General features: G+C 63.5%; 50 protein-coding genes and 1 riboswitch (2 of these 51 running past the window's edge). Of the genes, 23 read left to right on the top strand and 27 right to left on the bottom strand.

Annotated elements, in window-relative coordinates:
- The 3 genes from AU381_RS07870 to AU381_RS07860 form a co-directional block, all read left to right on the top strand.
- On the top strand, positions 1 to 1,396 hold the 3' portion of the coding sequence (locus AU381_RS07870; protein WP_064241184.1) for a DUF2207 domain-containing protein. The gene continues 542 nt to the left of window position 1, outside the view; 1,396 of the gene's 1,938 nt are visible here — the last part of the coding sequence; its start codon lies beyond the left edge, outside the window; its stop codon occupies positions 1,394 to 1,396.
- A 94-nt stretch (positions 1,397 to 1,490) separates the two neighbouring features.
- The gene (gene glyS / locus AU381_RS07865; RefSeq protein ID WP_064241183.1) at positions 1,491 to 3,656 is read left to right on the top strand and encodes a glycine--tRNA ligase subunit beta; all 2,166 of its coding nucleotides are present in this window, start codon (positions 1,491 to 1,493) and stop codon (positions 3,654 to 3,656) included.
- Between the two features lie 117 nt (positions 3,657 to 3,773).
- A complete protein-coding gene (locus tag AU381_RS07860; protein ID WP_064241182.1) occupies positions 3,774 to 4,310 on the top strand; it encodes a 2-thiouracil desulfurase family protein in 537 nt (178 codons plus the stop codon).
- Positions 4,311 to 4,494: 184 nt separating this feature from the next.
- Here AU381_RS07860 and AU381_RS07855 read toward each other — a convergent pair whose 3' ends face one another.
- The 5 genes from AU381_RS07855 to AU381_RS07835 all read right to left on the bottom strand — a co-directional run bounded on the left by AU381_RS07855 (position 4,495) and on the right by AU381_RS07835 (position 11,173).
- On the bottom strand, positions 4,495 to 4,989 hold the full coding sequence (locus AU381_RS07855; protein ID WP_064241181.1) for a plant virulence effector HPE1-like domain-containing protein: 495 nt from the start codon (positions 4,987 to 4,989) through the stop codon (positions 4,495 to 4,497).
- Positions 4,990 to 5,089: 100 nt separating this feature from the next.
- Complete coding sequence (purD, locus tag AU381_RS07850; protein WP_064241180.1) at positions 5,090 to 6,361, bottom strand: phosphoribosylamine--glycine ligase; 1,272 nt, start codon at positions 6,359 to 6,361, stop codon at positions 5,090 to 5,092.
- A gap of 89 nt (positions 6,362 to 6,450) precedes the next feature.
- Positions 6,451 to 8,841: a putative bifunctional diguanylate cyclase/phosphodiesterase gene (locus tag AU381_RS07845; RefSeq protein ID WP_064241179.1), complete on the bottom strand. Its 2,391-nt coding sequence runs from the start codon at positions 8,839 to 8,841 to the stop codon at positions 6,451 to 6,453.
- Entirely contained in the window at positions 8,838 to 9,878 is a 1,041-nt protein-coding gene (locus AU381_RS07840) for a polyamine ABC transporter substrate-binding protein (protein ID WP_064241178.1), read from the bottom strand. The genes AU381_RS07845 and AU381_RS07840 overlap by 4 nt, the downstream gene beginning before the upstream one ends.
- A 101-nt stretch (positions 9,879 to 9,979) precedes the next feature.
- The gene (locus AU381_RS07835; protein ID WP_064241177.1) at positions 9,980 to 11,173 is read right to left on the bottom strand and encodes an MFS transporter; all 1,194 of its coding nucleotides are present in this window, start codon (positions 11,171 to 11,173) and stop codon (positions 9,980 to 9,982) included.
- A 109-nt stretch (positions 11,174 to 11,282) separates the two neighbouring features.
- Here AU381_RS07835 and AU381_RS07830 point away from each other — a divergent pair, with 109 nt between their 5' ends.
- The gene (locus tag AU381_RS07830) at positions 11,283 to 12,095 is read left to right on the top strand and encodes an AraC family transcriptional regulator (protein WP_064241176.1); all 813 of its coding nucleotides are present in this window, start codon (positions 11,283 to 11,285) and stop codon (positions 12,093 to 12,095) included.
- 58 nt (positions 12,096 to 12,153) lie between these two features.
- Entirely contained in the window at positions 12,154 to 13,113 is a 960-nt protein-coding gene (gene ubiA, locus AU381_RS07825) for a 4-hydroxybenzoate octaprenyltransferase (protein WP_064241175.1), read from the top strand.
- A 325-nt stretch (positions 13,114 to 13,438) separates the two neighbouring features.
- On the opposite strand, the gene AU381_RS07820 is transcribed toward ubiA, so the two are convergent.
- The gene (locus AU381_RS07820; RefSeq protein ID WP_064241859.1) at positions 13,439 to 14,005 is read right to left on the bottom strand and encodes a DUF6101 family protein; all 567 of its coding nucleotides are present in this window, start codon (positions 14,003 to 14,005) and stop codon (positions 13,439 to 13,441) included.
- A 329-nt stretch (positions 14,006 to 14,334) separates the two neighbouring features.
- Between AU381_RS07820 and AU381_RS07815 the strand changes: the two genes are divergently transcribed.
- A complete protein-coding gene (locus AU381_RS07815; RefSeq protein WP_064241858.1) occupies positions 14,335 to 16,644 on the top strand; it encodes a DUF1217 domain-containing protein in 2,310 nt (769 codons plus the stop codon).
- On the opposite strand, the gene AU381_RS07810 is transcribed toward AU381_RS07815, so the two are convergent.
- The 3 genes from AU381_RS07810 to AU381_RS07800 all read right to left on the bottom strand — a co-directional run bounded on the left by AU381_RS07810 (position 16,628) and on the right by AU381_RS07800 (position 19,798).
- On the bottom strand, positions 16,628 to 18,085 hold the full coding sequence (locus AU381_RS07810) for an FAD-binding oxidoreductase (protein ID WP_064241174.1): 1,458 nt from the start codon (positions 18,083 to 18,085) through the stop codon (positions 16,628 to 16,630). The two genes, AU381_RS07815 and AU381_RS07810, sit on opposite strands and share 17 nt — an antisense overlap.
- A 60-nt stretch (positions 18,086 to 18,145) precedes the next feature.
- On the bottom strand, positions 18,146 to 19,120 hold the full coding sequence (locus tag AU381_RS07805) for an L-threonylcarbamoyladenylate synthase (RefSeq protein WP_064241857.1): 975 nt from the start codon (positions 19,118 to 19,120) through the stop codon (positions 18,146 to 18,148).
- Positions 19,121 to 19,198: 78 nt separating this feature from the next.
- The gene (locus tag AU381_RS07800) at positions 19,199 to 19,798 is read right to left on the bottom strand and encodes a DUF6656 family protein (protein ID WP_064241173.1); all 600 of its coding nucleotides are present in this window, start codon (positions 19,796 to 19,798) and stop codon (positions 19,199 to 19,201) included.
- A gap of 306 nt (positions 19,799 to 20,104) precedes the next feature.
- Positions 20,105 to 20,301: riboswitch (cobalamin riboswitch) on the top strand.
- Positions 20,302 to 20,406: 105 nt separating this feature from the next.
- On the opposite strand from AU381_RS07800, the gene AU381_RS07795 reads away from it, so the two are divergent.
- Together AU381_RS07795 and AU381_RS07790 are read left to right on the top strand one after the other, a co-directional pair.
- The gene (locus AU381_RS07795; protein WP_064241856.1) at positions 20,407 to 21,651 is read left to right on the top strand and encodes an aromatic ring-hydroxylating oxygenase subunit alpha; all 1,245 of its coding nucleotides are present in this window, start codon (positions 20,407 to 20,409) and stop codon (positions 21,649 to 21,651) included.
- A complete protein-coding gene (locus tag AU381_RS07790; RefSeq protein WP_064241172.1) occupies positions 21,648 to 22,748 on the top strand; it encodes an FAD-binding oxidoreductase in 1,101 nt (366 codons plus the stop codon). Before AU381_RS07795 ends, AU381_RS07790 begins: the two co-directional genes overlap by 4 nt.
- Positions 22,749 to 22,779: 31 nt before the next feature.
- On the opposite strand, the gene AU381_RS07785 is transcribed toward AU381_RS07790, so the two are convergent.
- A complete protein-coding gene (locus AU381_RS07785) occupies positions 22,780 to 23,841 on the bottom strand; it encodes a glycoside hydrolase family 25 protein (protein ID WP_064241171.1) in 1,062 nt (353 codons plus the stop codon).
- Positions 23,842 to 23,999: 158 nt separating this feature from the next.
- Positions 24,000 to 24,989: a transporter gene (locus tag AU381_RS07780; protein WP_064241170.1), complete on the bottom strand. Its 990-nt coding sequence runs from the start codon at positions 24,987 to 24,989 to the stop codon at positions 24,000 to 24,002.
- Between the two features lie 184 nt (positions 24,990 to 25,173).
- Between AU381_RS07780 and AU381_RS07775 the strand changes: the two genes are divergently transcribed.
- The gene (locus AU381_RS07775) at positions 25,174 to 26,955 is read left to right on the top strand and encodes an acyl-CoA dehydrogenase family protein (protein WP_064241169.1); all 1,782 of its coding nucleotides are present in this window, start codon (positions 25,174 to 25,176) and stop codon (positions 26,953 to 26,955) included.
- Positions 26,956 to 27,018: 63 nt separating this feature from the next.
- On the top strand, positions 27,019 to 27,771 hold the full coding sequence (locus AU381_RS07770) for a crotonase/enoyl-CoA hydratase family protein (RefSeq protein WP_064241168.1): 753 nt from the start codon (positions 27,019 to 27,021) through the stop codon (positions 27,769 to 27,771).
- Between the two features lie 37 nt (positions 27,772 to 27,808).
- Here the strand turns inward: AU381_RS07770 and AU381_RS07765 are convergent, their stop codons facing one another.
- The 7 genes from AU381_RS07765 to AU381_RS07735 form a co-directional block, all read right to left on the bottom strand.
- Entirely contained in the window at positions 27,809 to 29,056 is a 1,248-nt protein-coding gene (locus AU381_RS07765; RefSeq protein WP_064241167.1) for a class I SAM-dependent RNA methyltransferase, read from the bottom strand.
- Complete coding sequence (locus AU381_RS07760) at positions 29,053 to 29,808, bottom strand: TlyA family RNA methyltransferase (protein WP_064241166.1); 756 nt, start codon at positions 29,806 to 29,808, stop codon at positions 29,053 to 29,055. Before AU381_RS07760 ends, AU381_RS07765 begins: the two co-directional genes overlap by 4 nt.
- A gap of 49 nt (positions 29,809 to 29,857) precedes the next feature.
- The gene (gene dxs, locus AU381_RS07755) at positions 29,858 to 31,795 is read right to left on the bottom strand and encodes a 1-deoxy-D-xylulose-5-phosphate synthase (protein WP_082909843.1); all 1,938 of its coding nucleotides are present in this window, start codon (positions 31,793 to 31,795) and stop codon (positions 29,858 to 29,860) included.
- A gap of 138 nt (positions 31,796 to 31,933) precedes the next feature.
- Entirely contained in the window at positions 31,934 to 32,857 is a 924-nt protein-coding gene (locus tag AU381_RS07750; RefSeq protein ID WP_064241164.1) for a pirin family protein, read from the bottom strand.
- Positions 32,858 to 33,131: 274 nt separating this feature from the next.
- Complete coding sequence (locus tag AU381_RS07745; RefSeq protein WP_064241855.1) at positions 33,132 to 33,386, bottom strand: exodeoxyribonuclease VII small subunit; 255 nt, start codon at positions 33,384 to 33,386, stop codon at positions 33,132 to 33,134.
- 3 nt (positions 33,387 to 33,389) lie between these two features.
- On the bottom strand, positions 33,390 to 34,319 hold the full coding sequence (locus AU381_RS07740) for a histone deacetylase family protein (RefSeq protein WP_064241163.1): 930 nt from the start codon (positions 34,317 to 34,319) through the stop codon (positions 33,390 to 33,392).
- A gap of 63 nt (positions 34,320 to 34,382) precedes the next feature.
- Positions 34,383 to 35,351 (bottom strand): zinc-dependent alcohol dehydrogenase family protein, encoded by a 969-nt coding sequence (locus AU381_RS07735; RefSeq protein ID WP_064241162.1) that lies wholly within the window; start codon positions 35,349 to 35,351, stop codon positions 34,383 to 34,385.
- A gap of 14 nt (positions 35,352 to 35,365) precedes the next feature.
- Here AU381_RS07735 and AU381_RS07730 point away from each other — a divergent pair, with 14 nt between their 5' ends.
- Positions 35,366 to 35,767, top strand: a complete 402-nt coding sequence (locus AU381_RS07730; RefSeq protein WP_064241161.1) for an acyl-CoA thioesterase — start codon at positions 35,366 to 35,368, stop codon at positions 35,765 to 35,767.
- Here AU381_RS07730 and AU381_RS07725 read toward each other — a convergent pair.
- From AU381_RS07725 to AU381_RS07705, 5 genes are read right to left on the bottom strand one after another with little or no spacing between them, the layout of a single operon-like run.
- Positions 35,755 to 36,948: a thiolase family protein gene (locus tag AU381_RS07725; RefSeq protein WP_064241160.1), complete on the bottom strand. Its 1,194-nt coding sequence runs from the start codon at positions 36,946 to 36,948 to the stop codon at positions 35,755 to 35,757. The two genes, AU381_RS07730 and AU381_RS07725, sit on opposite strands and share 13 nt — an antisense overlap.
- Positions 36,932 to 38,428, bottom strand: coding sequence for a class I adenylate-forming enzyme family protein (locus AU381_RS07720; RefSeq protein ID WP_064241159.1), 1,497 nt, complete (start codon positions 38,426 to 38,428; stop codon positions 36,932 to 36,934). Before AU381_RS07720 ends, AU381_RS07725 begins: the two co-directional genes overlap by 17 nt.
- Positions 38,429 to 38,432: 4 nt before the next feature.
- Complete coding sequence (locus AU381_RS07715; protein WP_064241158.1) at positions 38,433 to 38,996, bottom strand: biotin transporter BioY; 564 nt, start codon at positions 38,994 to 38,996, stop codon at positions 38,433 to 38,435.
- A gap of 32 nt (positions 38,997 to 39,028) precedes the next feature.
- The gene (locus AU381_RS07710) at positions 39,029 to 39,634 is read right to left on the bottom strand and encodes a CbiQ family ECF transporter T component (RefSeq protein ID WP_082909705.1); all 606 of its coding nucleotides are present in this window, start codon (positions 39,632 to 39,634) and stop codon (positions 39,029 to 39,031) included.
- A complete protein-coding gene (locus AU381_RS07705; RefSeq protein WP_064241157.1) occupies positions 39,628 to 40,308 on the bottom strand; it encodes an energy-coupling factor ABC transporter ATP-binding protein in 681 nt (226 codons plus the stop codon). The genes AU381_RS07710 and AU381_RS07705 overlap by 7 nt, the downstream gene beginning before the upstream one ends.
- 126 nt (positions 40,309 to 40,434) lie before the next feature.
- Between AU381_RS07705 and AU381_RS07700 the strand changes: the two genes are divergently transcribed.
- From AU381_RS07700 to AU381_RS07690, 3 genes are all read left to right on the top strand, one after another.
- A complete protein-coding gene (locus AU381_RS07700) occupies positions 40,435 to 41,634 on the top strand; it encodes a winged helix-turn-helix domain-containing protein (RefSeq protein ID WP_064241156.1) in 1,200 nt (399 codons plus the stop codon).
- 73 nt (positions 41,635 to 41,707) lie between these two features.
- Positions 41,708 to 43,123, top strand: a complete 1,416-nt coding sequence (tldD, locus tag AU381_RS07695; RefSeq protein ID WP_064241155.1) for a metalloprotease TldD — start codon at positions 41,708 to 41,710, stop codon at positions 43,121 to 43,123.
- 10 nt (positions 43,124 to 43,133) lie between these two features.
- Positions 43,134 to 43,646, top strand: coding sequence for a GNAT family N-acetyltransferase (locus AU381_RS07690; protein WP_064241154.1), 513 nt, complete (start codon positions 43,134 to 43,136; stop codon positions 43,644 to 43,646).
- Here AU381_RS07690 and AU381_RS07685 read toward each other — a convergent pair.
- A complete protein-coding gene (locus AU381_RS07685; protein ID WP_064241153.1) occupies positions 43,643 to 44,896 on the bottom strand; it encodes a D-alanyl-D-alanine carboxypeptidase family protein in 1,254 nt (417 codons plus the stop codon). The genes AU381_RS07690 and AU381_RS07685 overlap by 4 nt on opposite strands.
- 243 nt (positions 44,897 to 45,139) lie before the next feature.
- On the opposite strand from AU381_RS07685, the gene AU381_RS07680 reads away from it, so the two are divergent.
- The gene (locus tag AU381_RS07680; RefSeq protein WP_064241152.1) at positions 45,140 to 46,252 is read left to right on the top strand and encodes a polysaccharide deacetylase family protein; all 1,113 of its coding nucleotides are present in this window, start codon (positions 45,140 to 45,142) and stop codon (positions 46,250 to 46,252) included.
- Positions 46,253 to 46,309: 57 nt separating this feature from the next.
- Here AU381_RS07680 and pdxH read toward each other — a convergent pair whose 3' ends face one another.
- On the bottom strand, positions 46,310 to 46,930 hold the full coding sequence (pdxH, locus tag AU381_RS07675) for a pyridoxamine 5'-phosphate oxidase (protein WP_064241151.1): 621 nt from the start codon (positions 46,928 to 46,930) through the stop codon (positions 46,310 to 46,312).
- 138 nt (positions 46,931 to 47,068) lie between these two features.
- Here pdxH and AU381_RS07670 point away from each other — a divergent pair, with 138 nt between their 5' ends.
- The 4 genes from AU381_RS07670 (at position 47,069) to AU381_RS07655 (ending at position 50,518) form a co-directional block, all read left to right on the top strand.
- Positions 47,069 to 47,521: an RT0821/Lpp0805 family surface protein gene (locus AU381_RS07670; RefSeq protein ID WP_064241150.1), complete on the top strand. Its 453-nt coding sequence runs from the start codon at positions 47,069 to 47,071 to the stop codon at positions 47,519 to 47,521.
- Positions 47,522 to 47,730: 209 nt separating this feature from the next.
- Positions 47,731 to 48,777 carry a DnaJ C-terminal domain-containing protein gene (locus AU381_RS07665; protein WP_064241149.1) on the top strand — a complete coding sequence of 349 codons (1,047 nt, stop codon included), beginning with the start codon at positions 47,731 to 47,733 and terminating at the stop codon, positions 48,775 to 48,777.
- A 205-nt stretch (positions 48,778 to 48,982) separates the two neighbouring features.
- Entirely contained in the window at positions 48,983 to 49,801 is an 819-nt protein-coding gene (gene fabI, locus AU381_RS07660) for an enoyl-ACP reductase FabI (RefSeq protein WP_064241148.1), read from the top strand.
- 132 nt (positions 49,802 to 49,933) lie between these two features.
- Positions 49,934 to 50,518, top strand: coding sequence for a histidine phosphatase family protein (locus AU381_RS07655; RefSeq protein WP_064241853.1), 585 nt, complete (start codon positions 49,934 to 49,936; stop codon positions 50,516 to 50,518).
- A 50-nt stretch (positions 50,519 to 50,568) separates the two neighbouring features.
- On the opposite strand, the gene AU381_RS07650 is transcribed toward AU381_RS07655, so the two are convergent.
- The gene (locus AU381_RS07650) at positions 50,569 to 50,829 is read right to left on the bottom strand and encodes a DUF1344 domain-containing protein (protein ID WP_064241147.1); all 261 of its coding nucleotides are present in this window, start codon (positions 50,827 to 50,829) and stop codon (positions 50,569 to 50,571) included.
- 537 nt (positions 50,830 to 51,366) lie between these two features.
- Here AU381_RS07650 and aroC point away from each other — a divergent pair.
- Positions 51,367 to 52,464, top strand: coding sequence for a chorismate synthase (gene aroC / locus AU381_RS07640; RefSeq protein WP_064241145.1), 1,098 nt, complete (start codon positions 51,367 to 51,369; stop codon positions 52,462 to 52,464).
- Between the two features lie 20 nt (positions 52,465 to 52,484).
- Positions 52,485 to 53,585 carry a 3,4-dihydroxy-2-butanone-4-phosphate synthase gene (gene ribB / locus AU381_RS07635; RefSeq protein ID WP_064241852.1) on the top strand — a complete coding sequence of 367 codons (1,101 nt, stop codon included), beginning with the start codon at positions 52,485 to 52,487 and terminating at the stop codon, positions 53,583 to 53,585.
- 193 nt (positions 53,586 to 53,778) lie between these two features.
- On the opposite strand, the gene AU381_RS07630 is transcribed toward ribB, so the two are convergent.
- Positions 53,779 to 54,333 (bottom strand): invasion associated locus B family protein, encoded by a 555-nt coding sequence (locus AU381_RS07630; protein ID WP_425288613.1) that lies wholly within the window; start codon positions 54,331 to 54,333, stop codon positions 53,779 to 53,781.
- Positions 54,334 to 54,710: 377 nt separating this feature from the next.
- Between AU381_RS07630 and coxB the strand changes: the two genes are divergently transcribed.
- Positions 54,711 to 55,595 carry a cytochrome c oxidase subunit II gene (gene coxB, locus AU381_RS07625; RefSeq protein WP_064241143.1) on the top strand — a complete coding sequence of 295 codons (885 nt, stop codon included), beginning with the start codon at positions 54,711 to 54,713 and terminating at the stop codon, positions 55,593 to 55,595.
- Positions 55,596 to 55,615: 20 nt separating this feature from the next.
- Positions 55,616 to 56,937, top strand: the 5' portion of a protein-coding gene (gene ctaD, locus AU381_RS07620) for a cytochrome c oxidase subunit I (protein WP_064241142.1). It continues 370 nt past the right edge of the window; only the first 1,322 of its 1,692 coding nucleotides appear in the window; its start codon is at positions 55,616 to 55,618; its stop codon lies off the right edge, out of view.

Genomic DNA, 56,937 nt, shown 5'->3' with positions numbered 1-56,937 from the left:
CACCGGAAAGGATGCGCGCGCGGTCGAGGAGGGGGGCGAGATCTTCTTCGCCACCACGCGCAGGCTTCGCCCCCAGGAAGGCCTGACCGTCGCGATCAAGCTGCCGAAGGGGAGCATCGACCGGCCGAGTGCCTCACAGCAGAACATCTGGTGGCTGCGCGACCACCTGGCGCTGGTCATCGCCGGTGCCGGCCTCGTCGCCGTGGGCCTTTATTACGGGCGTGCCTGGGTGCGGGTCGGTCGCGACCCGGCCCGCGGCGTCATGGTGCCGCGCTGGGACCCGCCGGACGGCATTTCGCCCGCCCTCGTCAACTACATCGACAACAAGGGTTTTTCCGGCGAGGGCTGGACCGCGCTTTCGGCGGCGGTGCTCAGCCTGGCGGTGAAGGGCTACGTCGTCCTCGACGATCTGAAAAACGCGATCATTGTCTCGGCAACGGGAAAGAGCGGCGGCGAAAAGCTCCCGACCGGCGAGGCGGCGCTGATGAAGGCGGTCGAGGCGGCCGGCGGCACGCTCAAGATCGACCGGGCGAACGGCAAGGCGGTGGCGGCCGCCGGCTCCAGCTTCCGCAGCGCCATGGAGCGCGAGCATCGCGGCAAGTACTACCGGGCCAATGTCGGCTACATCATCGGCGGCGTCGTGCTCTCGATCATTGCGCTTGCGGCGCTTTTCATCTTCGGCGAGCTCAGAGAAGAGACGATTCCTTTCATCGTCGTCCCGGTCTTCGTCGCCGTATTCGTTTCCAGCTTCGCCGTTTCGGTCGGCAAGTCTCTGAGGCGCGGGTTGAGCCTCATGCGCCGCATTATGTCGATCGTCGGGCTGGCCTTCATCGGCTTTGTGCTGGTCGCGGTCTTTTCGAGCATCCTGGCGGTGGTCATCTTCTCGGCGACGGAGCCGGACGACCTGCCGCTCTTCTTCGCGATCGGCGGCATCGTGCTCGTCAATGGGCTCTTCTACTACCTGATGGGTGCGCCGACACCGCTCGGCACCCGGATGATGGATGGTATCGACGGGCTCCGGCAATATATGACGCTTGCAGAGCAGGATCGGCTGAACATGCAGGGCGCGCCCGAAATGTCGCCGCGGCATTTCGAAACGCTCTTGCCCTACGCCGTCGCGCTCGGAGTCGAAAAGCCCTGGACCGAGACCTTTGATCGCTGGCTGCTGGCAGCAGCCGGGGGAGCGGCAGCCGCCGCCTACCAGCCGAGCTGGTATCATGGCGACGCCTTTGGTCCCGGATCTTTCTCCGACACGATCGGTGGCTTCGCCGGATCGATGGCCGATACGATGACCTCTTCGCTGCCGCCTCCGCCCAAGAGTTCGTCATCCGGCTTTTCTTCCGGCGGCGGCTTTTCCGGCGGCGGAGGCGGTGGTGGTGGCGGCGGCGGCTGGTAGAGCCGGCCAATTTCCTAGCTGCACTTGATGACATTCCCGCCGGAGCTTGCTAAGTCCCGAGGCAACCGTCGGAACAGAACAAAGTCTCGAATTCATGCCCGATCTTCTTATTGAACTGCGCTCAGAAGAAATTCCTGCCCGCATGCAGCGCAAGGCGGCCGGCGATCTGAAGAAGCTCGTAACGGACGCGCTCGTCGAGGCCGGCCTCACCTATGAAGGCGCGCGCGAATACTGGACGCCACGCCGGCTGACGCTCGACATTCGTGGTTTGAATGCGCGCTCCGCCGATGTCCGCGAGGAGCGCAAGGGTCCGCGCACCGACGCCAACGAGAAGGCGATCGAAGGTTTCCTGCGCGCAGCCGGCCTCTCTTCCATCGGCGAGGCCCATGTCCACAGCGATGCCAAGAAGGGCGATTTCTACGTCGCTCATATCGTCAAGCCCGGCCGCGATGCAGAGGATATCATCGCCGAGGTGATGCCGGCGATCATTCGCGATTTCCCCTGGCCGAAGTCCATGCGCTCCGGTGCAGCCTCCGCCAGGCCGGGCAGCTTGCGCTGGGTGCGGCCGCTGCAGTCGATCGTCTGCACCTTTGGCTCGGAAACCGAGGAGACCAGGGTGATCCCTTTCCAGGTCGACGGCATCGTCGCCGCGAACGTCACCCACGGCCACCGCTTTCACGCGCCGGAGGCGATCACGGTGCGCCGCTTCGCCGACTATTCCGACAAGCTCGAAAAGGCGAAGGTCGTGCTCGACGCCGAGCGTCGCAAGGAGATCATCGCCGCCGATGCCCGCAACATCGCCTTCGCCAACGGCCTTGAACTCGTCGAGGACGAGGGCCTGCTCGAGGAAGTGGCAGGTCTCGTGGAATGGCCTCGGGTGCTGATGGGAAGCTTCGAGCAGAGCTATCTCGAAATTCCCTCCGAGATCATCCGCCTGACGATCAAGACCAACCAGAAATGCTTCGTGACGCGGCAGCCGGGCTCGGAAACGCTGTCGAACCGCTTCATCCTCATCTCGAATATCGAGGCCAAGGACGGCGGCAGGGAGATCGTCCACGGCAACGGCAAGGTCGTGCGTGCCCGCCTTTCCGATGCGGCGCATTTCTGGAAACGCGACCAGGGCGATCTGCCGGATCTCGAGACGCTGGAGCCGTCCGCCGAGAAGTTCGGGCTCGATCTGAAGAAGCCGCTCGACCAGCGCATGGCGAAGCTCGATGCGCTGAACGTCACCTTCCATGCCAAGCTCGGGACGCAGGGCGAGCGCGTCGGCCGCATCCGCTCGATCGCCTTGGCGCTTGCCGAGGTCACCGGCGCCGACCAGGCCCTGGTCGATCGCGCCGCCGTGCTTGCCAAGGCGGATCTCCGCACCGAGGCCGTCGGCGAGTTCCCTGAACTGCAGGGCATCATGGGCCACAAATATGCGGTGCTGCAGGGCGAGAGCGCCGCTGTCGCCAACGCGATCGAGGACCATTACAAGCCGCAAGGCCCCTCCGACCGCGTGCCGACCGATCCGGTGGCGGTCGCGGTAGCGCTCGCCGACAAGCTCGACACGCTCGTCGGCTTCTGGGCGATTGACGAGAAGCCGACGGGCTCGAAGGATCCCTATGCGCTGCGTCGTGCCGCACTCGGTGTCATCCGGCTCATTCTCGAGGGCAGGGCGCGTCTTCCGCTGCTGCCGTTCTTCGACATCGCGCTAAGAGCCCTCATGGCGCAGCGGCCCGAAGTGGCCGGCGATATCGCCGCGGACCTTCTCGCCTTCTTCCATGATCGGCTGAAGGTCTACCTGCGCGATCTCGGGGCGCGCTACGACCTTATCGACGCGGTATTGACGTCGGAGGCCGATGACCTGTTGATGATTGCGCGGCGTGTCGAGGCGCTGACGGCCTTCGTCACGGCCGAGGAGGGAAGGAACCTCCTTGCCGGAACGAAGCGCGCCACGCAGATTCTCGCGGCCGAAGAGAAGAAGGGCACGGAGGTCGCAGACATGGTCGACGAGAAGCTCTTCCGGCTTGACGCCGAGCGCACCCTGCACGCCTCGATCAAGCTCGCCTCCGACGATGCTCGCGAAGCGATCGGCAAGGAAGATTTCCGCTCCGCCATGGAAGCGCTCTCCAGATTGCGCGAGCCGGTCGATGTGTTCTTCAACGACGTGCTTGTCAATGACGAGGACCAGGCGATCCGTGCCAACCGGCTTGCGTTGCTCGGGCTCATCCGCACGGCGACTGGCGAGGTCGCGGATTTCTCGAAGATCTCGGGATAAGTCCACCGGTTCGAAGGCGATTTCAACGGGCGCGCTGCTCATCTCACTTGCTCCGATGCTGTTCAGCTGACGCGTGTGCTCATTTAAACATTACGACTAGGGGGGTATGACCGCGCCATGACCGCCAAGATCCTCGTCAGCGCCTGTCTCATGGGCCATGCGGTGCGCTATGACGGCGCGGCGAAACCGCTCTCTCATCCGGTGATTGAACGTTGGCGCGCGGAAGGACGGCTTGTGACCCTCTGTCCCGAGATGTCGGCGGGCATGCCAGTTCCGCGGCCGCCGGCGGAGATCGATGGAGGCAGGACCGGCGCGGACGTCCTTTCCGGCACGGGGCGGGTCGTCGAAAAGACCGGCAGCGATGTGAGCGGTGCGTTTCGCACGGGAGCGGAAAACGCGCTTTCTCTCGCACTTGCGACGAACTGTCGTTTCGCGTTGCTGATCGATGGCAGCCCGTCCTGCGGCTCCAGCTTCGTCTATGACGGCAGCTTCAACGGCGAGCGCGTCGCGGGTGAGGGCGTCACCGCGGTGCTCCTGCGCCAGAACGGCATCGAGGTCTTTTCCGATCGCGAGGTCGAGGTGCTGGTCGAGAGGCTTGCCGGCTACAGCGCCGCGCGTCTTATGAGACGCGCAAAGGTCGCTGTAGCGCTTTGATTTGCTGCATGTTCTTATCCTTCAATCGGCTACGATTGAAGGAAACATGCAGTAGGATGAGGCTGTCCCATAAAAGATTACGCCCCTGCTTCTCTCAGGGGCGCAACCTTTCGCCATTGCAGCGAAATGCCCGTCAGCCTTGAATTTTCCGGCCGATGGGGCAGGGAACTCCATGTATATGGTGCTAGTCTAATCTAAGTTCTAAGCCTGACGGATCAAATTCCTGTGAACCGCTGCCGGCCATCGAGGCGCTCACCGGTCCTGCGTGCGACACGATCCCGACGGCGGCGGTCTTTGCCGTCCGGTCGATGTCGGCGACCGCGGCGAGCGAGGCTTCAGAGGCGCCCGCCGCCGGATCTGCCTTCATGGCCGCGGCCTTGATGACGTCCTCCGAGGCCTTGTTGACGAAGACGACCGGCGATCCTCCGAGCCAGGCCTCGGTGCGAACCGACTTCATTTCGCCGCCGATTTCCCTGAGCTCGAGCTTGGCGGTACCGGGCGCCAGCTCGGGTACCACATAGGAGGCTTTCTTCTTGGGCTGCAGTGGCGGGCACTGCGCGCAGGAGATCGTCGCTACGCTGGAATTGACGGCCTTTCCGGACGTCACGTCCTCGACCGACGACGCTGCCGCTGTGCCGGCTGCAAGCGTAAGGGCGGCAGTGATCAGCAGGGATCGCATCGTTTTCTCCTCGAAACTATCGAGAGGAAAGTATGAGCTTTCCCTTACCTTCCCGTCAGGAGAATTGGTAAAAATTGAATGATGCCGCGAATCTGAGCAGTTAAGTCCTCTCGCGCGCCACCGCGCGCCATCCGATGTCACGCCGGTAGAAGCCGTTCTCCCAGGACACGCCAGTCACGCATGCATAGGCGGCATCCTTTGCATCGCTGACGGTTGGTCCGATGGCTGTGACGTTCAGCACACGGCCTCCGGTTGCGACCAGGCGACCGTCCTTGATCGCGGTGCCCGCATGAAACACCTTTGTCGTGGCGGATGCGCCGGGGAGGGCGCCGATCGGCGTGTTCTTCTCATAGCTCCCCGGATAGCCACGCGAAGCCATCACCACCGTCAGCGCCGCCTCGTCGTGCCATTCGATCTCCATGCCGTCGAGCGTGCCCGTCGCTGCCGCGTAAAGCAGCGGCAGAAGGTCGCTTTTCATGCGCATCATGAGGACCTGGCATTCCGGATCGCCGAAACGGACATTGTATTCGATGAGTTCCGGCCCTTTCGCGGTGATCATCAGGCCGGCGAAGAACACTCCCGTGAACGGATGTCCGCTTTCGGCCATGCCGCTTACGGTCGGCTCGATGATCTCGTTCATCGTCCGTTCGACCATCTCGGCCGTCATCACCGGAGCCGGCGAATAGGCACCCATGCCGCCGGTGTTCGGCCCGGTATCGCCGTCGCCGACGCGCTTGTGATCCTGCGCCGAGGCCAGCGGCAGCACGGTCTTGCCGTCTGAGAGGCAGAAGAAGCTTGCCTCCTCGCCATCGAGATAGGCCTCGACGACGACCTCAGCCCCAGCGGAGCCAAAGGCGCCGGAGAAGCACTCGTCGACGGCGGCAAGCGCCTCGTCGAGCGTCATCGCCACCGTGACACCCTTGCCGGCGGCGAGTCCGTCCGCCTTGATGACGATCGGCGTGCCCTGCTCGCGGACATAGGCCTTCGCCGGGTCGGCTTCGCCAAAGCGCCTATAGGCACCTGTCGGGATTCCGTATCTGGCGCAAAGATCCTTGGTGAAGCCCTTGGAACCTTCGAGCTGGGCGGCAGCGGCAGAGGGCCCGAAAACGGCGATATCGGCGGCACGGAGTACATCCGCGAGACCGGCAACAAGCGGCGCCTCGGGGCCGACCACGACGAAATCGATCGACTCCTTGCGGCAGAAGTCGACGACGGCCGCGTGGTCGTCGATGTCGAGTGCGACGATCGTCGCCTCTTCGGCGATTCCGGGATTGCCTGGTGCAGCGTACAGCGCGGTGAGCTGCGGCGATTGCGCGATCTTCCACGCAAGCGCGTGTTCGCGTCCGCCCGATCCGATCAGAAGAACCTTCATTGCCATCCCTGCCGTCAGCGCATTGATGCGCTGCGGTTAGGACGTCGGGCGGGGCAAGGTCAAGGGAAAACCGGCTCCGCGCTCAAGATTCACCAGCGCGCTTCGGAGGTCGAGCTTTGACGGCCGCTGCCGGAGCGCTCGTCGATGCGGCGCTCCTTGACGTGTTGCACCGTCCGGGTAAGGGCCCAGATCGCCAGATCGTCGAGCGAAAGCGGCTTGCTGATCAGATAGCCCTGGAAGCGGTCACAGCCGGCTGCCGTGAGCATCGCGAGCTTTTCCGGCGTATCGACGCCTTCGCCGATCACCGCCTTGTCCTTCGCATGGCAGAGTGCGATGAGCGCTTTGAGGACTGAAAGGGAGTGCGAGGCCGTGAGATTGGAAACGAGCGCCCGGTCCAGCTTGATGGTGTCCGCGGCGTAGTCGATGATCTGCTGAACCGAGGTGTAACCGGCGCCGAAGTCGTCGATCGACAGGCGGAAGCCCTTGTGGCGGAGCTCGTCGATATTCTGCCGCAACTGGTCGCTGATCTTGACGGCAAAAGTTTCCGTGAGCTCGATGTCGATCGATCGTGGTTCGAGCTGATGGCGGGCCGCGCAATTCGACAGGTGATCGCCGAGCGCGCGCGAATGCAGCTCCGCCGAAGAGATATTGATCGCCAGCACCGTATCGTCCCCGAAGATGGCCTTCAGCTGCCGGCAGTCGGACATCGCCTTGTCGATGACCCACCAGTCGATCTTGGTGAACAGACCGGAGCTTTCGGCGATCGGGACGAATTCGTCTGGCGTCACTTGGCCGAGAACGGGCGAATGCCACCGCAAAAGCGCCTCGCAGCCGGTGACTTGGCCGCGCATGTTCACGATCGGCATGTAGACCAGGCGGAATTGTTCGTCAGGATCGAGCCCGCGCAATTCCTCCTGGATCTGGCGCAGCCGGGTACGCTTGTCGTGGAGCGCGCGCGAGAAGCGGGAGGAGTGATTCTTGCCGCCGGATTTCGCCTGGTACATGGCGGCGTCTGCATTGGATATCAATTCGGCAACATTGGTCGCATCGTCCGGGCAGATGGCAACGCCGATGCTCGCCGTCACCGGGTAGCGCTTGCCGGATACTTCGAAACCGCCGTCAAACAGCGCCAGGACCGCCTTCGAGATCTCTCGGATTGCGCCTTCGCCCGGGTTAGACCGCACTAGAACCGCAAATTCGTCGCCGGAAAGGCGAGCGAGGATGGCAGGCTCCAGTTGCCGCCTTGCGGTGATGGTTTCGACCGTTTTGCCGATACGCACCGCAAGCGTCCTGAGCAGATCGTCGCCGACATCGTGGCCGTACTTGTCGTTGACGAATTTGAAATTGTCGATGTCGATGAACAGAAGGCTGCACTTCTCGCCGGAAGCGATGGCTCTCTCGACGATGCCGGCCGCAAGTGTGTTGAAGCGGCCGCGGTTGTTGATGCCGGTAAGCGTGTCCGTCCACGAGTTTTGCCGCGCGAGCCGCAGGGAATGGGCGGACTGGCGGTGAAGCTCGCGGATGTTATGGGTGAGACGCCCGATCTCGCCCGCTCCGTCCATGTCCCTGATATCATCACGCACGCCATTCATCACGGCTGTAACGTCGGCGTCGAGGCCCGCGATCGGTCCGGTGATGGAGCGCCTTATCAATAGCACGATCAAGAAAATGGAGATCAGGCTCATCGCGAGAGCACCGCAAGCAAGCAGCACCTTCCGGTGCAACGCTTCGGCTCCGAAATAGGCGTCCGGCACGACGATCGTCGCGTAGAGCTCCGTCCCGAGGGGTGCGCTTGCCGAAAGCCTGTCGGTGACGGCGAGGGGCCATGGCTGGAGAACGATATCGGCTCCATACTCCTTCTTCAGAGCTGCCTGCATCGCCAGGAACCGGTCCGGCAGGACGGCTATCTGCATCAGCAACGCACTGGCCTTGTTGCTCGGCATGGGGCGGCCGAAGGTGACCGGATCGACAAAGACGGAGTAGACGATCCGTGGCCGGTCGCCGGTGGGCTCAAGGTAGGTCAAATCGCTCAGCCGCTTGCTGGCGATCAACTTTCTTGCAAGATCGCGTTGGGGCTCGTCGATTGCGGCAAAGGGATCCCAACTGTTCTCGAAATAATATTCGGGTTCCGTTCGCGAGTTAAGCACGGCGAAGGAAAGGTAGGCTATCGGATCATCGGATAGTGATTTGATGCTCTCCTGCAGGCGCACGCCGAGCGCAGTGGCACGGTAGCGCTCGTCGGTCTCGGCGATGAATTGGCGCAGAACGTTGCCGTTCAGCAGAGCGTTGAGGAAACCCTTGCTGCGCTGGATCTCGTTCTGGAAAACGGCCGCCGCGTGCTCCAGCCGTTGCGACAGCTTCGCCTTTTCCAAAGCATGAATGGAGCGTTCCTGGGCGATGTATACCGAGAGTGCCGCGAGAAGGTAGCCTAGAAGCACGACTGGAAAGATGAGGAAGAGTGCGCGCTTGCTGAGGGTCACTGAAAATTCGCCAATGTGCTGATGATGCGCCGGCGCGCCTGGACCGACTCGATCGAAAGTTCCTGTTGGTACTGGCTCTTAGCGAGTGCATCCGCCGACGGATAAATTTCCGGGTTGGAGCGCTGGGTCTCCGGCATAAGCTTCAGCGCCGCACTGCTTGAGGTCGGCATTGTCAAGGCCAGCGCATTGGCGGCGGCCCCGTCCGGCGAGCCGATGAAGTTCAGAAATTCCAGCGCCCGCTGCTTGTGGGGCGAGCCAGCGGTGACGGACACGCAATCGATCCACGAAAGCGTGCCTTCCTTCGGGACCGAATAACGCCATAGCCCCGGCGTGCCCACCTTGTCATTGAGGACGTACTGATCGCCGCTGTATCCAAGCGCCATATGGATTTCTTTGCCGATTTTCGGATCCTGGATGGCGGTGACGACATAGTCGTAGGTGAGCACGAATGGCGCCTGCGCCTTCAGGAGTTCGAAGGCGGCCTTCAGCGTTTCGGTGTCATTTGCATTGATCGAAGCGCCAAGCAGCATCAGCGGCGCTATGAAGCCCTCGCTATGGTCGTCAAACATGGCGATATGCTTCTTGAGCGACAATGCCGGGCGCATCAGTTCCTGCCATGAAGTCGGAGGCTGCGTGACGACGTCCGAGCGATAGAGGATGCCGACAGTACCCCAGAAATAGGGAAGACCGTATCCGGAGCAGCGCCGGCGCCATTCCGGGGCATAATCTTTGAGGGCCGGCAGATTGGCATCGGTAAGCGGCTCGAGAATGCCCCGCTTGCCGAAAAGCGGCGCGCCGTTCTCGCCGACGAGGACCACGTCGATATTGCTGGCCGGATCGGCGAGAATCTCGTCGCGGGCATCGCCGCTGTCGAAATGTATCTGACGGATTGAGACACCCGTCTCCTGTGTCCACCGGTCGATCAGGCCCTGGTCGATATAGGCTTCCCAGATCAATAGGTTGAGCGTCTCGGCACGGCTCGCGGTTCCGCAAAGCAATGTTGCCACGAAGACGGATATAACCGCGCGCTTTCTCATTCTCCGCCCCCGCCGAGATCCCACTTACCAAGATTAGGCGGCAATAATTTAGGAATGCTTACGGGCAGGCGAGGCCCGTCGATCCGCTGACGATGGCCGGCCTATCGCGACGGTATTTTCGGCAGGAAAATGGTGAAGATGCCGAGCAGCGGCAGATATGAGCAGAGCATGTAGACGAATTCGATGCCATGGCTGTCGGCGAAGACGCCGAGCACCGCAGCCCCCATGCCGCCGAAGCCGAAGGCAAAGCCGAAGAAGACGCCGGCGATGAGGCCGACGCGCCCCGGCACGAGCTCCTGGGCGAAGACAACGATCGCAGAGAAGGCCGACGAGAAGACGAGGCCGATCACCACGCTGAGCACTCCTGTCCAGAAAAGATTCGCATAGGGAAGCATTAGCGCGAAGGGAATGACGCCGAGGATCGACAGCCAGATGACGAAACGCGCCCCATAGCGATCGCCGATCGGCCCGCCGAGGAAGGTTCCGGCCGCCGCCGATCCGAGAAAGAGGAACAGCATCAGTTGCGCCTGCTGGACACTGGTGCCGAATTTCTCGATCACGAAAAAGGTGAAGTAGCTGGAGATGCTGGCGAGGTAGACGTTCTTCGTCGCCGTCAGCAGGACGAGGATGGCGACCGTCCAGAGGACGCGGCCCTTGGGCAGGGGCAGGGCCCGGCTCGGGGCGGCACGGCTCATGGTCGAGCGGCGATGCCGGACGTACCAGGTGCTCACCCAGGACAGCACGAAGAAGCCGGTAACGGCGACGATCGAGAACCAGCCGAGGCTTCCCTGGCCGAAGGGCAGGACGATGAAGGCGGCAAGAAGCGGGCCGAGCGCGCTGCCGGCGTTGCCGCCGACCTGAAACAGCGATTGCGCCAGCCCGTGGCGACCGCCCGAGGCGAGCCGGGCGACCCGCGAGGACTCCGGATGGAATATCGCCGAACCGACCCCGATCAGGCTTGCCGCAAGAAGGAGCATCCAGAAATGATCGGCACTGGCGAGCAGGAGAAGTCCCGAACAGGTCGACAGCATCGCGACCGGCAAGGTGTAGGGGAGGGCCCAGCGGTCTGTGACGATCCCGACAGCCGGCTGCAGCATCGAGGCGGTGATCTGGAACGTGAAGGTCAGAAGGCCGATCTGCACGAAGTCCAGTGCGTAGTTCGCCTTGAGCAGCGGATAGAGCGCCGTCAACAGCGATTGCATGATGTCGTTCAGCATATGGCAGAAGCTGACTGCCAGAATGACGGAAAAGGCCGTCTTTTCCGGATTGATGCTGCCCGCCGTGACCGAAGACATGAAGTGTTTCCTTCCGAACGGCTCGCTTCGGAGCCTTTGGTCCATGTGTAGACGGCTTGTTGCTGGCCTGCTTTTGTGATTTGGTCGAATTCTTTCGCGAGTGGGCCAAATGCTGAAATCCAACCGACATTACCTGCCGAAACTGCCCGATGCGGATCACTTCAGGAGCCTGGAGTGGATCGAGAAGGCGAATGCGCCGGTCCTGGCGATCGGCAAGGATTATGGCTGCGGGCTGATGGTGCCGCCGCACAGCCACACGCGCACACAGCTCTGGTGGGCGCGTTCGGGCGTGGTTCTCGTACACACGCCGGGCGGCCGATGGATGATCCCTCCGGGTCACGCCTTGCTCATTCCTGCCGGCATGGAGCACTCGGCCGAGATGGTCAGCGACGTTCGCATGCATTCGATCTACATTTCGGCGATGAGCCTGGCGCGACGGCCGTTGGTGCTGGAGGTCTCGGCGCTGGCCGGCAGCCTCATCGATGAACTGGTCCGCATAGAGAACGAAACTTCTTCAGAACGGCGCGAGCAACTGATCATGGACCTGCTGCTCGAGGAAATTCCCCGCCTCGCAGAGCGGCGGCTCGGCCTTCCGTTTCCGCAGGACCGCAGCCTTGCCAGCCTCTGCCGGAAGTTCCTGGAGGCGCCTTCGGCCAGCGCCAATATCGATCAGTGGGCCGGCAGCCTCGGTATCAGCCGGCGTTCCTTCACGCGGTTCTTCCGGCGCGAGACGGGCATCAGCTTCGTCACGTGGCGCCAGCAGGCCTGCATCTTCGCCTCGCTGCCGCGCATTGCCGATGGCGAACCGATCACCACCGTAGCGCTCGATGCCGGCTACGAGAATGTGGCGGCTTTCACCACCATGTTCCGCCGCATGCTGGGTGCCGCGCCGAGCCTTTATCTTCGCGGCCGCGATGTCTGACCGCGAAGGTTCATTGCTGCCGCTTGACCGGCCGGCTCAGCGGGGTCAAACAGGGGTCATGAACAGCTCATCCGTCGATTCCGGCCGCGTGCGCGATGCGCCGTCGAAGAACTGGGTTTACCGCGTGCTGCCGCGGGCGCTCTGGCCCTACGCGCAACTCGCCCGCTGGGACCGGCCGATCGGCTGGCAATTGCTGATGTGGCCATGCCTCTGGTCAGCCGCGCTGGCGGCCGGTGCCGCAGCCGCGCTTGGCAGCTTCTCCCCGGCTCGCTTCCTCTTCCATGTCTTTCTTTTCGTCGCCGGGGCGATCGCCATGCGCGGCGCCGGCTGCACCTACAACGACATCATCGATCACGAGATCGATATGGAAGTGGCCCGCACGCGTTCGCGGCCGTTGCCCTCCGGCCGCGTGTCGCGGTCCCAAGCAAAGGCTTTCATGGTGTTGCAGGCACTCCTGGGTCTCGTCATCCTGCTGCAGTTCAACGCCTTCACGGTTTTTCTCGGCATCGCCTCGCTGGGCCTGGTGGCAATCTATCCTTTCGCCAAGCGCTTCACCGACTGGCCGCAATTCTTTCTCGGCCTGGCATTTTCCTGGGGCGCCATCATGGGCTGGTCGGCGGAATTCGGGTCGCTGTCGTTTTCCGCCGTGCTCCTCTACGCCGCGGCAATTGCCTGGACCATTGGTTACGATACGATCTATGCCTACCAGGACCGGGAGGACGACGCATTGATCGGTGTCCGCTCGACGGCGCGCCGCTTCGGCGACAATCCGCGGCCCTGGCTGATAGGGCTTTACGGCCTGACCGTCCTTTTGATGTTTTTTGCATTCCTGGCGGCCGGCGCCGGGTTCTTCGCCCATCTCGGGCTCTTGGTTGCGGCTGTCATGCTCGCCTATCAGATCCGGGTGCTGAACATCCACGATGCTGAACAGTGCCTTGCGCTCTTCAAATTCAATGGTGTCGTCGGGCTGATCGTCTTTGCCGGGCTCGTGCTCGCGCTTCTCCTGCGGTTGATATGAAATCCTCTGGAACGTCTGAGGATACGAATCTCGTAGGCCGATCACGCCCAGCTTGCTTCGGCCTCCGCCTTGCGCCGCTTGGCCGCGGTGTACGTGCGAAATGCGGCCCGAAGGGTGACGAGGGTGGCGAGCAGGTGCTTGCGCATCAGGAACTCCTTCATCCGTTTGCTTGGCTATGCGCCGCTTGTGGCACGATGAAGGTGGCGCCTGCTGTACCCGTCGTAACATTTGCCGCGGCGGAGGCTGCAGGTTGCTTCCGCACGACAACAAAAAAGCCGGCCGCAGGGATCGGCCGGCTTCTTGAACTGGAGATGGAGGATGGTGGTCAGTGCCGGGCGATGATCTCGCGGCCGTCGATTTTCATCTGCACGCCGAGCTTGCCGGTGGAGCGGCGCACGAGGAAGCGCGGCCGGCGTTCGGCGAAGAAGGAGTGGCGCCGGCGCGGCTTCACCGGTGCGGTGCGGATTTCGCCGAGATGTTCTTCCAGCGGCCGGGCAACCCCGTCCGCTTCGACCATCAGCATCGGGATGCGATAGGCTTCGGCCCAGGAACGCCAATCGGCCGCAATGTCCGAAAGATCGTGCGCGACGAGCAATGGAATGCAAAGATCCGGATCGTCGTGATGGAGCTCGAGCGTCACAGTTACCTCCCCGTTGCCATGGTCGATGGCCCGCGCTGCCACACCCTTGAAAGCTCGCGCCGGCAAGGCGATCGAAAGGGGCAGGCCGCTGGATGGTAGCACCTTGCGCAGGACGGCGCCACGCTGGTCGAGGCTGATGCTCACATTGCCCACATCGCCGCGCAGGGCATAGGTCGCCTGCTGCGGAAAACGCTTCGGGTCGAGCCGCAGCGTATTTCCTACCCACGCCGGTTGAGAGAGTGTGTTGCGCATTTTCATTTCGCCCTTGTTTTCCTTGAGAGCCGGTTCCCGGTCTTCTTCGCGGGACGTTTTCGTCCTCTATGGGCGGGAGGATAGGCGGCCCCTCTTCCGGGTGACTTAAAAATCGCGGTTAAAAAAACTTTGCGTTGCCCGATGGTTAGCAAAAGCCGAGGTGGCAAGGTTTCTCTTTCGTCAACGGAATTGCCGGCATTTTGCGGGTCGGCGGACAGCGGGCCGAAAAGCCACGCGCAAGCCTGTTGATCCAGTTTCCGGCGATCGGAATATCCATCGGGGATGCTGCGCGCCGGCTGTCCCCGATCCTTGTTGGCGGGGCAGCGCGCATGGTTTCGACCTATCTCGACTACAATCTCATCGCGCGGGACATGAAGGTCAGCCTGAAACGCGTGTCGGAGCAGACGGTCGTCGCCCGCGACACGCAATACTACAAGGAGAACATCGGCAATGTGAGCTCGGTCGACGGGTTTCTCGACGACTTCCGGCTCTACTCCTACGCGATGACGGCCTTTGGCCTCGGGGACATGATCGATTCGGTCGCCTTCATGCGAAAGGTGCTCGAAAGCGACCTCTCCGACACGAGCAGCTTCGCCAATAGCCTGACGGACGACCGCTACCGCGAATTCGCCCTGGCCTACAGCTTCAGCAGCGGGACCGCTGTGTCGCAGACGGAGGCGCAGCTCGACGAGATCATCGGCCTCTACGACACGAGCATTCTGAACATCGAGGAGACGCAGAAGGAAGAGACCCGCTACTACAACGTAATGATCGACAAGATCACCAGCGTCGATCAGCTCCTCAACAACGATCGGCTGAGAGCCTATGTCTTCACCGCCTTCGGCGTCGACGAGAGCACCTATTCCCGCCAGACGATCCGTAGCGTCCTCTCCAGCAGCGCCAACGATACGAGCAGCTACGAGAACACGGTGATTGCTCCGAAGCTTTCCGAACTCGAAACCGCCAAGGCAGCGGCGGAAGCGCAATTGACTGCGGGCGGCCTCACCGACGCGGAAGAGGCGGAACTCGAGAGCAAGATAACGACCTACACGAATTCCATTGCCACGCTGAACAACTATACCGACCTCGCCGCTGCCTTCGACTTTGGTTCCGACGGCACGGTGACCGCGGGTGCGGCGCAGACCGACGAAAACAAGCTTGCCATCAACGACCTCTATGTCTCCAGCAATTCCCGCGTTACGTCACAGGCGGCGCTGCTGAACAAGGCCTATTTCGAGGAGACGATCGCGAGTATCACCACCGTCACTGAGCTCCTCGCGGATACACGCCTCTACAATTACATCAGGACCGCTTTCGACCTCGACGAGGTGACGATCGTTTCCGCGACGATCAAGAACATCCTGACGAGCGACCCGGATGACCCCGACAGCTATGTCAACACGATCGGCGGTGGCGACGCGAACTATCTGGCGCTGGCCAATGCCTTCAATTTCCAGGAGGACGGCACGCTGGCCGTCGGCGACAGCGCGCAGACTGCGGCGCAGACGACGCTGACCTCCAACCGCTACATGACGCGCTACAACGACAAGGACGACGAAGCGGACGAAAAGGCCGTCAGTGCCTACAAGAACGCTGTGGCCAGCATGACGTCCCTCGACGATTTCATCGGGTCTGCGTCGATCTATGATTTCGCCCTCAAGGCCGTCGGACTGGACCCCGACACGGCAAGCACGCGGACCATCAAGCGCGTCCTCACCAGCGACCTCACCGATCCGAAAAGCTACGTCTACACGCTCAAGGACGAGCGATACGTGACGCTTGCCAAACTGTTCAACTTTACGACAGAGGGCGAGATCGGCCCGCCTGCTCTGGCTCAAGCGGAAACGCAAATCCAGGAAACCGCGAAGAACTATATCGTCATCAAGTCCCGTTTTGGGTCGGATGAGGACAAGGCCGAGGCCGAAGAGGAAAGCGAATATTATACGGCCGGGGTCGCCAAACTTTCCTCGCTCGACGAATTCCTGGCCGACGACCGTCTCGTCACCATAGCGCTCGAGGCGAACGGCATCGACCCTGAGGGCGTGACGACCGATTTCCTCCGCGACATCTTCGCTTCCGATCTCGATGATTCGCAGAGCTTCGTCAACGAACAGGAAAATTCCGCCGCCTACATCTCGCTCGTTGCCTCCTTCAATTTCGACAGCGAGGGAAACGTGCTGCGCGATGACAAGGACAGCATCGTCACACGCCACGGGCTATACGAGACGCTTGATCAATATCTCCACCAAACCTTGGAAGAACAAGCTGGCGAGAACAATGAAGGCGTGCGCCTGGCACTCTATTTCGAGCGCAAGGCCGGCACGCTTGTCGACGCCTACGACCTTCTGGCCGACGACGCGCTCGCCGAGGTATTCCGCACGATCTTCAGCCTGCCCGACGAGTTCAGCACCATGGACATCGACCAGCAGGCGAAGATCGTCGAGAAGAACCTCGATCTCGAGAAGCTGAGCGACCCGGCCGAATTGAAGAAGCTGCTGGCGCGCTTTGCCGTGCTTTACGATCTGGAGAATAACACCGAAGTCGACCCGGCCGTGTCGGTGCTCACGAGCAGCGGCAGCAGCGTCGGCATCAGCGCCGACACGCTCTATACGCTGTCTCAGCTCAGGATGGGCGGGTAAGCGCCGCTTCCTCTTCCTGCTGCAGCACCTTGTCCGGATTCATGATTCCGGCCGGGTCGAAGGCACGCTTGATCCGCCGCATCAGCTCGATCTCGATCGGCGAGCGGATGGCCGCGAGCTCGTCGCGCTTCAACTGGCCGATGCCGTGCTCGGCCGAAATCGATCCATTGTATTTCAGCACGATGGCGTGAACGATGGCGTTCACTTCGCGCCAGCGGGCCAGAAAGGCTTCGCGGTCCGCGCCGACCGGCTGGGAAATGTTGTAGTGGATGTTGCCGTCACCCATGTGGCCGAAGGCGCAGATGCGCGCATCGGGGATCGCCGTCATCACCGCCGCGTCCGCTTCCGCCATGAAGGCAGGAATGCTCGACACCGGCACCGAAACGTCATGCTTGATCGAGCCGCCTTCGGGCTTCTGGGCCGGAGACATGCTCTCGCGCATGTGCCAGAGTGCCTTTCGCTGCGCTTCGCTCTGGGCGATGACGGCATTTTCGATGACACCGTCGTCGACACCTGCCTCGAGCAGGCTTTGCACCATCCGCTCTGCGCTTCCGGCGGAGTCCGAGGTGGAGATATCGATCAGCGCATACCAGGGGTGGCTCGTTTCCATCGGATCGCGAACGCCCGGTATGTGGCGGGTGGTAAATTCGATGCCGAGCCTCGGCATCAGCTCGAAGCCGGTCAAGGCGGGGCCGCACAGGCTAGATGCCCGGTCGAAGAGGGCGAGCGCGTCTTCGACGCTTGCGAACCCGGCAAAGGCGACCTGATGGCCGCGCGGCTTCGGGAACAGCTTCAGGACGGCGCCGGTGATGACGCCAAGCGTTCCTTCCGCGCCGATGAAAAGATCGCGCAGATCATAGCCGGTATTGTCCTTCTTGAGCCGCCTCAGGCCATCCCAGACTTCTCCGGTGGGCAGCACGACCTCCAGCCCCAGGCAGAGCTGTCGCATGTTGCCATAGGCAAGCACCGCGGTGCCGCCGGCATTGGTCGAGAGATTGCCGCCGATTCGCGCCGAGCCTTCCGAGCCGAGCGACAAGGGGAACAGGCGATCGACGTCGTCCGCCGCTTTCTGGATATCCGCGAGAATGCAGCCGGCGTCGGCAACGATGACATTGCCGACAGTGTCGATGTCGCGGATGCGGTTCAGCCGCTCGAGCGAAAGCACCACGTCGGTCTTGCCTTCGCGCGGGATCTGGCCCGCCACGTGGCCGGTATTTCCGCCCTGCGGCACGATCGGCGTTTGTGTTTGGCTGGCGAGCCGCAGGATGCGCGAGACTTCATCGACGGAACCGGGTTTCAGCACCAGCGGCGTCGTGCCGCGGTATAGGCCGCGCGATTCGACGAGGTAGGGCGCCGTCTCCGCCGGTCCGGTCAGCGCATTGCCGGGGCCGACGACGTCGGTGAAGGAAGCGATCAGTTCGGGAGAAGGAATTGTCGTCATGATCCTGCCTGGGATTTCTATTGCCGAAACAGCCGGGCTGCGCACGTCTCGCGCGTCCGGTCAGATCCTTGGCGCGGCCGCCCGCTCCAGTCGATCGACGATCGCTTCACCGAGGCCATTGTTCGGGACCGGGCCGAAAGCGATGGTCGCAGCACCGCTCGCATCCGCCTTTTTCATATAGTCGAAAAGATTGGCGGCGGCTTCCCTGAGATTTCCGCTCGGGCTGAGGTCGAGCACGATCGCCGCGGCGCTTTCGCCGGGTAGTGCGTTGCCGCCGAAGCGGATCAGCGCCTCGCCTTTGCGGACGTCCTTCGCATTGAGCCGCACCGCGGCGCCCGGGGCATAATGCGAGGCAAGCATGCCAGGCGCTTCGATGGTCGCGCCCGCCGCTTCCGGCCGTTCGACGGGAAGGGCGGCGAGCGCCTCGATGTCCGTCGCGTCGAGGCCGCCCGGCCGAAGCAGCCGGAGCCTGTCGTCTTCGACCTTGATGATCGTCGACTCGAGGCCGATTTCGGCCGGGCCCGCATCGAGGATCAGCTTCAGCTTGGAGCCGAGGTCCGTTTCCACATGCGCCGCGCTGGTCGGACTGATCCTACCCGAAGTATTGGCGCTCGGGGCCGCCAGCGGCCGTCCGAAATGTGCAATGACCCGCCGGGAGAAACCCTCGGGCATGCGGATCCCGAGCGTGTCGAGGCCGGCGGAGGCAAGCGCATGCACGGTGCTTTCCGGCCGCTGCGGCAGGATCAGCGTCAATGGTCCCGGCCAGAAGGCTTCTGCGAGGCGCCGGGAGATAGGATCGAACGTCACATGCGCTTCGGCCATCCTCACGTCCGAGACATGGCAGATCAGCGGATTGAAGCGCGGCCGGCCCTTCATCTCGTAGATGCGGCTGATCGCATCGGCATTCGTCGCATCCGCCGCAAGCCCGTAGACGGTTTCCGTCGGGATTGCGACGGGATCGCCTTCGGAAAGCACCGCGCAGGCCTTCACGATTGCTCGATCCGGTTCGATGCGCGTGTCGATGATTTCGGCCATGGCGGTTCTGATCCTTTCCATCGCTTCCTTAACGGAGGAGCAGGAAAAACAGAACGACTTTCTTCGCCGCGGGCCGTGTCAGAGGCTGCGAATGATCCGCCGCAACGCCTCGTCGCGTGCGCCGAGCATCAAGACGTTCTTGAGCGCCACTTTCGGGTCCTGCGTCCGGAAGATCAACCCATTGCCACGCACGTTGCGATTGATGGCCATTTGCCCGTTTTCGGTGTCCGGCTCGATGGCAACGGCGAAATACATGCGCGAGTAGCTTGTCTGTATCCGCTCGAAGAAATGCGTCTCGTCCCCGAGGTCGGAGAAGAAGTTCGCGAAATAGAAAGCCCAGGTGATTTCGCGCGACCGATTGAGGTTGGCCTTCGCGGCGGTCACGTGGCAATAGCCGAGATGCGGGCTGTCGGCGAGCGTCCGGTGGAAGATCATCTTCGGAAACTGGATGGAGGCGTGAAAACCGTTGATCCGCTTGTGGGCCGTCTCTCCCGCCGCCTGCAATTTCCGCCCCGTTCTCTCGGCCACCTCTTCATGGGTCATGTAGCGCCGCTGCTCGGGCAACCATGGGCGACGCCGGTCGATCCGGCCGGTGCGCAGGAACTCCGTGTGGCCCGCCGCTTTCGGTGTCGCCGCCTGCGTTTTGCCGGCGGCGTCGTAATATCTGAGCTTTGCCATAGACCTCTGCGTCACCTGTCAGCCAAACGAGTTTGATCCGTCAGCAAACGCTAAATCACTATGGTTAACAGAGTATTTCGGGCGCACGCTGACCGCGCCGCATTCGCTATATGTCGCAAAATGACCAACCGTCTTCGCGCCGGGGATGGTCCTGCCGAAAAAAGCGCCAGCTGCCCATAAAATAATCTATCGCGTTGTTTACTATGAAAAATATCACATGCGCGACAATGCGACAGGTACAAAATCTCTGTCGTCTTTCCCGAATGGAATGTCGCACACCGGCAATTGCCGAGTCCTTCTGCGCGCTTAGATTGGGATGCTCAAGGTGCCGCCTCTTGAGCGAGGGGCGGAGAATTGGGAAGCCGGTCAAATCCCGGCGCTGCCCCCGCAACGGTGGTGGAGCGAAAGTCTCGGCAAAGCCACTGGACATGGTCCGGGAAGGCGCCGGGTGGGCCCTCGGGCCGCTCCAGAGCCCGGAAACCAGCCTTGAAGCAAAAACGACCGTAACTGGTTGCGGCGGGCAGCCGGATCGGAGCCATGGCGCACGGCATCTTTCCGGCGCGGTTCCTGTCCGGCCTCTCCGAAACAGGGCTAACGAGGACATGGGCATGGACATTCGGAACGATATGCTGCGCAAGCTGAAGAGCCGCCGCGAGGGTTACAGTCTCGACCGGGCTTTCTACATCGACCCGGACTATTACCGTCAGGATCTGGAGCACATCTGGTACAAGGATTGGCTCTTCATCGGCCACGACTGCGAAGTCCCGCGGCCCGGCAACTATTTCACAGTGCAGGTCGGCGACTATCCGGTCGTCGTCGTCCGCGATCGTCAGGGTGGTGTCCGGGCGCTGCATAATTCCTGTCGCCACCGCGGCTCGCGCGTTTGCACGCAGCATAAAGGTTCTTCGGCCAAGCTCGTTTGTCCCTATCACCAGTGGACTTACGAACTCGACGGCCGGCTGCTTTTCGCGCGGCAGATGCCGGAGGATTTCGATCCCGCCCAGCACAGCCTGAAGCCGGTGCATTGCGAGACGGTCGGCGGCTATATCTTCATCAGCCTCGCCGAGCGGCCCGTGGATTTCCAGCCGTTCCGCGACACGGTCGCGAGCTATCTCGCACCGCATCGCCTTGGCGAAACCAAGGTCGCTTACGAGAGCACCATCGTCGAGAAGGGCAACTGGAAGCTCGTCTGGGAGAACAACCGCGAGTGCTACCATTGCGCTGCCAACCACCCCGAACTCTGCCGGACCTACCCGGAGGCTCCGACCGTGACCGGCGTCCAGGGCGCCATGGACGACCCGGAAATCGGTGCCCATTGGGAAAGATGCGAGGCGGCCGGGCTGCCGAGCGCCTTCAGGATCGGGCCGAACGGCCAGTTCCGCATGACGAGAATGCCGCTCATCAACGGGGCTGAGAGCTATACGATGTCCGGTGAGAAGGCGGTCCGCAAGCAGCTCTCCGCCGACGTCGGCGCGAACGGCATCGGCACGCTGCTTCTCTTCCATTATCCGACCACCTGGAATCACATACTCGGCGATCACGCAATCACCTTCCGCGTTCTGCCGCTCGGGCCGGAACTCACACAGGTCACGACCAAATGGCTCGTCAGCAAGGACGCTGTTGAGGGTGTCGACTATACGCTCGAGGATCTCACCCATGTCTGGACGGAGACCAACGATCAGGACCGGCAGATCGTCGAGGAGAACGCCTTCGGCATCCGCTCGCCGGCCTATGAACCGGGTCCCTATTCGGCCGAACACGAGGGCGGCGTGATGCAGTTCGTCGACTGGTATGCGCGCTTCATGCTGGACCGCCTGCAGGGCAGCGCCGCTCCTCTTTCACGGGTGGCATGACCATGGAAATGGCTCGCTCCTTCCACCATTTCGACGAGCTCCATCCCTGGATCGACCGTCAGCACCTGCTCGAATGCACGTCCGCGGTCGCCGAGACCGCGGATGTGATGACCTTCACCTTCCGCTCGGACAAGCCCGCCTGGTTTCGCTACCTGCCGGGGCAGTTCGTCACGCTCGAACTGCCGGTCGGCGAAGAGCCGGTCTTTCGGACATACACGCTGTCGTCCTCACCGTCCCGCCCGCTTTCCGTGGCGGTGACGGCCAAGGCGCAGCAGGGCAGCATCGGCACGCGCTGGATGTTCGACAATCTGAAGCCTGGCATGGTGCTGAAAGCGCTGGGGCCGCTCGGCGATTTCAGTTTCGTTCGTCATCCGGGCGACAAATATCTGTTCGTTTCGGCCGGCTCCGGCATCACGCCGATGATGTCGATGACCCGCTGGATGGCGGATTGCGCGCCGGCAACCGACGTCACCTTCATCTCCTGCGCAAGGCAGCCGGAAGATCTTCTGTTCAAGTCGGAACTCGAGATCCTCGCCCGCCAGATGCCGCGGCTCAATCTCGGTTTCCTGGTGGAGGGGCACGAAGCGCGTCACGGCTGGCACGGCTTGCGCGGCCGCATCGATGCGACGAAGCTGCCGCTGCTTGCACCGGATTTCCTGGAGCGGACCGTTTTCTGCTGCGGCCCGGAGCCGTTCATGCGGGCGGTCCGGGAGATGCTGGAAGGGACCGGCTTCGACATGGCCCGCTATCATCAGGAGAGCTTCCAGCCAGCAGCCGCTCCGGCGGCCGAGGAACTCGCCATTCGCGCGGGGCCGGCGGCCGGCGCTGGCGCCGATGCGGCGCGGGTGACCTTCACCATGAGCGGCAAGGAAGTGTCCGCCGTGCCCGGCCAGACTATTCTTCAGACGGCAAGGGCCAACGGCGTCAGGATCGGTGCGGCCTGCGAGGGGGGCATCTGTGGCACGTGCCGGGTGCTGAAGATCGCCGGCGAGGTCGAGATGAACCACAATGGCGGCATTCTCGACGACGAGGTGGATGAGGGCTACATCCTTGCCTGCTGCTCGCGGCCGGTCGGCGACGTTCAGATCGAGGCGTAAGTCGTTCTGCTGCTGGCCAAGGCGGCGAGATTCAGCGACGCTTGGGCTGGTTTGGCAACTCCACCTCGGCAGCCTTCACGCTGATCGAACCGGTGACCGTAGCGTCGACCCCGGTGCCGGAGCCGCCGTCGGCCTCGGCCCGGCTGATGAGCAAGGGCTTTGCAAGCGGGACGGAGGCCGCGGCGCTGGCTGTCGGCGCCCTGCCGACCGTTGCGGAGGCGATGACGGTGACGATCGGCGGCTTCTCCGGGAGCAGGGAGCCATGTGCCCACACCTTCTTCAGCGCGAAAGCGCTCATCGCAGCAACGTTCACGTCGATGTCGTTGAGCGTGCCCGGGACGCGATAGGGGCAGCGCTTCTTTCCGCAATTGTGTGACGACGAGAACTGCCAGAGCGCGTAGCGGTCCCAGTTGCCCATCGGAAAGACGTCGCGGATATCGGGCTTGTAACGGGCATACCAGAGCGGCAGGCGGGAAAGCAGCCGGTGCTGGAAGCGGTTGGCGGCGATCTGTTTCGCGGTGATGTGGTTGGTGTAGAGGATCGGGTAGCGCCCGGTGCGGGCCTTGATGTGGCCGGCAAAGATCGCGGCGTCCTCGAGCGACATGTAGTTCTCGGGATCGACTCCCTCGATGTCGAGGACCATCAATTCGTCGTCGCGCGGCTCCGCATAATCGAGGAAGTGATTGGCCTGATCGACGGGATTGCCCGGCCGCGCCAGGTGATAGGCGCCCCATAAGAGTCCCTGGGAGCGGGCGATCATCCGGCGCGTCTGATAGAGCTCCCGGCTGACCGCGTATTTCCGCCACATCGTCTTGCAGTGGGCGACCGTGTCCCCGCCGTGGTCGCCAGTGCAGGAAAAGCTTTCCGGAAGGCCATCGGAGGCCTTTGCGATGAACCCGGCAATGCGCTTGTCCTTCAGCATCGCTTCCCAATCGATGCTGTTCAACTCGTAGGCGTCGACGATGATGGCGTTCTGCCGCTCTTTCCACGGCTCGACGTCTGCGGCGCGTGCGTTCGCCGCCGCAAAGGTCAGGCCTACAAGGGCCGCCAGGCGCAAGATCATCCCCGAGATCGAGATTCCCCGCTTTTCCATTCTCTGAGATTGCCGACTTTGCGTTAAAGGGTCGTAAATCTCAGCCCCTCGGCCAATCTGCGCGAGAGCGCCGCTTCTGTACACTGACTCTTGGCGGTAAAGTGCCGCTGGACTCGGCTCTGGATTGCAAAGCGACCGCAGTGGTTGGTGGTGCCCGTCTAAAGAATGCCGGTGCGCTTGAGGATGAGCCATGCCAATCCCATGGAGGCGGCAATGATCAGTCCGGCATAAAGCGTGCCGCTGCCGTCGGCGAAGGGCAGGGCGCCCGTGTTCATGCCGAAGAAACCGGTGACGAGCGTCGGCGGAAGCAGGAAGGCGGTCATCAGCGACAGAATGTAGAGGTGCCGGTTGGTCTCCGAGGAAACCTTGCTGTCGATCTCCTCGTGCAACAGCCTGGCGCGCTCCTGAAGCGCGAACACGTCGCGGTCGACCGTCTCCAGTCGATCTGAAAGCCGCTCGGCCGCGTCGACGAAGCCCGGCGGCACCTCGTCTTCATCGGATGCGCCGGCGCGCCGCAACAATGCGAGAATCGTCCGCATATGTCGATGCAACCGCACGACGGTTCGGCGCAAGGGCGCGAGCCCCGGCTGCTGCCGGTGCCCCGCTTCGCCATAGACGCGGTCCTCGATGACGTTCAGTTCCTCCGTCAATTCGAGCACCAGCGTGATCAGCGTCCGCTGGAACTCGACGACCAGCATTTCGAAGAGATCGATCGGCCGGCCGCACTTGGCGCTTTTCTCGACCGCCGCCTTGACGCGGTCGATGCTTCGGAGTGGATGCAGCCGGGTGGTGATGATCATCCGGTCGCTGACGGCGAAATGCAGCCAGCCGATGGTCTTGGTCATCGTGTCGAAGGTGCGTTCGAAATCGACGAGCGTGCCGTAGACGACGTCCTCGGCAGCGGTGATCGTCGCCTGCGTGTCGTGGCTGGCCAGCGTTGCGATCGCCGCCGGCGGAAGATTGCCGATGCGCTCGATCAGCGCCGGCGTGCGTGCATCGCTGAGCGCCAGATGCAGCCAGACCCAGCCTTCGCCGGCCTGCAGGCTGTCGATAGGTGAATCGGTGGCGATACGCAGGCAACGGCTTTCTCCAGGCAGGAACCGGTAGGCCCAGACGAGGCCGGGTATTTCGGGGGAAATCAGGTTCATTGGAGCGCCGTGAACAGGGCCATGCGTGATGGGTTCTAGTCGCGCTCGATGACAGTTTTGTTACAGTCCATCTCAGCCCCGGCGGCACGAATTGACGTTGACGTTTACGTAAAAACAAATAGTGTGCGGCCGATGATGGAAGCCGATGCGGGAATGGGCCAACGGCCGCAAGGGGAGGAGCACCATGTACAAGGCACCGGTGGACGAGATTGCATTCACCCTGAAGCACGTGGCCGGCATGGCAGATGCCATGAAGACGGGCGTCCTCGGCGAACTCGGCGAGGACCTCGTCGATGCGATCCTCTCGGAAGCCGGTCGATTTGCCACCGAAGAGGTGGCGCCGCTCGGCGAAGTGGGTGACCGGCAGGGGTCACGGCTTGTCGAGGGCGCGGTCAAGACGCCGGAGGGCTGGCGCGATCTCTATCGCAGCTGGATTGAAGGCGGCTGGAACGGCCTGACGGCGCCCGAGGCGTTCGGCGGCCAGGACCTGCCGCACATGCTGCATGTCGCAGCCATGGAGATGTGGAACAGCGGCTCCATGGCCTTCGCGCTTGGCCCGACGCTGACCATGGGCGCGATCGAAGCGGTCGAGAAGCATGGTTCGGATGCCTTGAAGGCGGCCTTCCTGTCGAAGATGGTCTCCGGCGAGTGGATGGGGACGATGAACCTGACCGAGCCGCATGCCGGGTCGGATCTCGGTGTGCTCAAGACCCGGGCCGAGCGCCGCGCCGACGGCACCTATCGCATCTTCGGCCAGAAGATCTTCATCACCTGGGGCGAGCACGACTTCACCGACAACATCATTCACCTTGTTCTCGCGCGCCTGCCGGATGCGCCGCCCGGAACGAAAGGCATCTCGCTCTTTCTCGTGCCGAAGTTCCTCGTCAACGAGGACGGCTCGCTCGGCGCCCGCAACGATCTCTTCTGCCATTCGCTCGAACACAAGCTCGGGATCCACGGATCGCCGACCTGCACGATGATCTATGGCGACGGCAGTTTCGGCGACGAGAAGGGCGCGGTCGGTTATCTGGTCGGCGAGGAAAACCGCGGGCTCGCCTGCATGTTCACGATGATGAACAACGCCCGGCTGGCCGTCGGCATGCAGGGCGTCGCGATCGCCGAGGCGGCTACCCAGAAGGCAATCGCCTATGCCAGGGAACGCACCCAGGGCCGGGCGCCCGGCTGGAACGGTACGGGCATGAGCCCGATCATCGAGCATCCGGACGTCGCCCGTACCCTTCTGACGATGAAGGTGCTCACCCAAGGTTCTCGCGCCATAGCCTATGCTTGCGCGCACGCGGTCGATATGGCGCATGCCAGCCAAGGCGAAGACGCCCGCCATTGGCAGGAGCGATCGAGCCTGCTGACCCCGATCGCCAAGTCCTTCGCCACCGACGCCGGCGTCGACGTCGCTTCCATGGGCATTCAGGTTCATGGCGGCATGGGCTTCATCGAGGAAACCGGGGCCGCCCGCTATCTGCGCGATGCCCGCATCGCGCCGATCTACGAAGGCACCAACGGCATCCAGGCAATCGACCTCGTCACCCGCAAGCTGCCGCTCTCCGAAGGTCGCCATGTGCGCGGCTTCATCGGCGAACTTCGCGAAGTCGCTGAAGCCGTTGCGGCTTCGAACAGGCAGGGGTTCGGTGCGACCGCAGCGCGTCTTGAGGCATCGATCGCCGGTCTTTCCGAGGCGACCGAATGGCTGCTCGCCGCTATCGATGATGGGCGGACGACCGAAGCGCTTGCCGGCGCGACCGCGTATCAGCGTCTCTTCGGCCTGGTGCTGACCGGCGCCTATCTCGCCAGGGGCGGCCTGGCGGAAGCCGGTGACGGGAGAGAGGAGGCGCGCATCGCGCTCTGCCGCTTCGCTGCGGAAAACCTGCTCGCCGAAACGGCGGCGCTCAAGGATCGTGTCGTCACCGGGGCGGATAGCCTCGCCGCCGCCCGCGCCATTCTCGACTAGGATGAGGAAAGTGGGTGCGGTTTGCCGTACCCAACCCGCCTTTCAAGCAAAATAGGGAAGCCTATGACCGATCATGTGCTCGTCGAACGTCCGGACGCCTATCCCGGCGTACAGGTGATCCGCTTCAACCGGCCGGACAAGAAGAACGCCATCACCCGCGAGATGTACGCGAAGATGACGAATGCGCTGACGGTCGCCGGATCGGACGCGGCGATCCGCGCCACCGCATTCCTCGGAACGGAGGGGTGCTTCTCGGCCGGCAACGACATGAACGATTTCCTTGCTTTCGCCATGGGCGGGAGCATGGGAGGAGAGGTTCTCGATTTCCTGCGGGCCTTGGCAGGCGCGACGAAGCCGGTCGTCTCAGGGGTCGATGGTCTGGCGATTGGCATCGGCACGACGATCCATCTCCATTGCGACCTGACGGTCGCCTCCGCCCGGTCGGTCTTCAAGACGCCGTTCGTCGATCTGGCGCTCGTCCCCGAAGCGGCTTCGAGCCTGCTCGCACCGCGCCTCATGGGTCATCAGCGCGCCTTTGCGCTGCTTGCCGCAGGCGAGCCCCTCGAAGCGAACGACGCCCTTCAGGCCGGGCTGATCTGGAAGATCGTCGACGAGAACGCGGTCAAGGAGGAAACGCTGTCGCTTGCCGCGCGCCTCGCCAGGAAGCCGCCCGAGGCGCTGCGGATCGCCCGCGACCTCATCCGCGGCGACCGGAGCGATGTTCTCGCCAGGATCGAGAAGGAGGCCGAGCACTTTGCGGCGCAGCTGAAGAGCGCCGAGGCGCGGGCGGCATTCGAGGCCTTCATGCGCCGATGACGGCGCAAAGATGGTCCGGCCATCTGCCAGGCCTTTGTTACCTCTCCAGCGTCGCGACCGCTTCGACATGCGCCGACCAGAGGAACTGGTCGATGGGCGTGACCGCTGTGATGCGGTAGCCGGCGGCGACCAGGATCGACAGATCCCTTGCAAGCGTCACCGGGTTGCAGGAGACCGCGGCCACCTTCTTCACGCCGGAGCGGGCAAGCTCGTGACACTGGACCTCGGCGCCGGCCCGCGGCGGGTCGAAGACAACGGCATCGAAGACCTTCAGCTCCTGCGCCATCATCGGCCGGCGGAAAAGGTCGCGCTTCTCGACCGTCACCGGCTTCAGGCCCTGCGTATTGCGGGCGGCGAAGTCGAGCGCCTTCAGCGCCTTGTCCTCGCCCTCGACCGCATGGACGCGTGCCGTGCGCGCAATCCTCAGTGCAAACGTGCCGATCCCGGCAAAGAGATCGGCGACGCGCTTTGCCTTCCCTATGTGGCCGAGCACGAGCTTGGCCATCGCCTCCTCGGCCGGCCGTGTCGCCTGCGTGAAGGCGCCGGGCGGCGGCGAAACCGACACGCCGCCGAAGTCGATCAGCGGCTTGACCGGCTCGATGATGATCTCGCCATTCAGGCTGACGCGGGCAATGCCCCGCTCGCCGAGAACGGCCTCGACGGTCGAACGGCGCTGCCGGTCGTTGAGCTTGATGTCCTCGAAGGCGAGGTCAAGACCGGTGTCGGTCTCGAGCACGGTGATCCGGAACGGCTCGGAGCCCGACGCCATCGCTGCGGCAATCTTGCGGATGGTTGCGAGCCGCGTCACGATGCCCGGGCTCGTGATGGGACATTCGCCGATCGCGACGATATGGTGGCTCTGCGCCTGATTGAAGCCGAGCAGCAGTTCCTTTTCGGTCCGGCGAGCCGTGAACACGGCGCGTCGGCGCTCGCCCGGCCGCGCGATGACGAGCGGGGCCACCTCCGGGGTAAGGCCTTTCGACTTCAAGGCGTCTATGACGAGATTGCGCTTGAAGGCGTGGTAGAGCCGGTCGGAGGCGTGCTGCAGGGTGCAGCCGCCGCAAGTGCCGTTAACGCCGTCGGGGCCGAAGTGGCGGCATCTCGGTTCGGTCCGCTCCGGGGAAGCCTCTTTCAGCGAAATCAGCGTGCCATGCGCCTTGTTGACGGCCAGCGCGACGGTTTCGCCGGGCAGGGTGAACGGCGCGTAGACGGGGGCGGCTTCGGTCTGCGCGATGCCGTCGCCCTGCGTGCCGAGCCGGCTGATGGTGACGATCTGGGTGCTCATGGCTTCAGCCCCCCGAGGAGGAATTCCTTGTTGCCGTCTCCGCCGGCAATGGGCGAGGGGACGAGGCCGAAGCTTCGCCAGCCCATTTCCTCGACGAGCCAACGCTCGAGCTCGGCCGCCACGGTCGGGGCGCTCTCAGGATCTTTAAGGAGGCCAGCCTTGCTGATCGCGTCGCGTCCGGCCTCGAACTGCGGCTTGACGAGCAGCATGCAACGCGACCCGGACTCGGCCAGGGATAACGCCGGCGGCAGGGCCAGCTTGAGGGAGATGAACGAGACGTCGGAAACGATGAAGCTGATGGCCCGGTTGCCAATATCGTCGGCTGTCATCGCCCGGGCGTTCAGCCCTTCGATATTGGTGACGCGCGCGTCCTCCGCGATGCGCGGATGCATTTGCCCGTGACCGACGTCGACGGCAACGACATGCGTGGCGCCGCGCTTCAACAGTACTTCGGTAAAGCCGCCCGTCGAGGCGCCGACGTCGAGGCAGGTGTGGCCTGCCGGATCGAAGGCGAAATGATCAAGCGCGCCGACGAGCTTCAAGGCGGCGCGGGAGACATAGGCCTGCGCCGGATCGTCGATGGTGATCGTTACGTTTTCTGTGAAGGCAGTGGCCGGCTTGGTCACGGTGCGACCGTCTACTTTGACCGTCCCGCGCTGAATCGCGTCACGTGCGCGGGCACGGCTGGCCACCAGGCCCATGTTCAGGAGCAACTGGTCGAGGCGGATGATGCTGTGCTTGCTATCGGACATGGGCCGTCATCGCCCGTCGGGCGGCATATTGCAAGGGACTTCGGCAGATCTAGCCAGCCGCGCCGAGGCCGACGGACTGCTTCTGGCCGAGCGCCTTGAAGACGGTCGAGACGATGCCGGCCCTATCGAGGCCCGCCTTGGCGTACATGGCTTCCGGCTTGGCCTGCTCCATCCAGACGTCCGGCAATACCATCGGCCGCACCTTGAGCCCGCCATCGAGCAGGCCTTCTTCCGCGAGGAAGTGCAGCACGTGGCTGGCGAAGCCACCGATGGCGCCTTCTTCGATCGTAATCAGCACCTCGTGATGACGGGCAAGCTGGCGGACCAGTTCCTGGTCGAGCGGCTTGGCGAAGCGTGCATCGGCGACCGTCGTCGAGAGTCCGGCGGCGTCGAGGTCCTCGGCCGCCAGCAGACAGTCCGCAAGCCGCGTTCCGAACGAAAGCAGCGCCACCTTCGTGCCTTCCTTGATGATCCGGCCCTTGCCGATCGAAAGGATCTCGCCCCGTTCCGGAAGCTCGACGCCGACGCCCTCGCCGCGCGGGTAGCGGAAGGAGATCGGTCCCTCGTCATAGGCCGCGGCGGTGCGCACCATGTGTTTCAATTCCGCCTCGTCGGCCGCAGCCATCACAACGAAGCCCGGCAGCGAAGCGAGATAGGTCGTGTCGAAGGAGCCGGCATGGGTCGGCCCGTCGGCGCCGACGAAGCCGGCGCGGTCGATCGGGAAACGCACCGGCAGTCCCTGGATCGCCACGTCGTGGACGACCTGGTCATAGGCGCGCTGCAGGAAGGTCGAATAGAGTGCCGCGAAGGGTTTGTAGCCTTCCGCCGCGAGGCCGGCTGCGAAGGTCACGGCGTGCTGCTCGGCGATGCCGACGTCGAAGCAGCGCGACGGATGCACCGCCGCGAACCTGTCGAGACCGGTGCCGGATGGCATCGCCGCGGTGATCGCCACGATCTTGTCGTCGAGGCTTGCCTCCTGCACGAGCGCATCGGCAAAGACCGTGGTGTAGGCCGGCGCGTTCGGCTTGGCTTTCGCCTGGGCGCCGGTGATCACGTCGAACTTGTTGACGCCGTGATATTTGTCAGCGGCCGCTTCGGCCGGCGGATAGCCCTTGCCCTTCTGTGTCACCACATGGATCAGCACCGGTCCCCGCCTATTGTCGCGGACATTGCGCAGCACCGGCAAGAGATGGTCGAAGGAATGGCCGTCGATCGGGCCGATGTGGTAGAAGCCCATTTCCTCGAAGAGCGTGCCGCCGGTGACGTAGCCGCGCGCATGCTCCACGGCGCGGGTGATCGCCCGGTCGACCGTCTTGCCGAGATAGGCGGTCAGCTTCTTGCCGACCTCGCGGATGCCCATATAGGTCCGCCCGGAGGCAAGCCGCGCCAGATAGGCGCTCATCGCGCCGGTCGGCGGGGCGATCGACATGTCGTTGTCGTTGAGGATGACGATTAGGCGGGCATCCAGCGCCCCGGCATTGTTGAGCGCCTCATAGGCCATGCCGGCCGACATCGCCCCGTCGCCGATAACGGCAATGACGTTGCGGCTCTTGCCGTCGAGATCGGCGGCGACCGCCATGCCGAGGCCGGCGGAGATCGACGTCGACGAATGCGCCGCGCCAAAGGGGTCGAATTCGCTTTCGGCGCGACGGGTGAAGCCGGAAAGACCGCCTTCCTGGCGCAGCGTGCGGATCCGGTCGCGCCGTCCGGTCAGGATCTTGTGCGGATAACACTGGTGGCCGACGTCGAAGATCAGCCGGTCGTGCGGCGTGTCGAAGACCTTGTGGATGGCGATCGTCAGTTCGACGACCCCGAGGCCGGCACCGAGATGGCCGCCGGTGCGCGACACCGCATCGATCATTTCCGCGCGCAACTCGCTCGCCAGCTGCGGCAGATCCCTGTCGTCGATCCGCTTCAGATCGTCGGGGACATCGACCTTGTCGAGCAACGGGGTCGCCGGCATCGGATTGGTTGGCAGTTGTGTCACGCTCTCGTGCCTCGTGCGCGCCAAAGGCGGGCGCGCGAATAGTTGATGAGTTCCGTCAGGATGGCTGTTTAGACGCAATCCTCGTTGAATGCAAAAATTAGGCTTTCCTGCGTCGTCAACCAAGAGTTCAGCGAAAAATTAGCCTGCCGGTAAGGGGATGAACTCTTCCTCGTCCCCAGGCACGATATCGAAGCGGCCGGTCCGCCACTCCTCCTTCGCCTTGTCGATGCGCTCCTTGGACGAGGATACGAAGTTCCACCAGATATGCCGCGGCGAGCCGAGTGCCGCGCCGCCAAAGAGCATGACGTGACAGCCGGCCGGCCCCGCGGTGATGGTGATCTCGTCCCCGGGCCGGAAGACGAGAAGCTGGTTGTCGGCAAAGTGGTCGCCGGCGATGATCGCCTCGCCCGAGAGAATGTAGATGGCGCGCTCTTCCCACCGGGCGGCAAAAGGAGCGCTGCGGCCGGCCTCGATCGACATGTCCACATAGATCGTGTCTGTGAAGGCGGAGATGGGCGAGGCGGCGCCCTCGAAACGGCCGATGACGACTCGCGCGCGAAGGCCGTCGTCGGCAAGATGCGGCAGCATGCGTTCCTCGGTATGTGCGAAGACCGGATCAATCTCTTCCTTGTCGTCGGGGAGCGCCAGCCAGGTCTGCAATCCGGACAGCGAACGTTCATGGCCGCGCTGGTTCTCCGGCGAGCGTTCGGAATGCACGATGCCGCGCCCTGCCGTCATCAGGTTCACGTCGCCGGGGCGGATCACCATTTCGGTGCCGAGGCTGTCACGATGCTTGATCTCGCCGTCGAAGAGATAGGTGACCGTCGACAGGCCGATATGCGGATGCGGCCGCACGTCGATCGCCTGGCCGGCGCGCAAGAGCGCCGGTCCCATGCGGTCGAAGAAGATGAACGGGCCGACGAGCCGGCGCCGCGCCGTCGGAAGCGCCCGGCGCACCTGAAGACCGCCGATGTCGCTGGTGCGCGGGATGATCAGATGCTCGATGGCGTCGCAGGCCGGCTTGTCGCCGGCGAGCGGATCGGGACCGGGAAAGAAGGACATGGCGCTTGCTCCGGTTGGTGGGCACTCAACTTATTGCCAATGCGGCTGCTTCGGTAGCAGCAATCGGGAGACGCAGTGTTTCTGGCTGGGTGTCGTCGCATCGTCGGCCAGCGCGATTTGCCCCTCTCCTCGGGTTTAACCCGAGGACTAGCCCTCTCCCCGCACGCGGGGGAGAGGGGATTTGAGCGGCGCCGCGAGTCTCCTTCGCCCCGCTTGCGGGGAGAAGGTGGCTGGCAGGCCGGATAAGGGGGAAATCCCACCATCCCGGAGGTCACTATTCCGCGTCGAGCGGCTCCACCGCTTGCGGTTTGCCGTTGCGGTCGAGGCGGATTTTCTCGATGCGGTCCTCGGCCGCCTTCAGCAGCGTCTCGCAGTGCTTCTTCAGCGCCTCGCCGCGCTCATAGATTTCTATCGACTTGTCGAGCGCCACATCGCCGCGCTCGAGCGCCGAAACGATCCGCTCCAGTTCCTCGACCGCCTGCTCGAAGGAGAGGGCGGAAACGTCCGGCTGCGTATTGTCGTTGTTCATCAATTACCCTCTCATCAGTCTCAATATGTGCATGGCGGCCGATTCGGCGAGGCCCTGCAGGTCATAGCCGCCCTCCAGCATGCTGACCACTCGGTTGCCGGCGCTCTTGCCGGCGGCCTCCATAAGACGGCCTGTCGCCCAGTCGAAGTCTTCCCCGACGAGATTGATCTGGGCCAGGGGATCGCGGTAATGCGCGTCGAAACCGGCGGAGACCAGCACGAGGTCCGGGCGGAAATTGTCGAGGGCGGCGAGGATGCGTGTGCGGAACGCGTCGCGGAAATGCTCGCTGCCGCTGTTGGGGGAGAGCGGCGCATTGACGACATTGTTCCTGACGCCCGTCTCTTCCTTCGCGCCCGTGCCCGGATAGAGCGGCATCTGGTGGGTCGAGCAGAACAACACCGACGGGTCGTTCCAAAAGATGTCCTGCGTGCCGTTGCCATGATGCACGTCCCAGTCGACGATCGCGACCCGCTCGACGCCGTGCGCCTTCTGCGCATGGCGCGCCGCGATCGCGATCGTATTGAAGAAGCAGAAGCCCATCGCCCTGTTCTTCTCGGCGTGGTGGCCAGGCGGGCGGGCCGCGACGAAGGCGTTGTCGGCCTCGCCGGCGAACACCGCGTCCACGGCAGCGACGGCGCCGCCGATGCCGGTCAGCGCTGCCTCAAGGCTTGAGGGGCTGGCATAGGTGTCGGCTTCGATTTGATTGATGTCGTCGTCCGGTATTGCCCGGGTGATCGATCGGAGGTGCTCCTCCGCATGGGCGAGCAGCACCAGGTCCTCGCCGCCCTTCGACGCCTCGATACGCTTCAGCGGCGCGAAACTCGGATGCTCCAGCGCGAGGTTTAGTGCCCTCAGCCGATCCGGCCGCTCCGGGTGTCCTTCCGGAACTTTGTGTTCCTGGAAGAGAGCGTTTTCATAGAGATGCGTGGTCATCCGCGGAAAGCTAGTGCGCAGGCCTGTCAAAATCCATGGCCGCGACTGCAAAAGTGCCAATTTTCAACAGCGCGGATCGAGCAGGATCTTGCCGTTGCGGAGCGGATCGGCTTGGTGCGCCAAGGCTACGCCAAGCCGGCTCAACGGGTAGGTTGCCGCGACGGGGCTGGCAAACAGCGCGTTGCGAACTCCTGCGAAGCTTCTCGCGAAGGCCGCCTCGAGGGCTTCGCGCCCGGCGGAGTGGACCCAGGTCCTCAGCCACAAAAAGGCGAAGCGAACGTCCGCGCGGGAGGTGATTACAGCCTGCGGGACCGGAATGCCGCTCAGCGCGCCGTACTGGATGCAGGTCCCGTCCGGATGGATGGCCCGGCCGATCAGTTCGGCGGCCAGCGTCCCGCCGACGGCATCGAGCACCGCGTCGAACCTCGTTCCTGCAGGAAGATTGCTGCCGTCGGTCACGATGATCGGGTATCCCTCGCCGATGCGGTGGCGGCTTTTCTCGCTGCGGAGGATGGCGGTAGGCGTCAGGCCTTCGGGCGCGAGCAGCTTCATCAGCATGCCGCCGATCGCCGAGCCCGCCGCCGTTACGCCGACGCTCAGGCCCTCGAGAGAACCAAAATGCCGGCGAAGCGCCTCGACGAGCCGCAGCGCCGTGAGAGGATTGACGTAGCTCATCGCCGCCTCAGCGTCGCTTACATCGTCCGGCACGGCGAAACACCATTCGGCCGGGCGGATCAGAAATTGCTGCCACAGCCCGCTCGCGCCGATCGGCATGACGCGGTCCCCGGGTTTCAGGTGATGCACGCCCGCTCCGACGCGGCTGACGACGCCGACGCCCTCGAAGCCGGGGACGAAAGGCAGTTCGGTGCGGGCGCGATAGGCGCCGGTGACGGGGATCAGATCCGACGGATTGATCGCCGCAAGCGAGATTTCCACCTCGACCTCGCCGGCCGCCGGGGCGGCGCGCGTGGCTTCAACATGCTCGATGACTTGTTCGGGATCGCCAAACTGTCTAACGAGGGTGGAGCGCATGTAAGGGGCCTCGCATGGACGGCACAGAGCGGGAAAATGTCACGGAAATCCGTATTCCGTTTCGCGATATAGACATGCACGGCCACATGCACAATGCGGCCTACTACGCGCATGCCGAGGCAGCACTCGCCAATCTGTGGCGGCATCGCCCGCCGGTCAAGAACGAGCCGGCCTATCTGGTGCGCCGCTCGGCCTGCCTCTTCCATCGCGGCTTGCGCTTCGACGAGCCGGCCCGCTTCACCGTATCCGTAGCAAAGATCGGCGGCAGCTCGGTAAGCTTCGCCGTGCGCGTCGAGGCCGGCGCCCACCTGGCGGCAGAGGTCGAAATCGTCTGGGTCGCCGTCGATCCTTCCCGCCACCAGCCGGTGCCGCTACCCGCCGCGACGCGCGACTGGCTCGCCGGCTACACCGCATGATCGAGCCTGAGGGAGCGGAAATGGGCGACCACGCCCATGCCGCCGCCGACGCCCATCATCGCCAGACCCTCGCTATCCGTCGCTGCGGCGAGCATCTGCGAAAACAGCCTGACGACGAGAATGGCCCCGGAAGCTCCGTAGGGATGGCCGAGCGCAATGGCGCCGCCGTCGCGATTGACGCGCTCCGGCGAAATGCCGAGCGGATCGAGGCTTCCGAGAACCTGTGAGGCGAAGGCCTCGTTGAATTCGATGAAGTCGACCTTGTCGACGTCGAGCGCCGTATTGCGGGCGCGAAGCCTCGCCATTGCCGGCACCGGGCCGAGGCCGAGCAGGTTGGGATCGACCCCCGCCGTCGCCGCATCGACGAATTCGAGGGCAAAGGGCTCGCCGAGCCGGCGCGCCTCGGCGAGCGACGTGACCAGTACGATTGCCGCACCGTCATTGATCGGGCAGGCATTGCCGGCGGTGACGGTGCCGTCCTTGACGAAGACCGGCTTCAGGCGGGCGAGTGTCTCGGCCGAGGCGTTGGGGCGCGGGCACTCGTCACTGGCGACAAGACCGGCCGGCGTCTCCACCGGCACGATCTCGCGGGCAAAGCGGCCCGCCGTCTCCGCCGCCACGGCACGGCGATGACTTTCGAGCGCAAACTCGTCCTGGCGCTCGCGCGAGATGCCGCAGGCCATGGCGACGTTCTCCGCCGCAACACCCATATCCGGATCGCCGATGAAATCGGGTGCCATCCGGGCGCGCTTCACCGGCTGGAGTTCCTCGCCACGCGCCAGCGGCGGGCGAAGCCGGATATGGGCGCGGCTGGCGCTTTCGGTGCCGCCGGCGACAAAGTATCGCCCGGCACCGGCCTGGATCTGCCGTGCCGCAAGAACGATCGCTTCGAGCCCGGAGCCGCATTGGCGGTCGATGGTCACGCCGGGAATGGAAACGGGGAGGCCGGCTTCGAGAGCGGCGAGACGCGCGAGGTTGCCGGCGCTGTTTGCGGCGTTGCCGAGAAGCACGTCATCGATGTCGTTCCGGTCGATACCGGTGTCCGTGACGATCCTGTCGATCAGCAGGGCGGCGAGGCTTTCCGGCTCGACCGTGGCGAGGCTGCCGTTGACGCGGCCGATCGGGGTGCGCAGCGCCTGAATGACGACCGGTGTGCGAGCGGGATCAGAAGAGGCGTTCAAGGGCACCGTTCTCCTCCGCGATCCACTGTCGCAGTTGTCCGGCCGCGACCTTGCCGGACGCGGTCATCGGCATCTCCCGACAGATCCAGACCTTTCGCGGATGTTTGTAGCGCGGCAGGACGGCAGCAAGATGACGCTCCAGCGCCTCGCGTGCGAACATATCATCGTTCCGCTGGAGGACCGCGACGAGCTCGCTGCCGAGATCCGGATGGTCGAGATCAAAAACCAGCACCGCCCTGACCCCGGGCGCCGCCACGATCGCTGTCTCGACCTCCGAGGGATAGATGTTGTTGCCGCCGGAGAGCACCATGCCGCCGGCGCGGCCGATGAGATGCAGGGTGCCGTCCTCGTCGAGAAATCCGAGGTCGCCGACGGTGGCGAGCGTTCCATGGCGGCGGAAGCCGACGCCGTCGTCGTTCGCGACGTAGCCGGCCGATATCAGCGCGCTTTCGACGAAAATCGTTCCGGTTTCCCCCGGCGGCTGGCTGTTCCCATGATCGTCGAGGATGGCCAGCCGGACGCCCGGGAATGCCTTGCCCACGGCAGTCGGGGCGTGATGGTCGTCCGCGCCGGCGACGGTGATGAAGCCGAGTTCCGATGCGCCGTAATATTCGATCACTTCCGCCGCGGGGAAGGCGCGAGCCGCAGCGCTCCGGTCCGTCGGCGTGAGCTTGGCGCCGGCGACGGTGACCTTTTCGACGGACGTCAATGCAGCGCCTTCCGCCTGTTCGCAAAGCCGCCGCAGCATTGTCGGCACCAGCACCAGCCGTTTCACTCTGGCGCCGCCAATGATCTCCAGTGCCTGGCGCGGCTCGAAATGACAGGCGCCGATGAATTCGGCTCCGGCCACAAGGCTCTCGGCAAGGGCGTAAAGCGTAAGGCCATGTGCCAAGGGTCCGGGCGCAAAGGTCGTCGTTCCCGGTCCGATGCCGAAGAAATCCTGACCAATTTCGAGGCTGCGGCGCCAGGACCGGCGGTCGCGGATGATCGCCTTCGGTTCGCCGGTCGTGCCGGAGGTGAAGACGACGAGAAAGGGTTCCGCCGCATCGCCGGCGCGGATCGGGGATGAACCGTCGAAGGCATCGAGCGACCGCGTTTGTCCTGTCGAGGGTACGTCCAGATACAAAAGATCGCCGTCCGCGCGGATGACGATCTCCGGCCGCAGCTTTTCCTTCATCCGCTGGCGCGTTTGTTCAGGCAGGTGCGGATCGATGAGCGCGGCGCAATTGCCGCCTGACGTCGCGGCGATAATGGCCGCTGCAAAGAGCGGGTGATTGCCGGTTTCAAGCGCAATCAGCCGCACGCGGCCGGAAAGGACGCTTTGCTCCGTTGCGAGCGTGGCCGATCGTTCGATCGCGTGGAGAATGCGGCACGCATCCGCTGCAAGCTCACCGAATGTGAAACCCCGGCCCTCCATGCGGAAGGCCGTGGAATGCGGGCGCTCTCCCGCATGCTGCGTTATGGCGCTCGCAAGCGGCATCGCCTCAGGCGCGGGCCGGCAGCAGCGGATAACCGGCGTAGACGGCGCGGGCGGCAAGCGTGGCGATCGCTGCCTTGAGGAGATCGCCCGGAATGAACACCAGCGAGCCGGTCGCAGCCGCGGCAAGCGGCGTGCCCGTGACCGCCGAAAGCCACGGAACGCCGATTGCGTAAAGAACGACGATCCCGCCGACCACTGAGGCGAGGAAGAAGCCGACGAACTGACGCCCCTCCGAATTCCCCTGGTTTACGAAGCGCTCGGCAACAATGCCGGTGACGAAGGCGGCGACGGCCCATCCGAGAATGAAGCCGCCGGAGGGGCCGGCGAAGACTGCCAGTCCGCCGCGACCGCCGGACAGCACCGGCAGGCCGATGGCGACCAGCAGGATGAACAGCAGGAACGCGAGTGCGCCGCGTTTCGCGCCGATGATGCAGCCCGCCAGCATGACGCCCATCGACTGCGCCGTGATCGGAACGGGGATGAAGCCGAGCGTGATCGGCGGGATCAGGCCGAGCACGACGACGATCGCGGCGAAGAGCGCGATGAGGACGAGGTCTCTGGTGTTCATGTGGTCCTACCCTTTTATTAGAAAGCGCGAATTCATTGGCGGCGAAATCCGCGCGCGTCAATGGCCGCCGCGATCGTGTCCGCATCTTTCAGCGTCAGGATGATCAGCGGCCCGATGATCGTCAGCGGACGGATCGGCAGACCTCGTGCGCGGTGCGCCTCGCTGATTGCCTGATAGCGTTCGAAGATATCCGGGACGAAGCGCAGCACGAGGCCGAGCGCCAGGCTGACATCGGCCGCCCGCAGGAGCCCGAGGCGCTCCAGCGGCCTCAGGAGAATGGTGATTTCGTCCATGAAGGCGCCGATCGTCGTCGTCGCCGTGACGGCGGCGGCAAAGAGCACGAGGGCCGTCAGGCGCAGGACGAGAGCGGCGACCTGCGGCAACGGAACCAGGAAGAGATTGACTGCCGCGAGAACCAGGATTGTCAACAGGACGAAGCCGACCCGCGAAAGGGCCTGGCGCGGGGTCATGCCCAGCGAGAGGTAGAGCCCACCGCAGAGGAGAAAGGCAGGCAGCAGCAGAAACGGCGCGTTCGTCGCAAAAAGCGCTAGGCTCAAGGAAAGCAGAGCAATGAGCTTCAGCCGCACCGGCACCCGGTGGAACCAGCTCTGTCCTTCCACATAAAGACTCGTCAGCATCCGGCCACCTCGTGATAGCGCCGGATTGTTTCGCCGGGGCTCCCGTCGGCGACAAGGCGGCCCTCGTGGAAGAGCAGGAGGCGTTCGACCCTTTCGACCAGCCCCAGGTCGTGGGTGATGACGATCGTATCCTCGTCGAGGGCATCGATCGTCGCCGCGACCATGCGGCGGTTGCGCAGGTCGAGCTGATTGGTCGGCTCGTCGAGGATCAGGATTCTCGGGCCGGTGACGACCACGCTGGCCATTGCGACAAGCTGCGTTTCCCCGCCGGAAAGCTCATGCACCCGACGTCTCGCCAGGTGCGTCACGCCGAAACGTGCCAGCGCCGCATCCGTTCGCGAGGAGATCTCATAAGCCGGCAGCCCGCGATTCTTGAGCCCAAATGCGATGTCGTCCGCAACGATCGGCATGATCAGTTGGTGTTGAGGATTCTGGAAGATGAAACCTGCTTCGGCGAGCACGGCGCGATCGTCCTTCACCGTGTCGAACCCGTTGACCGAAACGCGTCCCGCGGTCGGTTTGACAAGTCCGTTGATCAGTCGCGCGAAGGTCGTCTTGCCGGAGCCGTTGAGGCCGATAATCCCGATGCGCCGTTCGTCGAGGGCAAGCGTCAGGGGGTGAAGCGCAACCCGTTCGCCGAACCGGACAGAGCAATCGGTGAAGCGAATGTCCAATCTTGATCCTCATGAGTTATCGTGTGTGGCTCTATAGGGCAACTCGATCGGCAAGGGCAATGCAGCTTCGCTGGCTCGGCTGGAGGCGCATTTGAAAATTGGGAATAAAAGCCTATTCTCCTCCCCATGACGATTCGCCTCTCCAATCGCGATGCCCGACGCATCTTCCTTGCCAAGCAGGGCCTTTCCGCCGCGCCGCATCGCGCCCTCGGCAAGGATGGCCTGCTGCGGCTGATCCACGACATCGGCTTCGTACAGGTCGACAGCATCGCGACCGTCGAGCGCGCCCATCATCAGATCCTGTTTTCGCGCAACCAGACCTATCGCCGCGAGCACTTGAGCGAGTTGCTGGAGGACGATGGCGAGCTCTTCGAGCACTGGACCCACGACGCCTCGATCATTCCGAGCGCCTTCTTCGTCTACTGGAAGCATCGCTTCAAATGGGAGAGCGAAACGCTCTCCGAGCGCTGGCGCAAATGGCGCGGCGAGGGATTCGATGCAGGCTGCGACGAAACCTACGAGCGGATCGCCAGCGGCGGAGCGGTGATGGCGCGCGACCTGAAGGAAGATCATCACGAATCCGGTGGCTGGTGGAACTGGCACCCGTCGAAGACAGCCCTCGAGGTGCTCTGGCGGCAGGGCAGGCTGGCGATCGCCCGCCGCGTCAATTTCCAGAAGGTTTATGATCTCACCGAACGCGTTATTCCGGCCCATCACTACGAGGGTGATGTGAGCCACCCGGAATTCATTGATTGGGCCTGCCGCAGCGCGCTTGAACGCCTCGGCTTTGCAACGCACGGGGAGATCGCTGCCTTTTGGGATCTCGTCTCGCCGGAGGAAGCCAAGGCCTGGGTCTCCGGGCATCGCGACGAGCTTTCCGAGATCGCCATCGAACCCGCCAATGGCGGCAAGCCGCGACCGTCCTATGCGTTTGCGGGCTTTCCGGACAACCTCGGCGATGTTCCCGATCCGCCCCCCCGCATTCGCGTGCTGAGCCCCTTCGATCCGTTGCTGCGCGACCGGAACCGGACCGAACGCCTTTTCGGCTTCTTCTACCGCATCGAAGTCTTCGTCCCGGAGGCGAAGCGCGAATATGGCTATTATGTCTTTCCGCTTCTCGAAGGCGACCGGCTGATCGGCCGGATCGACATGAAGGCGGATCGCAAGCGCGGCAGCTTGGAGGTTCGGCGGCTCTGGCTCGAACAGGGCGTCAAGCCGTCATCGGGCCGCATCGACAAGGTGATGGCCGAACTCGATCGGATCGCCCGCTTCGCCGGCGTCGGGCAGGTCAATCTGCTCGACGGCTGGAACGCCGCCCTTTCCTGATCGATTTTTCTTGGCTTGCGACGCAGGGCTTCCTAAATGGAGCGAAGAACCCTCGACGACGCGGAGCAGAACGATGGACACCAACCTCATAAGCCTCTTCGATGCGGACGAGGCGACGGTCCGCAAGGTTCTCTCCGAGACGCTGGCCGGCGCCGACGACGGCGAACTCTTCCTTGAGCATGCCCAGGCGGAAGTGCTCTCCTTCGACAACGGCCGCCTGAAGGGCGGCAGCTTCAATACCGATCAGGGCTTCGGCCTGCGCGCAGTCGCCGGCGAAGCGGTCGGGTACGCTCATGCCGGGGAACTGTCGCTTGCCGCCCTGAAGAGGGCGGCGGACGCGGTAGGGCAGGTGACCCGCGGTTATTCCGGCTCCTATGCGGCTGCCCCGCAGCGCACCAACAAGAAGCTCTATGGCGATGAAAACCCGATCGGCGAGCCGAGTTTCGAGACCAAGGTGACGCTGCTTCAGGAAATCGACGCTTATCTGCGCGCCAAGGACCCCAAGGTCAGGCAGGTGACGGCGACGGTCGCTGCAAGCTGGCAGGTGGTGGATATTCTGAGGGGCGATGGACACCGGGTTCATGACGTGCGGCCGATGACGCGCATCAATATCTCGGTCGTCGTCGGCGAGGGCGATCGGCAGGAATCGGGTACTTTCGGCATCGGCGGCCGGCGCGGCTTCGGCGACTTCATCACGGAAGAGAACTGGAAGCGCGGTGCCGACGAGGCGTTGCGGCAGGCGCTCGTCAATCTCGAGGCGATCGATGCGCCCGCCGGAACGATGGACGTTGTGCTCGCCTCCGGCTGGCCGGGGGTGATGCTGCACGAAGCGGTCGGCCACGGGCTGGAAGGCGACTTCAACCGCAAGAAAACCTCCGCCTTCGCGGGGCTCCTCGGCGAGCAGGTGGCTGCCAAGGGCGTCACCGTCGTCGATGACGGGACGATCGAGGCGCGACGCGGCTCGATCTCGATCGACGACGAGGGCACGCCTTCTGGCTACAACGTGCTGATCGAGGACGGCAAGCTCGTCGGCTATATGCAGGACCGGCAGAACGCGCGGCTGATGGGCATGAAGCCGACAGGCAACGGACGCCGTCAGGGCTATGCCCATGTGCCCATGCCGCGCATGACCAACACCTACATGCTCGCCGGCGACCGCACGCCCGATGAAATCATCGCCTCGGTGAAGAGGGGCATCTACGCTGTTTCCTTCGGCGGCGGCCAGGTGGATATCACCTCGGGCAAGTTCGTGTTCGGTTGCACCGAGGCCTATCTGATCGAGAACGGCAAGGTCGGGGCGCCGGTCAAAGGCGCCATGCTGATCGGCAATGGACCGGATGCGATGAAGCGGGTGACGATGGTCGGCAACGACATGAAGCTCGACACCGGCATCGGAAATTGTGGCAAGGGCGGCCAATGGGTGCCGGTCGGCGTCGGCCAACCGCATCTCAGGATGGACCAGGTCACAGTCGGCGGGACGCAGGTATAGGCAAGGCGATATGGCGGGACTGTCGGGAGATACTCTGGAAATCCGGCGTTTTTCGGCTGCCGACGAGCAAGGCGTCATCGACGTCATCCTCCCGATCCAACGGGAAGAGTTCGGCATCGCCATCACCGCCGAGGATCAGCCGGACCTCCGGGCGATCCCCGATTTCTATCAGACGGGTGACGGTGACTTCTGGGTTGCGGCCGTTGGCGAACGGATCGTCGGCACGCTTGCCCTGAAGGATATCGGAGGCGCCGAGGCGGCCTTGCGCAAGATGTTCGTCGCGTCCGACTTTCGTGGCCGAGAACACGGCGTAGCCACCCGCTTGCTCGGTTTACTCCTCGCCCATGCCGAACGGCGCAAGATAAACGCGATCTACCTCGGGACGACCGACTTGTTTCTCGCTGCCCACCGGTTCTACGAAAAGAACGGCTTCGTCGAAATCGCCAGAGAAGACCTGCCGGCGAGCTTTCCGCTTATGGGCGTCGATACGAAATTCTACGTTCGCCGGTTGGCCGCAGGCTAACTGCGGCCGGGCAGCAACCGGCAGTCGTAGGACCGCTTCTTGAGGATGGTGCAGGCCGAGGTGGCCGCCTCCCGGCTGGCGAAGCCGATGAAGCGAGCGCGATAGCGTTTCGCGGAGCCGCTGCCGTCCACTTCCGTATGGGGCGATGCGCCGAGCAGGGCCGCACCGCCAGCCGATTGTGCTTCGACGAGAATCCTGCGCGCGGCTTCTGCCGTGGGTGAAGTCGAAATCTGGATCTGCCAGTAGGCGTCTGCCTTCGGCTCGGTGCTCGCGACCTCCTCAATGGCGGTTGGCCGGTCGGACGGAACAACGGCAGGCGTCGATGCGGCCATGAGAGCGGCGCTTGCGTTCTTCCTTGCGCGATTGGGTTCGGCATAGAGCGACACGCCGGGCAAGGTCGCGACCTCGACCGTGTCGAGCGGCTTTGCCGCCGCCATCGCCGATCCGCTGCCCGGCTGGGCTGGCCTGCCCAGATGCTGATCGAGCAGCGCCGCCATCTTGTTGTCGCGGCTTTTTGCCGTCCGCCCGCCGAGTACGACGCCGATGATGCGGCGGTTGCCGTCCCTGACGGCGCTGACGAGATTGAAGCCGGAGGCGTTCGTATAGCCGGTCTTAATGCCGTCCATGCCGTCATAGCGATACATCAGCTTGTTGTGGCCGCGGATCGCACGGCCGCGGAAATTGAAGCTCTGCGCCGAGAAGAGCCGATACTCCCGCGGAAAGTCCCTGATCAGCGCTACGCCGAGCCTCGCCATGTCGCGCGCCGTCGTCACCTGCTGGCCTGCAGGCAGGCCTGATGCGTTGACGAAGACGGTGCGCATCATCCCGAGCCGGCGCGCCTTCGCCGTCATCATCTGCGCAAAGGCGGCTTCGGAGCCGCCGAGCTTTTCGGCCATTGCCGCGGCGGCATCATTGGCGGAATGGACGATCATGCCGTAGACGGCTTCCTCGACGGTGATGGCGTCGCCAGGCTTGAGGCCAAGCTTGGTCGGAGGCTTGCGCGCCGCTTCCTTCGACATCGGCACCCGGGTTTGCCAGTTGATCTCGCCCCGATGCAACGCTTCGAAGGTCAGGTAAAGCGTCATCATCTTCGTCAACGAGGCGGGAAAGTTCAGCTCGTCGGCGTTCTCGGCCGAGAGAATCCGGCCGCTCCGGGCGTCCATAACGAGAGAGGCGCTGCCAGCGAAAGCCGACGCGGTGGCGGCGACGAATGCCACGATCGCCGCCAAGGCGAATTGCAAGTTCTTCATGATTCCCCCTTGAACCGCGTAGTTCCTGGCGCGCGAAATGTATCAGGCCGTGACAGCCATGGATTTGTCGTAACATTACGGCTGAAAATCGATAAAGGCAGCCCTTTTTTAAGGCTTGCCCCGACTTTCGAAGAAAGCGGAGGCCGATTCAGCAAGGTTTAACAGAGGTGGCATAAAGCTTCGGCAATTGCGGCGGGGCGGGTGTATCGCGTCTCGCAATCCAGCGCGGGACAGCGGAGAAGGATGAAACACTCGCTCGCCAAGATGGTCGGCGGCCATTTGAGGCGGGCCGCGATTGCCGGTGGGCTCGAGGCCGCCCACCTCATCGCGCGTGCAGGGCTGATGGGGAAGGCGCGCGGCCGTGGCGCCGTCTTTACCCTGCATCATGTCCGCCCCAGCGACCATCGGGACTTCGATCCCAACGCGCATCTGGAAATCACGCCGGCGTTTCTCGATAAGGCGATCCTGACATTGAAGCGCGACGGCTACCGTTTCGTTGCTCTCGAAGAGTTGCCGGAACGGCTCGCCTCGGCTGACGATCGGCCCTTCGCCTGCTTCACCCTCGACGATGGCTACCGCAACAATCTCGAATGGGCGCTGCCCGTATTCGAAAGGCACGGCGTCCCATTCACCATCTTCGTCACGGCGGGCTTTGTCGATCGCACCCATACGCTGTGGTGGGAAACGCTTGCCGATCTGCTGTCCGCCTGCCGCGAGTTCCGATTCGACTTCGGCGATGGCGCGGTGTTGGTTCCGAGCGGCACGCCCGCGCAGAGGCAGGCGGCTTTCGACCGCATCGCCGCCTACATCCATGGCGCCGACGAGGCGGGCGCCGTGGCGGCGCTGAACCGTGCCGCGTACGAGCTTGGCATCGACCCGTTCGCCATCACCGAGCAACTGACGCTCGACGAAAGCGGTCTTCGCGCCTTGATCGCGAGCCCGCTCGCTAGCCTTGGTGCGCACACGGTCAGCCATCGGGCGCTGGCGCGGCTCAATGACGACGAGGCCCGCCGGGAAATCGCCTCATCCGCCGCACGCGTCGAGGCGATCACCGGCAGGCCGCCGCTGACCATCGCCTATCCCTATGGTTACCGGCCGACGGCTTCGACCCGTGATCATCGGCTGGCCGCTGATCTCGGTTTTGCCGTTGCGGTCACGACAGAACCGGGCACGCTCTCATCCGGCGTCAATCTTCACGCCCTGCCTCGGATATCGCTGAACGGCCATTTCCAGAGCGAGCGCCATGTCTCTGCTCTGGCCTCCGGCATACCGTTCCGGCCACTGCATGACCCCTTAAGCCGGAAGCGATTCAAGAACAGAATCATGCAGCCGTTCAAAGTGCTGCAGCGACCTTAGCGCGTCCGATTGGACGCGCGGCGCTGTAGGCGGGCGATAGCCTCGTTGCTCCGTCCTTCAGGGGTACATCCGCACCTTCAGCCAACCGCCTTCAGGGACGGGTCGCCGGAATTCGATGCGATCATGCAGCCGGAACGGACGATCGTGCCAGAACTCGATCGAGGTCGGCCGGACGCGAAAACCGGACCAGTATTCCGGGCGCGGAATCTCGCCGATTGCGTGACGCGCGGTGAATTCGGCAACTGCTTTCTCCAGGGCAAAGCGGCTTTCAAGCGGACGCGACTGCTTCGAAGCCCAGGCGCCGATACGGCTGCCGCGCGGCCTGCTCCTGAAATATTCGTCCGCCTCTTCGTCGGAGACGATTTCAACCGGCCCGCGCAGGCGCACCTGACGGCGCAGCGACTTCCAGTGGAAACACATCGCCGCCTTGCGGGTTGCCAGGATTTCATGGCCTTTCTGACTCTCGAAATTCGTGTAAAAGACAAAGCCGCGTTCGTCGAATTCCTTGAGCAGGACCATGCGTACATTGGGCAGCCCATCGGGATCGACGGTCGCAAGGGCGACCGCGTTGGGGTCATTCACCTCGCCCTTCTCGGCGTCCTTCAGCCATGTGCCAAAGAGGGAAAAGGGCTCGTCTGCGTCCGTGAAGTCACCGGTTGTTAACTCATTCGCGGTCATATTGCCGTCCTATGCCGTGTGTCTGGCGCGGGAACGCGTCGGGATGAGCCCGATTTTTGTTTCCGCAACGAAAATTGCCAGAGCCTGCCAGCGCTTCCCCGGGCTGCGCTCGGCTCTGGCGAGTCTGACAGGATTGCCGTGCAAGACATAGCAAAGTGGATCGATGGCAAGAAGGGTTTTTCCTTTGCGTTGCTGCGCAGCGCGGCTCTATTCCTGGCTGTCGTCGCGCTTCCAGGCTGCATGGGCGGCGGTCTCGATCTGTTCGGAAGCTCGAGCGTCGATCGCTCGGTCGCGACCGGGACAGTGCCGGTCGCCAAGACATCGGACGGCCTCTCCGACGCGGTCGCTGTGCGCAATGCCGTTTCCTCCGCCGATATCACCGAGCGCAGCGACGCCATTCCGTGGGCGAATGCGTCGTCAGGCAGCGCCGGCGTCATCAGCAGTATCGAGGAGGACCGCGCGTCCGGCGTGCTTTGCCGCCGTTTCACCACGACGCGCCACTCCTTCGAAGGCATAGCCAAATTCGACGGCAGGACCTGCCAGCTCGACAATGGCGAGTGGTATCTGACGAGCTTCGGCCCGCAGGGCTGAAATCCCCGGTTAACCACATTCCCGCAAAGGTACGGACCGCCGGCTTGAACCGCCGGGATCCGCCAGCGGCGCGACCGGCCAGCTAACCGATATTTAGCAACTTCCCCGGATCATCGCCCTCGATAAGAGCGGCCCATCATCGGCTGCTGTCGTAGTGCGTAAGACGAGCCGCCGCGAAGGCGACCTTTCAAAGACTGTGGTGACAAGCCATGCGCGATCCCTATGCAATCCTCGGCGTACGTCGCAATGCCGGGCAGGAGGAAATCAAGGCCGCCTGGCGGTCCGTCGCGAAGGCGATCCATCCGGACCACAATCGGGACGATCCTCTGGCGACGGAACGCTTTGCCGAGGCCGGCAGGGCCTACGAACTCCTGCGGGATCCGGCGCGCAGGAGCCGCTACGACCACGCGCGGCGCGATGCGGAACTGCGGCGAATGGAAGCAATGAAGGAGAAGATGCGCGGCCCCGAGGCAGCCGAGGAACCGGTTGGCGCCGAGAGCGCCGAGGAGGCGGTTTCGCGCATCTTCGGCGTCGATCCGCAGCCCGCAGCTTCCGCCAGCAAGGCTGCGGCGCCGCGCTCCACCGAGAAGACCGGCCCGGCAGCCGAAGCAAAGCCGGAACCGACGGTCGAGGCGAAACAGGACCCTGCGAAAGCGGAGGTGCCGGTCCGACGAGCCGCAGCGCCCGGCACGGAACTGGTCGCGGCAATCGTCCGGCGCATTCGCGACCGTATCACCAAATCGGCGGAGAAGGTGCCGGACTTTGTTGTCGATCTGCCCGTCAGCATCGACGAGGTGATGAACCGGGCGCGCGTCGCGGTGGAGCTTCCGGACGGCGAAACGGTGAAGGTGGTAATCCCGCCCGGCGCGACCGACGGACAGGTCATTCGCCTGAAGGAGCAGGGATATCGGGTCGCCGGCATGACTCGTGGCGATGTCGTCGCGACCTTGCGTGTTGGCCAGGACGGTCCGTTCCGCACCCGGGGCCTCGACCTCGTGACCACCCTGCCGCTTGACCTCCAGAATGCGGTCCTCGGCTGCGAGACCAGGATCGAAACACCGCACGGCGCGGTGAAGGTGACCGTCCCCGCGTGGTCGGGATCCGACAAGGCCATCCGAGTTCCAGGCAAGGGGTTGAAGGGAGCCGATGGCGAAAGCGGCGACCTCCTCGTCGAGTTGCGTCTGGTGCTGCATGAAAAGCCGGACGACAAGGTCACCGACCTGATGCGGTCGCAGCGCGACGGCCTCTATTTGTAACGGTTCAATGACAAGCTGAACCAATATTACGGGGACTAACAGTTCCTGATCCGCGCCGCGCTTGAACCGCTCAGGCGGCTATGCCATAGGCAATTCTCGACATTTTGCCGCACCCATCTTTGGTGGCATGGTGCGGCGCCATCGACATTCGGGAATTCTGGCATCGGCGCCGGTCGGTCCAGGCAGACAGTATTGGGGACATTCCATGGCTCAGGCATCGGGTCTGATGAATGGCAAGCGCGGCGTCATCATGGGCGTCGCAAACAATCGCTCGATTGCGTGGGGCATCGCCAAGGCTTTGTCTGAAGCCGGCGCTGAGATCGCACTGACGTGGCAGGGCGATGCGTTGAAGAAGCGTGTCGAGCCGTTGGCGCAGGAACTCGGCGCCGTAATGGCCGGCCATTGCGATGTGACCGACCTTTCCACGATCGACGCCGTTTTCGCGGCGCTCGAGGAGAAATGGGGCAAGATCGATTTTGTCGTGCACGCGATCGCCTTCTCCGACAAGGACGAGTTGACTGGCCGCTACCTCGATACGAGCCGCGACAACTTCGCCCGCACGATGGATATTTCCGTCTACTCCTTCACGGCCGTTGCGGCGCGTGCCGAGCGCATCATGAATGATGGCGGCTCGATGCTGACGCTCACCTATTACGGCGCCGAGAAGGTGATGCCGCACTACAACGTCATGGGCGTCGCCAAGGCGGCGCTCGAAGCAAGCGTGCGTTATCTCGCCGTCGATCTCGGCAACCGCGGTATCCGCGTCAATGCCATCTCGGCCGGCCCGATCAAGACGCTTGCCGCCTCCGGCATCGGCGACTTCCGCTACATCCTCAAGTGGAACGAGTACAACGCGCCGCTAAAGCGCACCGTTTCGATCGAGGAGGTCGGCAATTCGGCGCTCTATCTCCTGTCGAACCTGTCGACTGGCGTCACCGGTGAGGTGCACCATGTCGATTCCGGTTATCACACTGTCGGCATGAAGGCGGTCGACGCCCCGGACATTTCCGTACTGAAGGACTGATCGCTTCTTGCCTGCAACCGCTTGATTCCTTGGATCGAATTCGATCTAAGGTTATGCGGCGGCCGAAGGTGGAAAGTGGCCTTTGCGCGCCTGATCGGACGTGCGCACTGGACTGTATCCGGAGTGAACACTGTGCTCATCTACATGGTTCGCCACGGCCAGACGGACTGGAACGCTGAGAGCCGTCTTCAGGGTCAGAAGGACATTCCCCTCAATGAAACCGGCCGCCAGCAGGCGACCGGCAACGGCGCGGCCCTCGCAGAGATCCTCGGTCGCGATGCGGCCGGCTTCGATTTCGTCAGCAGTCCGCTCGGTCGAACGCGCGAAACCATGGAGCGCCTCAGGCGGGCCATGGGGCTCGAGCCGTTCATCTATCGCACCGACGAGCGGCTGAAGGAGGTCTCCTTCGGCGCCTGGGAGGGTTTCACGCTCACGGAATTGAAACGCCGCGTGCCGGAGCGCATCGCCGCAAGGCGGGTGGCGAAGTGGGATTTCATTCCACCCGGAGCGGAGGCGGAAAGCTATGAAATCCTGTCCTGGCGCGTCGGCGCCTGGCTGAAGGACGTGAGGAAGCCCACCGTCTGCGTCAGCCACGGCGGGGTAATTCGCACCCTGTTCAAGCTGCTCGGAGAGATGGAGCCGGACGAGGCGGCGGCAGCAGCGATCCCGCAGGACCGGCTGCTGAAAATCGTCGATGGTTCGATCAGCTGGCTTTAAGCCCATCGAAAGGGCGAACTATCAGTCTGGCCGATCCGAGCGGACGGCTCCTACTGAACGATCTCCAGATCGTTGATGACGCGCTTGCCGTCGACTTCAGTGTAGAACACCAGAACCTTGACGCCGGCCTTCAGCCCCTCGAAGTTGAACTCCTCGGGCGCCTGGTAGCTCTTGCCGTCGTCCAAGGAGAGGCTCAGTTGATCGGTGTCGATATTGGTGATCACGGCTTCGACGTCGGCGCTTTCGGCGTGGACCGAGAGCGGCGAAAGCAAGCTTGCGGTAGCCATAAGGGTAGCAATGACAAATCGCATCTTTCTTGCCCTCTTCCATGATTCTGCGAATTTTGTTGTCATCACCCTTTGATCCCCGATTGTGGCAAAAGTTCTTTTCGCCATGGTTTTTTAGGTTTTTAAGCTGCTGGTTCCGAACGTGTTTCGGCGGAAGGGAGAGTGGACGCGACCCACGTGGATTTCAAGTCGCCCGATCCGGAATGCAGGTGCTGCGCGCCGTTCCGGAGGCGGTGTCGCGGGGTTTTCCAAAGAAAGATCACGAAGGCCTGTCGGCGAAACTCCGGCGGCAGTCGGAGGCGCTGCTATTCGAGATCGTCACCCAAGCGACTCAGGGTCGAATATCGGGCCGGCTTGCCGCAAGTCTCCCCTCGATGGCGGAGGCCCTTTCCCCAATGAGCGCTTTACACTAAGAGAGGGCGCGCGCTTTTCGCGCGACGTCGGAGGCAGGATGACGAATGCGAAGTGGTTCGCGTTCTGCTCTCTCTCGATTTAGAATCGATCCCAAGGGATTGGATCGGCCGGTCCGATCTCTCTCGGGTCCTGAGCACGGTAGCCGTCATGTCGCACAATACCTTCGGTCATCTCTTCCGCGTTACCACCTGGGGCGAGAGCCACGGACCGGCGCTCGGCTGCGTCGTCGACGGGTGCCCGCCCGGCATTCGATTCACGCTCGCCGAAATCCAGGCTTGGCTCGACAAGCGCAAGCCCGGCCAGTCGCGCTTCGTGACCCAGCGTCGCGAAGATGACCTCGTGAAGGTTCTGTCGGGCGTGATGCTCGATGAGGACGGCGAGACGATGATCTCCACCGGCACGCCGATCTCGATGATGATCGAGAACACCGACCAGCGCTCGAAAGACTATTCTGAGATTGCCAAGCGCTATCGACCGGGCCATGCAGATTTTACCTATGACGTGAAATACGGCATTCGCGACTATCGCGGCGGCGGCCGATCCTCGGCACGCGAGACGGCTGCCCGCGTCGCGGCCGGCGGTATCGCCCGACAAGTCGTGCCGGGCCTCGTCGTGCGCGGCGCGCTCGTCCAGATCGGCAAGCACCGTATCAATCGAGCCAATTGGGACTGGGCCGAAGTCAACAACAATCCGTTCTTTGCGCCGGATCCGGCAATCGTTCCTGTCTGGGAGGAATATCTCGACGGCATCCGCAAGGCCGGCTCGTCGGTCGGCGCCGTCGTCGAGGTCGTAGCCGAAGGGGTGCCCGCCGGCATCGGTGCGCCGATCTACGCCAAGCTCGACCAGGACATCGCTTCGAACCTGATGTCGATCAACGCCGTCAAGGGGGTCGAGATCGGCAATGGCTTTGCCGCGGCCGAGATCAGCGGCGAGGAGAACGCCGACGAGATGCGCATCGGCTCGGATGGCGAGCCTGTCTTCCTGTCCAACCATGCCGGCGGGATACTGGGCGGCATCGCCACCGGCCAGCCGATCGTCGCTCGCTTCGCGATCAAGCCGACCTCTTCCATTCTGACAGAGCGCCGCTCGATCGACAGCGACGGCAACGAGGTCGACGTCCGCACCAAGGGCCGCCACGATCCCTGCGTCGGGATCAGGGCCGTGCCGATCGGCGAGGCCATGCTTGCCTGCACGATCGCCGATCATTTCCTGCGCGACCGCGGACAGACCGGACGGCTGAAGTAATTTGCTGGAGATGAATGAAGATGTCCTATGACCAGAAGCGTGTCGTCGAGGCCATTCGCGCCTTCGAGGCCGGCGAGATCGTCGTCGTCACGGATGACGGCGGCCGCGAGAACGAAGGCGACCTGATCGTCGCGGCGGTGCATTGCACGCCCGAGAAGATGGCCTTCATCGTCAGGCACACCTCAGGCATCGTCTGCGCGCCGATGCCGCGCGACGAGGCGAAACGCCTCAACCTGAATGCGATGGTCGCCGAGAACGATTCCGCTCACACCACCGCTTTCACGGTTTCGGTGGACTTCAAGCACGGCACGACCACCGGCATCTCCGCGGACGACCGCACCTTGACGGTGAGAAACCTTGCCAATCCGAATGTGGGAGCGACGGATTTCGTGCGGCCCGGGCATATCTTTCCGCTGGTGGCGCGCGAAGGCGGCGTGCTGATGCGCTCCGGTCATACCGAGGCGGCCGTCGATCTTTGCAAACTCGCGAGCCTGCCGCCGATCGGCGTCATCTGCGAACTCGTCAACGACGACGGTACGGTGACGCGCGGTCCGCAGGTGGAGGCGTTCGCCGAGACGCATGGCCTGAAACAGGTCTCCGTTGCGGATCTCATCGCTTACCGCCAGCGCAAGGAGACCTTGATCGAAAAGGCCCATAGCTTCGAGATCGAGACACCCTACGGCAAGGCGAAGGGCCACACCTATTCGCTGCCGTGGGATCCGATGCAGCACCTTGCCGTCGTTTTCGGCGACATCCGCGACGGCGTCGATATTCCCGTCCGCCTTCACCTCGAAAATGTCGGCGCAGACGTCTTCGGCAACGACCGCCAGGTCGACGAGATCATGAAGCGCATCGCCGGAGAGGGCAGGGGCGTCATCGTCTATCTGCGCGAGGGCTCGGTCGGCGTCGGCGTCTCACAGACCGCTCGCAAGGGCAAGCACGATCGCGAGGCCCATTCGGAAGCGCAGGCGCGCGAAAGCGAATGGCTCGAAATCGGTCTTGGCGCCCAGATCCTCAAGGATCTCGGCATCACCTCCATCCGCCTGCTCTCGACTCGCGAGCGCCACTATGTCGGTCTCGAAGGCTTCGGCATCAAGATTGCCGCGACCGAGATCCTCTAATGCACGTCGCCCGAAAATGTGCAGCGCTTTTTGGGACAACGGCATCCATAAAACAAAGACCTGCAGCGCGTCGCGTGAAACCGTTTGAACGCGACGCGCTTTAGCGCGCACGCGCACGCGCACGTTTGAGCTCATAATGAAGCCGCGCATCAAAAAGAGCGCGGCTTCCTTATTTCGACGGTGATTTGCGAATTCATGGAAGCGCGTCGTAGCCCTCGCCGAAGCCCTTGAGTTCGACCGGAATGCCGATCCCTTCCTCCGGCGACTGGAAGACGATGAAGGTTGCCGTCGCGCCGGCGCGCAGTGTTTTCAGAAGCTCGTCCTCGAGCACGACCTCGGCATAACAGCCGTCGGAGAAACAGCGGACGAAATAGGCGCGGCCGATATCCTTGCCGTCGACATTGAGGCCGAGGCCGTTGGGCAGAAGCACGCCGAGCGGGGCCAGAACGCGAAGGATCTTCGCCTTGCGGTCGGCGGTCTTGAGAACGACGACCGAGAGCCCGACCTCGGGCCGGTCCTCGGCGATGACGTTCTGCATCAGCGCGCATTGTTCCGCCGAGGCGCCGGCCGGCTGATCGCAGACGATGGACCAGGCGCCGTGGTTCGACTTGACCGTCCCCGGCGTCGCGGCGGATTGCTGGGCCATGCTTGCGGCGGGGAAGACGAAGGCGGCAATTCCGAGCGCGATCAAAGCGGGCAGCCGGGAGAAGAGGGACAGGCCCATGTAAACCTCAAAACGTCGAATCATTCGGGCTATTCTTGAAGCGCACAGAGATAAATGAAAAGCCCTGCCTCTTACATTCCAGCGGCATATGGCCGAAATTGGGCCCTCTCTCGCGCCATACCTGGACGCGCCGGACTTTTCTGCCGCAGCCGCCTGGCCGATTGTCGACGAGTGCTCGAGTGGCCGCGCGTAAGCCGGGCGCGGAACGCAGCGATAACACAATCTCCGAAGCGGTGCGACGGGGACGGCCTGAAAACCTGGCTTTGTGCAAAAATGCCGCACGAGGTTCATTGCACAGATGTTGCGGCGCTGGTCAAACTGTGGTTTGAAGCGCTTCCAGTATCGCAGGGATTCTGCGTTCCGGGTTTGATCCTGATCAAGCGCATTGGGGAGACGTAATTGTGAAAAACAAGGCCTATGCAGTTCTGGCAGCGCTTGCCTGTCTGCTTTTTGCTTCGAGCGCCTTTGCTGACAAGCCTGTCGACTGGCAGACGAGCTTTCAGCCGGCCGCGACGGGCATCATGGAAGAAATCACGTGGTTTGAACAATATACCCTGTGGTTCATCATTCCGATCACGCTCCTGGTCCTCCTGCTGCTGATCGTCGTCGTCGTGAAGTTCCGCGAGCGCGCCAATCCCGTTCCCTCCCGCACCAGCCACAATACCGCGATCGAGGTCATCTGGACCGTCGGTCCGGTCATCATCCTGCTGTTCCTGGCCATTCCCTCCTTCAAGCTTCTGAACGCGCAGCTCACGCCGCCGCAGAATCCGGACCTGACGGTCAAGGCGACCGGCAACCAGTGGTACTGGTCGTACGAATATGAAGTCGGCGAAAATCCGCTGGCCTTCGATAGCCTCCTCCTGAAGGACGAGGATCGCGCCAGCGCCGGCAAGGAAGACAAGGCCGCTTATCCGCGCCTGCTCGCCGTCGACAACGAAGTCGTCGTGCCGGCCGGCAAGACCGTCCGTCTCCTGGTCACGGCCGCCGACGTCATTCATGCCTTCGCCATGCCGGCCTTCGGCGTGAAGATCGACGCCGTTCCGGGCCGCCTCAATGAAACCTGGTTCAAGGCGGACCGCGAAGGCCTCTACTATGGCCAGTGTTCCGAGCTCTGCGGCAAGGATCACGCCTATATGCCGATCGCCGTCCGCGTGGTGTCGCAGGAGAAATACGACGCCTGGCTCGCTGCCGCCGCAACCAATCTCGGCGAAGCGAACAAGGCGCTCATGGCGTCCATCGACGGCGCGGCCAAGACCGTTGACGTCGCCGCAAACGCCGCACAGTAATCGGAAGGGGAGCTCGACCCATGGCTGGAACAGCCGTTCACCACGATCACCGTCATGATCATTCCGATCATGCCCATGATGCCGACCACGCCCACAAGCCGCTGACCTTTTTTCAGCGCTGGTTCCTGTCGACCAACCACAAGGACATCGGCACGCTCTACCTGATCTTCGCGATCATCGCCGGCCTCATCGGCGGTACGCTGTCGGTCTTCATGCGCGCCGAACTGCAGGAGCCGGGCATCCAGATCTTCCACGGTCTGGCGCAGATGGTCTACGGCTTCGAGGGCGATGCTGCCATCGACGGCGGCAAGCACATGTTCAACGTCTTCACCACCGCCCACGCGCTGATCATGATCTTCTTCATGGTCATGCCGGCGCTGATCGGCGGCTTCGCCAACTGGATGGTGCCGATCATGATCGGCGCACCGGACATGGCCTTCCCGCGCATGAACAACATCTCCTTCTGGCTGATCGTGCCGGCCTTCCTGCTCGTGCTGCTTTCGATGTTCGTCGAAGGCCCGGCGGGTGCCTATGGGGCCGGCGGCGGCTGGACGATCTATCCGCCGTTCTCGACCTCCGGCATGCCGGGGCCGGCAATGGATCTGGCGATCCTCGGCCTGCATATCGCCGGCGCCTCGTCGATCCTTGGCGCGATCAACTTCATCACGACGATCCTCAACATGCGCGCCCCGGGCATGACGCTGCACAAGATGCCGCTCTTTGCCTGGTCCGTACTGATCACCGCCTTCCTTCTGCTGCTGTCGCTGCCCGTCCTGGCTGGCGCCATCACCATGCTTTTGACCGACCGCAATTTCGGCACGACGTTCTTCGCGCCCGAAGGCGGCGGTGACCCGATCCTGTTCCAGCACCTGTTCTGGTTCTTCGGTCACCCGGAAGTGTACATCCTGATCCTGCCGGGCTTCGGCATCGTCAGCCACATCATCTCGACCTTCTCGCGCAAGCCGATCTTCGGCTATCTCGGCATGGCCTATGCCATGGTCGCGATCGGCGCGGTCGGCTTCATCGTGTGGGCGCACCACATGTACACGGTCGGCATGTCGCTCGAGACGCAGCGTTACTTCGTCTTCGCGACGATGGTCATCGCGGTTCCGACGGGCGTGAAGATCTTCTCCTGGATCGCGACGATGTGGGGCGGCTCGATCCGCTTCACCACTCCGATGGTCTGGGCGATCGGTTTCATCTTCCTCTTCACCGTCGGCGGCGTCACGGGCGTCCAGCTCGCCAATGCCGGCCTCGACCGCGCCCTGCACGACACCTACTACGTGGTCGCCCACTTCCACTACGTGCTGTCGCTCGGCGCCGTCTTCGCGATCTTCGCGGC

The organism is Sinorhizobium glycinis (genome assembly GCF_001651865.1).
GTDB lineage: Bacteria > Pseudomonadota > Alphaproteobacteria > Rhizobiales > Rhizobiaceae > Sinorhizobium > Sinorhizobium glycinis.
Note: the sequence above shows the minus strand (reverse complement) of the source record. Positions and strands in the feature narration are given on the sequence as shown.

Coding starts and splice junctions, on each gene's coding strand:
- glyS (WP_064241183.1), top strand. CDS start 1,491: ATGCCCGATCTTCTTATTGAACTGCGCTCAGAAGAAATTCCTGCCCGC.
- AU381_RS07860 (WP_064241182.1), top strand. CDS start 3,774: ATGACCGCCAAGATCCTCGTCAGCGCCTGTCTCATGGGCCATGCGGTG.
- AU381_RS07855 (WP_064241181.1), bottom strand. CDS start 4,989: ATGCGATCCCTGCTGATCACTGCCGCCCTTACGCTTGCAGCCGGCACA.
- purD (WP_064241180.1), bottom strand. CDS start 6,361: ATGAAGGTTCTTCTGATCGGATCGGGCGGACGCGAACACGCGCTTGCG.
- AU381_RS07840 (WP_064241178.1), bottom strand. CDS start 9,878: ATGAGAAAGCGCGCGGTTATATCCGTCTTCGTGGCAACATTGCTTTGC.
- AU381_RS07835 (WP_064241177.1), bottom strand. CDS start 11,173: ATGTCTTCGGTCACGGCGGGCAGCATCAATCCGGAAAAGACGGCCTTT.
- AU381_RS07830 (WP_064241176.1), top strand. CDS start 11,283: ATGCTGAAATCCAACCGACATTACCTGCCGAAACTGCCCGATGCGGAT.
- ubiA (WP_064241175.1), top strand. CDS start 12,154: ATGAACAGCTCATCCGTCGATTCCGGCCGCGTGCGCGATGCGCCGTCG.
- AU381_RS07820 (WP_064241859.1), bottom strand. CDS start 14,005: ATGCGCAACACACTCTCTCAACCGGCGTGGGTAGGAAATACGCTGCGG.
- AU381_RS07815 (WP_064241858.1), top strand. CDS start 14,335: ATGGTTTCGACCTATCTCGACTACAATCTCATCGCGCGGGACATGAAG.
- AU381_RS07810 (WP_064241174.1), bottom strand. CDS start 18,085: ATGACGACAATTCCTTCTCCCGAACTGATCGCTTCCTTCACCGACGTC.
- AU381_RS07805 (WP_064241857.1), bottom strand. CDS start 19,120: ATGGCCGAAATCATCGACACGCGCATCGAACCGGATCGAGCAATCGTG.
- AU381_RS07800 (WP_064241173.1), bottom strand. CDS start 19,798: ATGGCAAAGCTCAGATATTACGACGCCGCCGGCAAAACGCAGGCGGCG.
- AU381_RS07795 (WP_064241856.1), top strand. CDS start 20,407: ATGGACATTCGGAACGATATGCTGCGCAAGCTGAAGAGCCGCCGCGAG.
- AU381_RS07790 (WP_064241172.1), top strand. CDS start 21,648: ATGACCATGGAAATGGCTCGCTCCTTCCACCATTTCGACGAGCTCCAT.
- AU381_RS07785 (WP_064241171.1), bottom strand. CDS start 23,841: ATGGAAAAGCGGGGAATCTCGATCTCGGGGATGATCTTGCGCCTGGCG.
- AU381_RS07780 (WP_064241170.1), bottom strand. CDS start 24,989: ATGAACCTGATTTCCCCCGAAATACCCGGCCTCGTCTGGGCCTACCGG.
- AU381_RS07775 (WP_064241169.1), top strand. CDS start 25,174: ATGTACAAGGCACCGGTGGACGAGATTGCATTCACCCTGAAGCACGTG.
- AU381_RS07770 (WP_064241168.1), top strand. CDS start 27,019: ATGACCGATCATGTGCTCGTCGAACGTCCGGACGCCTATCCCGGCGTA.
- AU381_RS07765 (WP_064241167.1), bottom strand. CDS start 29,056: ATGAGCACCCAGATCGTCACCATCAGCCGGCTCGGCACGCAGGGCGAC.
- AU381_RS07760 (WP_064241166.1), bottom strand. CDS start 29,808: ATGTCCGATAGCAAGCACAGCATCATCCGCCTCGACCAGTTGCTCCTG.
- AU381_RS07750 (WP_064241164.1), bottom strand. CDS start 32,857: ATGTCCTTCTTTCCCGGTCCCGATCCGCTCGCCGGCGACAAGCCGGCC.
- AU381_RS07745 (WP_064241855.1), bottom strand. CDS start 33,386: ATGAACAACGACAATACGCAGCCGGACGTTTCCGCCCTCTCCTTCGAG.
- AU381_RS07740 (WP_064241163.1), bottom strand. CDS start 34,319: ATGACCACGCATCTCTATGAAAACGCTCTCTTCCAGGAACACAAAGTT.
- AU381_RS07735 (WP_064241162.1), bottom strand. CDS start 35,351: ATGCGCTCCACCCTCGTTAGACAGTTTGGCGATCCCGAACAAGTCATC.
- AU381_RS07730 (WP_064241161.1), top strand. CDS start 35,366: ATGGACGGCACAGAGCGGGAAAATGTCACGGAAATCCGTATTCCGTTT.
- AU381_RS07720 (WP_064241159.1), bottom strand. CDS start 38,428: ATGCCGCTTGCGAGCGCCATAACGCAGCATGCGGGAGAGCGCCCGCAT.
- AU381_RS07715 (WP_064241158.1), bottom strand. CDS start 38,996: ATGAACACCAGAGACCTCGTCCTCATCGCGCTCTTCGCCGCGATCGTC.
- AU381_RS07710 (WP_082909705.1), bottom strand. CDS start 39,634: ATGCTGACGAGTCTTTATGTGGAAGGACAGAGCTGGTTCCACCGGGTG.
- AU381_RS07700 (WP_064241156.1), top strand. CDS start 40,435: ATGACGATTCGCCTCTCCAATCGCGATGCCCGACGCATCTTCCTTGCC.
- tldD (WP_064241155.1), top strand. CDS start 41,708: ATGGACACCAACCTCATAAGCCTCTTCGATGCGGACGAGGCGACGGTC.
- AU381_RS07690 (WP_064241154.1), top strand. CDS start 43,134: ATGGCGGGACTGTCGGGAGATACTCTGGAAATCCGGCGTTTTTCGGCT.
- AU381_RS07685 (WP_064241153.1), bottom strand. CDS start 44,896: ATGAAGAACTTGCAATTCGCCTTGGCGGCGATCGTGGCATTCGTCGCC.
- AU381_RS07680 (WP_064241152.1), top strand. CDS start 45,140: ATGAAACACTCGCTCGCCAAGATGGTCGGCGGCCATTTGAGGCGGGCC.
- pdxH (WP_064241151.1), bottom strand. CDS start 46,930: ATGACCGCGAATGAGTTAACAACCGGTGACTTCACGGACGCAGACGAG.
- AU381_RS07665 (WP_064241149.1), top strand. CDS start 47,731: ATGCGCGATCCCTATGCAATCCTCGGCGTACGTCGCAATGCCGGGCAG.
- fabI (WP_064241148.1), top strand. CDS start 48,983: ATGGCTCAGGCATCGGGTCTGATGAATGGCAAGCGCGGCGTCATCATG.
- AU381_RS07650 (WP_064241147.1), bottom strand. CDS start 50,829: ATGCGATTTGTCATTGCTACCCTTATGGCTACCGCAAGCTTGCTTTCG.
- aroC (WP_064241145.1), top strand. CDS start 51,367: ATGTCGCACAATACCTTCGGTCATCTCTTCCGCGTTACCACCTGGGGC.
- ribB (WP_064241852.1), top strand. CDS start 52,485: ATGTCCTATGACCAGAAGCGTGTCGTCGAGGCCATTCGCGCCTTCGAG.
- AU381_RS07630 (WP_425288613.1), bottom strand. CDS start 54,333: ATGATTCGACGTTTTGAGGTTTACATGGGCCTGTCCCTCTTCTCCCGG.